General features: G+C 63.9%; 52 protein-coding genes and 1 pseudogene (1 of these 53 cut by a window edge). 29 read left to right on the top strand and 24 right to left on the bottom strand.

Features of this window, described 5'->3' with window-relative positions; genetic code table 11:
* Window positions 1-808, top strand: partial view of a PLP-dependent aminotransferase family protein gene (locus ABDB81_RS15765; protein WP_160473382.1) — the 3' portion only. The gene continues 581 nt to the left of window position 1, outside the view; 808 of the gene's 1,389 nt are visible here — the last part of the coding sequence; the start codon falls outside the window, past its left edge; it ends in the stop codon at window positions 806-808.
* 11 nt (window positions 809-819) lie between these two features.
* Here ABDB81_RS15765 and ABDB81_RS15760 read toward each other — a convergent pair whose 3' ends face one another.
* A complete protein-coding gene (locus ABDB81_RS15760; protein ID WP_346812006.1) occupies window positions 820-1,704 on the bottom strand; it encodes a LysR family transcriptional regulator in 885 nt (294 codons plus the stop codon).
* A gap of 147 nt (window positions 1,705-1,851) precedes the next feature.
* On the opposite strand from ABDB81_RS15760, the gene argC reads away from it, so the two are divergent.
* Window positions 1,852-2,802 (top strand): N-acetyl-gamma-glutamyl-phosphate reductase, encoded by a 951-nt coding sequence (gene argC, locus ABDB81_RS15755; protein ID WP_346812004.1) that lies wholly within the window; start codon window positions 1,852-1,854, stop codon window positions 2,800-2,802.
* Here the strand turns inward: argC and ABDB81_RS15750 are convergent.
* On the bottom strand, window positions 2,762-3,685 hold the full coding sequence (locus tag ABDB81_RS15750; RefSeq protein WP_346812003.1) for a LysR family transcriptional regulator: 924 nt from the start codon (window positions 3,683-3,685) through the stop codon (window positions 2,762-2,764). The two genes, argC and ABDB81_RS15750, sit on opposite strands and share 41 nt — an antisense overlap.
* A 94-nt stretch (window positions 3,686-3,779) precedes the next feature.
* Here ABDB81_RS15750 and ABDB81_RS15745 point away from each other — a divergent pair, with 94 nt between their 5' ends.
* The 4 genes from ABDB81_RS15745 (at window position 3,780) to ABDB81_RS15730 (ending at window position 6,937) form a co-directional block, all read left to right on the top strand.
* Window positions 3,780-4,943 carry a DSD1 family PLP-dependent enzyme gene (locus tag ABDB81_RS15745; RefSeq protein ID WP_346812001.1) on the top strand — a complete coding sequence of 388 codons (1,164 nt, stop codon included), beginning with the start codon at window positions 3,780-3,782 and terminating at the stop codon, window positions 4,941-4,943.
* A complete protein-coding gene (locus tag ABDB81_RS15740; RefSeq protein WP_346812000.1) occupies window positions 4,933-5,343 on the top strand; it encodes a RidA family protein in 411 nt (136 codons plus the stop codon). Before ABDB81_RS15745 ends, ABDB81_RS15740 begins: the two co-directional genes overlap by 11 nt.
* Before the next feature lie 9 nt (window positions 5,344-5,352).
* The gene (locus ABDB81_RS15735; RefSeq protein WP_137927126.1) at window positions 5,353-5,787 is read left to right on the top strand and encodes a MarR family transcriptional regulator; all 435 of its coding nucleotides are present in this window, start codon (window positions 5,353-5,355) and stop codon (window positions 5,785-5,787) included.
* Window positions 5,788-5,923: 136 nt separating this feature from the next.
* Complete coding sequence (locus ABDB81_RS15730; protein WP_346811998.1) at window positions 5,924-6,937, top strand: STAS-like domain-containing protein; 1,014 nt, start codon at window positions 5,924-5,926, stop codon at window positions 6,935-6,937.
* 93 nt (window positions 6,938-7,030) lie between these two features.
* On the opposite strand, the pseudogene ABDB81_RS15725 reads toward ABDB81_RS15730, so the two are convergent.
* Window positions 7,031-7,513: pseudogene (locus ABDB81_RS15725) on the bottom strand (porin); the annotation flags it as partial.
* Between the two features lie 12 nt (window positions 7,514-7,525).
* Window positions 7,526-10,180, bottom strand: a complete 2,655-nt coding sequence (locus ABDB81_RS15720; protein ID WP_346811996.1) for an excinuclease ABC subunit UvrA — start codon at window positions 10,178-10,180, stop codon at window positions 7,526-7,528.
* A gap of 163 nt (window positions 10,181-10,343) precedes the next feature.
* Between ABDB81_RS15720 and ABDB81_RS15715 the strand changes: the two genes are divergently transcribed.
* From ABDB81_RS15715 to ABDB81_RS15700, 4 genes are all read left to right on the top strand, one after another.
* Complete coding sequence (locus ABDB81_RS15715) at window positions 10,344-11,159, top strand: alpha/beta hydrolase (protein WP_346811994.1); 816 nt, start codon at window positions 10,344-10,346, stop codon at window positions 11,157-11,159.
* An 86-nt stretch (window positions 11,160-11,245) separates the two neighbouring features.
* Window positions 11,246-11,896, top strand: a complete 651-nt coding sequence (locus tag ABDB81_RS15710; RefSeq protein ID WP_346811993.1) for an RNA polymerase sigma factor — start codon at window positions 11,246-11,248, stop codon at window positions 11,894-11,896.
* The gene (locus ABDB81_RS15705) at window positions 11,893-12,747 is read left to right on the top strand and encodes a FecR domain-containing protein (RefSeq protein WP_346811991.1); all 855 of its coding nucleotides are present in this window, start codon (window positions 11,893-11,895) and stop codon (window positions 12,745-12,747) included. The genes ABDB81_RS15710 and ABDB81_RS15705 overlap by 4 nt, the downstream gene beginning before the upstream one ends.
* A gap of 387 nt (window positions 12,748-13,134) precedes the next feature.
* Window positions 13,135-15,585 (top strand): TonB-dependent siderophore receptor, encoded by a 2,451-nt coding sequence (locus ABDB81_RS15700; protein WP_346811989.1) that lies wholly within the window; start codon window positions 13,135-13,137, stop codon window positions 15,583-15,585.
* Window positions 15,586-15,643: 58 nt separating this feature from the next.
* Here the strand turns inward: ABDB81_RS15700 and ABDB81_RS15695 are convergent, their stop codons facing one another.
* Together ABDB81_RS15695 and ABDB81_RS15690 are read right to left on the bottom strand one after the other, a co-directional pair.
* Window positions 15,644-16,402, bottom strand: coding sequence for an alpha/beta hydrolase (locus ABDB81_RS15695; protein ID WP_346811987.1), 759 nt, complete (start codon window positions 16,400-16,402; stop codon window positions 15,644-15,646).
* Window positions 16,403-16,410: 8 nt separating this feature from the next.
* On the bottom strand, window positions 16,411-18,126 hold the full coding sequence (locus ABDB81_RS15690) for an FAD-dependent oxidoreductase (RefSeq protein WP_346811985.1): 1,716 nt from the start codon (window positions 18,124-18,126) through the stop codon (window positions 16,411-16,413).
* 175 nt (window positions 18,127-18,301) lie between these two features.
* On the opposite strand from ABDB81_RS15690, the gene ABDB81_RS15685 reads away from it, so the two are divergent.
* Window positions 18,302-18,979: a type 1 glutamine amidotransferase domain-containing protein gene (locus ABDB81_RS15685; RefSeq protein WP_346811983.1), complete on the top strand. Its 678-nt coding sequence runs from the start codon at window positions 18,302-18,304 to the stop codon at window positions 18,977-18,979.
* Here the strand turns inward: ABDB81_RS15685 and ABDB81_RS15680 are convergent.
* Window positions 18,963-21,002 carry an FUSC family protein gene (locus tag ABDB81_RS15680; RefSeq protein WP_346811981.1) on the bottom strand — a complete coding sequence of 680 codons (2,040 nt, stop codon included), beginning with the start codon at window positions 21,000-21,002 and terminating at the stop codon, window positions 18,963-18,965. The two genes, ABDB81_RS15685 and ABDB81_RS15680, sit on opposite strands and share 17 nt — an antisense overlap.
* 352 nt (window positions 21,003-21,354) lie before the next feature.
* On the opposite strand from ABDB81_RS15680, the gene ABDB81_RS15675 reads away from it, so the two are divergent.
* Together ABDB81_RS15675 and ABDB81_RS15670 are read left to right on the top strand one after the other, a co-directional pair.
* Window positions 21,355-22,050: an ABC transporter ATP-binding protein gene (locus ABDB81_RS15675; RefSeq protein ID WP_346811979.1), complete on the top strand. Its 696-nt coding sequence runs from the start codon at window positions 21,355-21,357 to the stop codon at window positions 22,048-22,050.
* Entirely contained in the window at window positions 22,047-23,321 is a 1,275-nt protein-coding gene (locus ABDB81_RS15670; protein WP_346811977.1) for an ABC transporter permease, read from the top strand. The genes ABDB81_RS15675 and ABDB81_RS15670 overlap by 4 nt, the downstream gene beginning before the upstream one ends.
* 76 nt (window positions 23,322-23,397) lie before the next feature.
* Here ABDB81_RS15670 and ABDB81_RS15665 read toward each other — a convergent pair whose 3' ends face one another.
* The 6 genes from ABDB81_RS15665 to ABDB81_RS15640 form a co-directional block, all read right to left on the bottom strand.
* A complete protein-coding gene (locus ABDB81_RS15665) occupies window positions 23,398-24,795 on the bottom strand; it encodes a DUF3526 domain-containing protein (protein WP_346811975.1) in 1,398 nt (465 codons plus the stop codon).
* A complete protein-coding gene (locus ABDB81_RS15660) occupies window positions 24,792-26,204 on the bottom strand; it encodes a DUF3526 domain-containing protein (RefSeq protein ID WP_346811974.1) in 1,413 nt (470 codons plus the stop codon). Before ABDB81_RS15660 ends, ABDB81_RS15665 begins: the two co-directional genes overlap by 4 nt.
* Entirely contained in the window at window positions 26,201-26,917 is a 717-nt protein-coding gene (locus tag ABDB81_RS15655; RefSeq protein WP_346811973.1) for an ABC transporter ATP-binding protein, read from the bottom strand. The genes ABDB81_RS15660 and ABDB81_RS15655 overlap by 4 nt, the downstream gene beginning before the upstream one ends.
* Window positions 26,918-26,926: 9 nt before the next feature.
* Complete coding sequence (locus ABDB81_RS15650; protein ID WP_346811972.1) at window positions 26,927-29,032, bottom strand: TonB-dependent receptor; 2,106 nt, start codon at window positions 29,030-29,032, stop codon at window positions 26,927-26,929.
* A 107-nt stretch (window positions 29,033-29,139) separates the two neighbouring features.
* On the bottom strand, window positions 29,140-29,535 hold the full coding sequence (locus ABDB81_RS15645; RefSeq protein ID WP_346811971.1) for a DUF2946 family protein: 396 nt from the start codon (window positions 29,533-29,535) through the stop codon (window positions 29,140-29,142).
* A gap of 129 nt (window positions 29,536-29,664) precedes the next feature.
* Window positions 29,665-30,609, bottom strand: a complete 945-nt coding sequence (locus tag ABDB81_RS15640; RefSeq protein WP_346811970.1) for a LysR family transcriptional regulator — start codon at window positions 30,607-30,609, stop codon at window positions 29,665-29,667.
* A 92-nt stretch (window positions 30,610-30,701) separates the two neighbouring features.
* Between ABDB81_RS15640 and ABDB81_RS15635 the strand changes: the two genes are divergently transcribed.
* The 7 genes from ABDB81_RS15635 (at window position 30,702) to arsH (ending at window position 36,684) form a co-directional block, all read left to right on the top strand.
* Window positions 30,702-31,928: a CoA transferase gene (locus ABDB81_RS15635; protein ID WP_346811969.1), complete on the top strand. Its 1,227-nt coding sequence runs from the start codon at window positions 30,702-30,704 to the stop codon at window positions 31,926-31,928.
* Window positions 31,925-32,935, top strand: coding sequence for an NADPH:quinone oxidoreductase family protein (locus ABDB81_RS15630; RefSeq protein ID WP_160473361.1), 1,011 nt, complete (start codon window positions 31,925-31,927; stop codon window positions 32,933-32,935). The genes ABDB81_RS15635 and ABDB81_RS15630 overlap by 4 nt, the downstream gene beginning before the upstream one ends.
* 74 nt (window positions 32,936-33,009) lie before the next feature.
* The gene (locus ABDB81_RS15625) at window positions 33,010-33,936 is read left to right on the top strand and encodes a tripartite tricarboxylate transporter substrate binding protein (RefSeq protein WP_346812068.1); all 927 of its coding nucleotides are present in this window, start codon (window positions 33,010-33,012) and stop codon (window positions 33,934-33,936) included.
* A gap of 154 nt (window positions 33,937-34,090) precedes the next feature.
* Complete coding sequence (locus ABDB81_RS15620) at window positions 34,091-34,429, top strand: metalloregulator ArsR/SmtB family transcription factor (protein ID WP_346811967.1); 339 nt, start codon at window positions 34,091-34,093, stop codon at window positions 34,427-34,429.
* Window positions 34,426-35,493, top strand: a complete 1,068-nt coding sequence (gene arsB, locus ABDB81_RS15615; protein ID WP_346811965.1) for an ACR3 family arsenite efflux transporter — start codon at window positions 34,426-34,428, stop codon at window positions 35,491-35,493. The genes ABDB81_RS15620 and arsB overlap by 4 nt, the downstream gene beginning before the upstream one ends.
* A gap of 7 nt (window positions 35,494-35,500) precedes the next feature.
* Window positions 35,501-35,923, top strand: a complete 423-nt coding sequence (arsC, locus tag ABDB81_RS15610; RefSeq protein WP_346811963.1) for an arsenate reductase (glutaredoxin) — start codon at window positions 35,501-35,503, stop codon at window positions 35,921-35,923.
* The gene (arsH, locus tag ABDB81_RS15605) at window positions 35,920-36,684 is read left to right on the top strand and encodes an arsenical resistance protein ArsH (RefSeq protein WP_160473356.1); all 765 of its coding nucleotides are present in this window, start codon (window positions 35,920-35,922) and stop codon (window positions 36,682-36,684) included. Before arsC ends, arsH begins: the two co-directional genes overlap by 4 nt.
* Before the next feature lie 62 nt (window positions 36,685-36,746).
* On the opposite strand, the gene ABDB81_RS15600 is transcribed toward arsH, so the two are convergent.
* Together ABDB81_RS15600 and ABDB81_RS15595 are read right to left on the bottom strand one after the other, a co-directional pair.
* Complete coding sequence (locus ABDB81_RS15600) at window positions 36,747-37,994, bottom strand: MFS transporter (protein WP_346811961.1); 1,248 nt, start codon at window positions 37,992-37,994, stop codon at window positions 36,747-36,749.
* A gap of 16 nt (window positions 37,995-38,010) precedes the next feature.
* A complete protein-coding gene (locus ABDB81_RS15595) occupies window positions 38,011-39,024 on the bottom strand; it encodes an aldo/keto reductase (RefSeq protein WP_137928605.1) in 1,014 nt (337 codons plus the stop codon).
* 106 nt (window positions 39,025-39,130) lie between these two features.
* Here ABDB81_RS15595 and ABDB81_RS15590 point away from each other — a divergent pair, with 106 nt between their 5' ends.
* Window positions 39,131-40,027, top strand: a complete 897-nt coding sequence (locus ABDB81_RS15590) for a LysR family transcriptional regulator (RefSeq protein ID WP_346811959.1) — start codon at window positions 39,131-39,133, stop codon at window positions 40,025-40,027.
* A 149-nt stretch (window positions 40,028-40,176) separates the two neighbouring features.
* Window positions 40,177-40,602, top strand: coding sequence for a flagellar basal body rod protein FlgB (gene flgB, locus ABDB81_RS15585; RefSeq protein ID WP_137928607.1), 426 nt, complete (start codon window positions 40,177-40,179; stop codon window positions 40,600-40,602).
* A gap of 23 nt (window positions 40,603-40,625) precedes the next feature.
* On the opposite strand, the gene ABDB81_RS15580 is transcribed toward flgB, so the two are convergent.
* The 4 genes from ABDB81_RS15580 to ABDB81_RS15565 all read right to left on the bottom strand — a co-directional run bounded on the left by ABDB81_RS15580 (window position 40,626) and on the right by ABDB81_RS15565 (window position 43,330).
* Entirely contained in the window at window positions 40,626-41,105 is a 480-nt protein-coding gene (locus ABDB81_RS15580; protein WP_346811957.1) for a lecithin retinol acyltransferase family protein, read from the bottom strand.
* A 337-nt stretch (window positions 41,106-41,442) separates the two neighbouring features.
* On the bottom strand, window positions 41,443-41,976 hold the full coding sequence (locus tag ABDB81_RS15575; RefSeq protein ID WP_202126818.1) for a hypothetical protein: 534 nt from the start codon (window positions 41,974-41,976) through the stop codon (window positions 41,443-41,445).
* A 10-nt stretch (window positions 41,977-41,986) separates the two neighbouring features.
* The gene (locus tag ABDB81_RS15570) at window positions 41,987-42,811 is read right to left on the bottom strand and encodes a DUF2092 domain-containing protein (protein ID WP_346811949.1); all 825 of its coding nucleotides are present in this window, start codon (window positions 42,809-42,811) and stop codon (window positions 41,987-41,989) included.
* 303 nt (window positions 42,812-43,114) lie between these two features.
* Window positions 43,115-43,330, bottom strand: coding sequence for a hypothetical protein (locus tag ABDB81_RS15565; RefSeq protein ID WP_137928288.1), 216 nt, complete (start codon window positions 43,328-43,330; stop codon window positions 43,115-43,117).
* A gap of 310 nt (window positions 43,331-43,640) precedes the next feature.
* Between ABDB81_RS15565 and ABDB81_RS15560 the strand changes: the two genes are divergently transcribed.
* Complete coding sequence (locus ABDB81_RS15560) at window positions 43,641-44,009, top strand: hypothetical protein (protein ID WP_346811947.1); 369 nt, start codon at window positions 43,641-43,643, stop codon at window positions 44,007-44,009.
* Here ABDB81_RS15560 and ABDB81_RS15555 read toward each other — a convergent pair.
* Complete coding sequence (locus ABDB81_RS15555; protein ID WP_137928291.1) at window positions 43,993-44,907, bottom strand: LysR substrate-binding domain-containing protein; 915 nt, start codon at window positions 44,905-44,907, stop codon at window positions 43,993-43,995. The two genes, ABDB81_RS15560 and ABDB81_RS15555, sit on opposite strands and share 17 nt — an antisense overlap.
* A gap of 162 nt (window positions 44,908-45,069) precedes the next feature.
* Here ABDB81_RS15555 and ABDB81_RS15550 point away from each other — a divergent pair, with 162 nt between their 5' ends.
* From ABDB81_RS15550 to ABDB81_RS15540, 3 genes are all read left to right on the top strand, one after another.
* Window positions 45,070-46,518: an amidase gene (locus tag ABDB81_RS15550; RefSeq protein WP_346811945.1), complete on the top strand. Its 1,449-nt coding sequence runs from the start codon at window positions 45,070-45,072 to the stop codon at window positions 46,516-46,518.
* 24 nt (window positions 46,519-46,542) lie between these two features.
* Window positions 46,543-47,532: a tripartite tricarboxylate transporter substrate binding protein gene (locus tag ABDB81_RS15545; RefSeq protein WP_346811943.1), complete on the top strand. Its 990-nt coding sequence runs from the start codon at window positions 46,543-46,545 to the stop codon at window positions 47,530-47,532.
* A gap of 134 nt (window positions 47,533-47,666) precedes the next feature.
* Window positions 47,667-48,497 (top strand): alpha/beta hydrolase, encoded by an 831-nt coding sequence (locus ABDB81_RS15540; RefSeq protein ID WP_160473348.1) that lies wholly within the window; start codon window positions 47,667-47,669, stop codon window positions 48,495-48,497.
* Between the two features lie 107 nt (window positions 48,498-48,604).
* Here ABDB81_RS15540 and ABDB81_RS15535 read toward each other — a convergent pair whose 3' ends face one another.
* From ABDB81_RS15535 to ABDB81_RS15525, 3 genes are all read right to left on the bottom strand, one after another.
* Entirely contained in the window at window positions 48,605-50,035 is a 1,431-nt protein-coding gene (locus ABDB81_RS15535; protein ID WP_346811942.1) for a PepSY domain-containing protein, read from the bottom strand.
* A 160-nt stretch (window positions 50,036-50,195) separates the two neighbouring features.
* Window positions 50,196-51,827, bottom strand: coding sequence for an ATP-binding protein (locus ABDB81_RS15530; RefSeq protein ID WP_346811940.1), 1,632 nt, complete (start codon window positions 51,825-51,827; stop codon window positions 50,196-50,198).
* Window positions 51,828-51,872: 45 nt separating this feature from the next.
* Window positions 51,873-52,547 (bottom strand): esterase, encoded by a 675-nt coding sequence (locus tag ABDB81_RS15525; protein ID WP_137928282.1) that lies wholly within the window; start codon window positions 52,545-52,547, stop codon window positions 51,873-51,875.
* Between the two features lie 234 nt (window positions 52,548-52,781).
* On the opposite strand from ABDB81_RS15525, the gene ABDB81_RS15520 reads away from it, so the two are divergent.
* From ABDB81_RS15520 to ABDB81_RS15510, 3 genes are all read left to right on the top strand, one after another.
* Entirely contained in the window at window positions 52,782-53,234 is a 453-nt protein-coding gene (locus ABDB81_RS15520; protein ID WP_137928281.1) for a hypothetical protein, read from the top strand.
* Window positions 53,235-53,343: 109 nt separating this feature from the next.
* Window positions 53,344-54,486, top strand: coding sequence for a 3-deoxy-7-phosphoheptulonate synthase (locus ABDB81_RS15515; RefSeq protein ID WP_346811938.1), 1,143 nt, complete (start codon window positions 53,344-53,346; stop codon window positions 54,484-54,486).
* Between the two features lie 164 nt (window positions 54,487-54,650).
* Window positions 54,651-55,733, top strand: a complete 1,083-nt coding sequence (locus tag ABDB81_RS15510) for a porin (protein ID WP_346811936.1) — start codon at window positions 54,651-54,653, stop codon at window positions 55,731-55,733.
* Window positions 55,734-55,858: 125 nt separating this feature from the next.
* Here ABDB81_RS15510 and ABDB81_RS15505 read toward each other — a convergent pair whose 3' ends face one another.
* Complete coding sequence (locus tag ABDB81_RS15505; RefSeq protein WP_346812066.1) at window positions 55,859-55,996, bottom strand: SDR family oxidoreductase; 138 nt, start codon at window positions 55,994-55,996, stop codon at window positions 55,859-55,861.
* Between the last annotated feature and the right edge of the window lie 117 nt (window positions 55,997-56,113).

Below are 56,113 nucleotides of genomic sequence, written 5' to 3'. Positions count from 1 at the left end.
TCCCGGCATCCGCGCCGCCGCCAAGCAGTTGGGACGCGAAGTCGTGACCATCGCCGTCGATGACGATGGCATGCGGCCCGATGCGCTGGACGCCGCATGCGCATCGCAGCGCGTGCAACTGCTGTATCTCAATCCCACGCTGCAGAATCCCACCACGCACACGATGCCCGAGTCGCGCCGACGCGAACTCGCGCGTATCGCACAGCGCCGGGGCATCACGATTGTGGAAGACGATCCGTACTGGCTGCTGACGCCCGATGCGCCACCGCCCTTTGCGGCCATCGCGCCCGCCGAGACCGTGTACATCGCCACGCTATCGAAATGCCTGAGTCCGGGATTGCGCACCGCCTACGCGGTAACACCGGACACGGCGCTGCAGGAGTCTTTCCTTGCGGCGCTGCGTGCCTTGACGTTGATGGCATCGCCCGTGGCCACGGCGCTGGCTACGCAGTGGATCCACGACGGATCGGCTCTCGCGCTGCTGATGGGGATACGCGAAGAAGCCGCAGCGCGGCAGGATATCGCGCGCCAATGGCTGGTCGGCAACGGACCGCAGACGCCGTGGGGCATTCACGTCTGGCATCCGTTGCCGAGCTACTGGAATGCGGCGGCATTCAGCCGCGCCGCGCGCGATGAAGATCTGCGCGTCACCGCATCCGATGTGTTTGCCGATGGCAGCGGCTCGCCCAACGCCATCCGCATTTCCCTGGGCGGCGCGGCCACGCGTGCGCAGTTGTCTGCGGCATTGCGCAAGCTGTCGGGATTGTTCGCACGCAAGCCGTCCGATGCGGGGTTGATGGTGGTATAGATCGATACCCGCTACGCGGCCCGCAGTGCCCATAGCGCGTCCAGCACGTACTGCGTCGCGCGATCCACGTGCTCCCCGCTGTGCGCCAGGCCCAGCCGACGCCACAGCGCCGGCCGCAGCGGGCGCATCACCACGCGTGCATCGGGCGCGGGCGTCGTCACCTCGTGCGGCAGCAGCGCAGCCCCATAGCCGGCCGCCACCAGGCTCTTGATCGCGTCGTTGTAGTTGAGCTGGATACGCGGCACCGGCCTGTGCCCGCCACTGGCGAACCATTCGGCGGTCAGGCGAGATAGGCGCGTGGTGTCGTCGTTGAGGATCAATGGCCGCGCAGCCAGCCATGCTGGCGTGATACGTGCGGGGCACGGCCAGCTTGCGGGCAGGAACGCCTGCACCGGATCGCGCCGCCACGGGCGAATCGTCAGCCCCGCCACACGCGCCTGCGGCAAGGCCACCAGACCGACCTCCAGCGTGCCGCCCGCCAGTCGCGCCAGGGTCTCCTGCGAAGTCAGCACGGCCACCTGCACGTCGATATCGGGATGCTGCTCCGCCAGCGTGGCCAGCGCCTGTGGCAACAGATGCGCGATGGCGCCGGTCGATGCACCCAGACGCACACGCCCCGTCAATCCTTGTACTTGCCGCCGCACATCGTGCAGCGCCACCTCGGCATCGGCCAGCAGGCGCCGGGCACGTTCAATCAACGTTTCTCCGATGGCCGATGGACGCACCTCGCCGCGCTTGCGCGTCAGCAGTGGCGCACCGATGCGCGCTTCCAATTCCGCAATGTGCAGGCTGACCGTGGGCGGCGCCAGATGCAACGCGCGTGCCGCTTCGGCAAAGGAGCCGAGGTCGGCAATGGCAACGAGGGTACGCAAACGGTCCAGGCTGATCTCGCGCATGGGCACTCCGAATCCATCATTCAGGAAACCTGAATCTCATCGTCATGAAATTCAACTTTTACGATTCTATCCGCAGGCGCAAGATGGCGTCTCTTTCGCATCCATCGTATCCATCGCAATCTCAATCGCAACCGCGCAGAGGCCACCATGACCTACCCCCTTGTTTTTATCGACGGCGACCAGGGCACCACCGGCCTGCAGATCCATGAACGCCTGCGCGGCCGCGACGATCTTCGCCTGCTGACGCTCCCCGCCGGCCAGCGCAAGGACCCGCGCGCCCGCGCCGAAGCCATCAACAGTTGCGATATCGCCATCCTGTGCCTGCCGGACGCCGCCGCGCGGGAGGCCGTGGCTTCCATCGTCAACCCGGCCGTGCGCGTGATCGATGCCAGTTCGGCGCACCGCACGCAACCCGGTTGGACCTACGGATTTCCGGAGATGGGTGACGGCCAGGCGCAGCGCGTCGCCGGCGCACTGCGCGTCACCAATCCTGGCTGCTATCCGACCGGTGCGATCTCGCTGTTGCGCCCCCTGGCAAAGGCCGGCCTGCTGCCAGACAACTACCCGATCACCATCCATGCGGTGTCGGGCTATTCGGGCGGCGGACGCGCAGCGGTGGAAACCTACGAAGGACCCGATGCTGCACAGGCCCTGCCCTTCCAGGTCTATGGACTGGAACTCGCGCACAAGCACGCGCCTGAAATCCAGTTGCACGCGGAACTGGCCCGTCGCCCGATCTTCGTGCCGTCCTATGGCGCGTTCCGGCAAGGTATTGTGCTGACCGTCGCGCTGGAACTGGATCTGCTCGCACCGGGCACCGATATCGAGACGCTGCACGCCACGCTCCAAGAGCATTACGTGGGCGCTCGTCATGTCGAGGTATTGCCACTCGCCGAATCCTCCGCGCTCAAGCGTCTCGATCCACAAGCGCTGAACGGCACCAACGATCTGCGCCTTGGCGTCTTCGGCAATCGTGAACATGGACAGGTGTTGCTGGCCGCCGTGTTCGACAACCTCGGCAAAGGCGCATCCGGTGCCGCCGTGCAGAACCTCGACCTTATGCTCGGCGCCGCGACGGCGGTGCGGCAGGCGGCCTGACCAGTTCCTGCTCCAGAAATTGCATGAGTGCCTGCACGCGCGCGGTACGTCCGCGCCGTGTGGGCACGAGCATTGTCACGGGTGCGCTGTCGAACGCCCAATCCGGCAGCACGCGCACCAGCCTGCCGCGCGCCACGGCCTCGGTGACATCCCACTCCGAGCGCAGCACCAGCCCCAATCCCTGCTCCGCCCAATGGCGCGCAATGCTGCCATCGTTGCTGGTATAGGCCGGTACGACACGCACGGTATCGGGCTTTCCCGACAGGGACGGACGACACCGCCACAGCGTCACGTCCTCGTCGTTCTCGCGGATGCAGATACACGCATGAGCCAGCAGATCGCGCGGCACCGTTGGCGTTCCGTGCTGGCGCAGATATTTCGGACTCGCACATAGCCAGCGTGCATTCGGCGCGAGCGTGCGGGCAATCCATGACGAATCGCGTACCGCGCCGATATGGATCACGGCGTCCGAATCGTGGCGGTCGGGCCATGGCGTTTCGCGCAAGTCCAACTGCAGCCGCAGACCCTTGTGGATTTGCGCAAAACGCGCGAGCAGCGGGGCGATGTGTTGCCGTCCGTAGCCGAACGGCGCGGCGATGCGCAACGTGCCCGTCAGCGCGCTGTCCTCGCGCCGAAACGATTCCGGCAGTGCATTGAGTTGCGCAAGAATCGCCGCGCCTTCCCGTGCGAAGCGTTCGCCTTCGGCCGTCAGGCTCAGTCGCCGCGCCGTGCGCGTGGCCAGCGCGAGCCCCAGGCTCGCCTCCAGCTTGCGCAGCCGTGCGGACAACGCAGGCGGCGTCACATTCAGTGCGCGCGCCGCCGCACTCAGCGAAGGCCACTGCGCCAGCGCCTCCACCAGCCGCAAATCCTCGATCTGGATCATTCACTTCTGCTTAACGATTGATGTTCCAAAATTTAACCACAGGTGGCGCTATCGCGCCTACAGTGGGAACCTCCGCAATCCCCACGCACACGCCATGACCGCTTCCGCTGCCGCGCCCATGCAACTGACGCAACTGGAAACCCCGGCCGCCATCATCGACACCCCGCGCATGCTGCGCAACATCCGCCACATGCAGGCGCGCATGGATGCACTGGGCGTGCGCTTTCGTCCGCACGTCAAGACCAGCAAGTGTTCTCCGGTGGTACGCGCGCAGATCGCGGCGGGGGCCACCGGCATCACTGTCTCTACGCTGAAGGAGGCCGCCCACTTCTTTGACGATGGCACTACGGACATCCTTTATGGTGTGGGCATGGTGGCGAACAAGCTGCCGCAAGCACTCGCGCTGCGTCGTCGTGGATGCGACCTCAAGATCGTGACGGACAGCGTCGATTCGGCGCGCGCCATCGTCGCGTTCGGTACGGAACATGACGAAGCATTCGAAGTGTGGATCGAGATCGATACCGACGGCCACCGCTCCGGCATCCGTCCCGATGAAGCCGCGCTGGTCGATGTGGCCACGGTGCTGCACGAAGGTGGCGCAAAGTTGGGCGGCGTGATGACGCATGCGGGCTCCAGCTACGACCTCGATACGCCCGAGGCATTGGCCGCAATGGCCGAGCAGGAGCGCGCCGGTTGCGTGCGCGCCGCCGAACGGCTGCGCGCAGCGGGATTGCCTTGCCCGGTGGTCAGCGTCGGCTCCACCCCTACGGCCCTCTCGGCCGCCAGCCTGCATGGCGTCACCGAAGTGCGCGCCGGTGTCTATGTCTTCTTCGATCTGGTGATGCACAACGTCGGGGTCTGCGGCACCGATGATCTCGCGCTCAGCGTGCTGACCACCGTGATCGGGCATCAGGCGGAGAAAGGCTGGGCCATTGTCGATGCGGGCTGGATGGCGATGAGCCGGGATCGCGGCACGCAAAAGCAGAAGCACGACTTCGCCTATGGTCAGGTCTGCAGCCTCGATGGCACGGTGCTGCCGGGCTATGTCCTGAGCGGCGCCAATCAGGAACACGGCATCCTGTCGCGCGAAGGCGGTGAAAGCAACAAGGACGCCGATATCGCCAGGCGCTTCCCCATCGGTACGATGCTGCGTATCCTTCCCAATCACGCCTGCGCAACCGGTGCGCAGTTCCCCTCGTATCAAGCGCTTGCCGAGGACGGCGAGATCACGGAATGGAGCCGCCTGCATGGATGGTAATCACAAGCAACGCGATGGCGCAGTCCGCACCATCCAGCCCGCCACGATGGCAGCGCCCGGCGGCCACTACAGCCACGCGACCGTGGCCAACGGCATGGTCTTCGTGTCCGGACAGTTGCCCGTCACAGTGGATGGCCACAAACTCGTCGATGCCTCGTTCGAAGCGCAGGCGCAACAGGTGCTGGACAACGTGAAGGCCGCACTGATTGCCGCAGGCAGTGGCATCGAGGGACTGGCGCAGGTACGCGTCTATGTGGACGACATCGAGAACTGGCCCGCCTTCAACAAGGTCTACGCGGCGTGGATCGGCGAGGCGCGTCCCGCGCGCGCCGTGGTGCCCACTGGTGCGCTGCACTATGGATTCAAGATCGAGGTGGAAGCGGTCGGCGTGGTGCTGTAGGCTGCCGATCTGAAACCGCACAACATCAATCTGCAGGCATGGCGCATTCTTGCCGCGCTGCGCCATGAAGATCATCAGCGGCTCTCGGATCTGGCGAGCCATACTGGCGCCGAGCTTTCCTATCTGTCCCGGGCGGTCGTTGCACTGGAGGAACGCGGCTTTCTCCGCCGCGATGCGTCAGCGGAAGACAAGCGCAACATCCACATGTCACTGACGCCTGCAGGCCGCGCCATCGTTGCGGAGTTGGCACCGCGCGCGTGGGACATCGAACGAGCGTCGGTGTCGGGTGTGTCGCCGGAAGAGCTGGCGGCAACGTTGAAAACCTTGCGCGCCATTTTTTCGAATCTCGTCGATGGCTGCCAGGGTGCTACGGGCGTCAATCGCAAGCTGACCGTGGCGCGCCGGGTTCGCAGCAAGGAGATTCAGGATGAGACCGAGGCATAGAGCAACGCCGCTGCCGCCGCAAAATATGTGACATAGATCACATATACGCCTTAACTCACGTCCCTATGACAATACGCGATGCTAGGATGTTGTCATAGACGACGATGGATGTTGACATATGCGTACAGATCCAAGCATGGCTCGGTTCCTGGCGGCACAGTTTGCTGATAAGGCGGAGGTTGCGCTCGCCGCTCCGCTACAGGAGGCAAGGGGTATCTCACGCCAGGCAGCCACAGCATTGCTGGGCCGCATGGTGAAAAACGGTTTGCTGGTGCCAGGCACGGGGCAACGTCCGAAAACGTACTTTCTGGGCATATTGAAGGACGTTAGCAAGGAATTCCTGTTGGACGGCCTGGAGGAACACGTTGTTTGGGCGGAGTACCTGAAGCCCGTCCTGACTGACCTGCTCACCCCAGAGGCTCTGAATGTTTGGGAGTACGGCGTGACCGAGATGATCAACAACGCTATTGATCACTCCCAGGGCACGAAGCTGAAGGTCCAGCTCTACGCCAACGTGGCATTCACAAGTTGCTACATCGGTGACGATGGGGAGGGTATCTTTCGAAGAATCACCCGGCTGTGCAATCTTCCAGATGAGCGCCAGGCCATTCTGGAGTTAGCCAAGGGCAAGCTAACCACCGATCCCACCCACCACTCCGGCGAAGGCATTTTCTTTTCTTCCAGGGCATTCGATAACTACCGGATTCTGTCCAATGGGCTGACGTTCGACCATGTGCATGACGAGCCGGACTTCCTGCTCGAACACGGGCGAGGTGAAAGCTATGGCACGACGGTCTTCCTCCGTCACGGCAATGCATGCACCCGGACGTTACGCGAGGTGTTTGATCAGTTCGCAGAGCCTGATGAGTACACGTTCAGCAAGACCATCGTGCCGGTGAGGCTTGCCAGGATGGGTGCGGAAAGCCTCGTCTCCCGATCGCAAGCACAACGATTGCTTGCGCGCATCGACAAGTTCAAGACGGTGATCCTGGACTTTGAAGGCGTCGAGACCGTTGGGCAGGCATTCGCAGATGAGATCTTCCGCGTATTTCAGGCGGGACATCCCGATGTGGAATTGCACCATCAGAAAGCCAACGATCAGATTCTACGGATGATCAAGCGGGCGATTGCGCACGGAGCGCAGCGTTAGCGGTGCTGCCATTTTTCGAGAGGGAACGGCTGCTTGCCGTTGCTGTGCTGCCTCGCCGCTCCCTCCCGCCATTCCCTCAAAACGTATGCTTCACCCCCAGCATTGCCCCCAACTGATTGCCACCCGGCGAAGCTGCAGCGCCCGGGTTGCTGCTGACTGACTGCGCCAGTTGGCCGCTGTTGTTGATATACCCCGCGGTGGCAAGGTGGCACCAACCGTCAGCCCACCGAACTTGCCCTTGTAAGAAATGGCGTTGTCCGCGCGGGAGTTGGGAATCGTCGGGTCCAGCGCACCCGATCCGAATGTGTTCGGACCCAGGATGTCGGAATCCAGCGTGGCCCAGAACATCATCGTGTATTGGCGACCGAAGGCCACCTGTCCCCAATTGCCCGACAACCCGACCCAGGCCTGTCGGCCGAACAGCCGGTTGCCGAAGTTCGCCACACCGGTGTCCGGTGCGAAACCGGATTCAAGAACGAACTGCGATTTGAGTCCGCCTCCGAGATCTTCGGTGCCACGCAAGCCCCATCGCGAAGGCACCGAGGCGGAGAGATTCGGCATGCGCGCCACCGTGTTCTGCGTCGTCGGCTACGGACGATGTTCCAGCGCTTGCCGCAGATAGGCCGCGGTTGTGCTCGTACGCATGCCTGCGATCTCGGCGGGGCGCCCGGTCCCCACGATACGGCCCCCCTCTCCGCCCGCACCGGGGCCGATGTCGATGACCCAGTCCGCCTGCGCCACCACGCGCATGTCGTGCTCCACCACCACCACGGTGTTGCCCGCCTCCACCAGCGCCTGCAGTTGCACCAGCAAGCGGTCCACATCGGCGGGATGCAGGCCATTGGTCGGCTCATCCAGTACGTAGAGCGTGTCGCCGCGTTGCGCGCGCTGCAACTCGGTGGCCAGCTTGATGCGCTGCGCCTCGCCGCCAGACAACTCCGTGGCGGGTTGACCGAGGCGGAGATAGCCGAGTCCGATATCGCGCAATACCTTCAGCGAGCGCATCGCCACGGCTTCCCCTGCGAAGACCTCGCAGGCCGCATCCACGGTCAGGTCCAGCACTTCGGCGATATTGCGGCCCTGCCAGGTGATCTCCAGCGTCTGCGGCTGATAGCGGGTGCCATGGCAAGCGGAGCACGGTGCGTAGACACTGGGCAGGAACAGCAACTCCACGCTGACGAAGCCCTCGCCTTCGCAGGTCGGGCATCGTCCCTGTGCCACGTTGAACGAGAATCGTCCGGCGGTGTAGCGCCGCTTGCGCGCGGCGGGCGTCTCGGCAAACAGTTTGCGCACGTGATCGAACAGCCCGGTATAGGTGGCCAGGTTCGAGCGCGGCGTGCGGCCGATAGGCTTCTGGTCGACGCGCACCAGCCGGCGCACTGACTCCATGCCGCTCGCAATGCGTCCTTCGGTCGGCGCGTCCGTCACCGCGAACAGCGGATCGCGCTCCTCGTCCGCATCGCTATCGTTCGCCCGGCCCAGTTGCCGGTTCACGAGTTCCGGCAGCGCCTGGCTGATCAAACTCGATTTGCCCGAACCCGACACGCCAGTGACCGCGGTGAAGCAGCCGAGCGGAATCTCCGCATCCACGCGATGCAGGTTGTTACGCGAGACGTGCGCAAGCCTCAGCCATCCCGCTGGTTCCCGTTGCCTTCCCGCCATCCTTGCCTGATCGCCAAACAGATACGCCGCCGTGCGCGACGCCTTGACGCCCGCAAGACCTTCGGGTGGCCCGCTGTAGAGCACCTGTCCACCATGCTCGCCTGCGGCCGGCCCCACATCCACGAGCCAGTCCGCCTGACGCATGGTCTGCGTGTCGTGCTCCACGATGAAGAGCGAATTGCCGGCTGCCTTCAGCCGGCGCAGTGCGATGAGCAACGCTTCGCCATCCGCAGGATGCAGCCCCGCCGACGGTTCATCGAGCACATAGACCACACCGAACAATTGCGACGAGATCTGCGTGGCAAGCCGCAACCGTTGCAACTCGCCTGACGACAGCGTCGGCGTACTGCGATCCAGCGACAGATAGCCGAGACCGAGGTCGAGCAGCGTGGACAGCCGTTCCATCAATTCTTCCGCAATGCGCTGCGAGGCCAGCCGCTTCTCTTCGGAGAGATTGGGGGTGCGCCGTACGTCCGGTGCGGCCTGATGCGCGGACCCACCAGCGGCGACGCGTCGGGCCGTATCGGCGCGCGCGGCCTTACGGCTCACGATATCGCGGGTAGCATCCGCTGGCTGCGATAACTCGCCATGCGCCACCGGACGCATGATCTCTGCTACCTGCGCGAGCGGCAGATGCGTGAAGGCGCCGATATCGAGGCCCGCGAACGTGACGGACAGCGCCGCCTTCTTGAGTCGCTTGCCATGGCAGGTCGGACAGTCGCGGCCAATCATGAACTGGGACACGCGCTTCTTCATCAAAGCACTCTGCGTGGTGGCGAACGTCTGGAGCACGTAGCGGCGCGCACCGGTGAACGTGCCCTGGTAGCTCGGCTCCATCTTGCGCTTGAGCGCCGCCCGCACCTCGCGCGGCGTAAACCCCGCATAGACGGGCACGGTGGGCTGCTCCTCGGTGAACAGGATCCAGTCGCGATCCTTTTTTGGCAGGTCACGCCATGGCCTATCGACGTCGTAGCCGAGCGTGACGAGGATGTCGCGCAGGTTCTGCCCATGCCACGCCGGCGGCCACGCGGCCACGGCACGTTCGCGGATCGACAGCGCATCGTCGGGCACCATCGACTGCTCGGTGACATCGTAGATGCGCCCCAGCCCATGGCAATCCGGACATGCACCCTCTACCGTATTGGGAGAGAAATCCTCGGCATACAGCATCGGCTGGCGCGGCGGATAGCTGCCCGCACGCGAGTACAGCATGCGAACCAGACTGGACAATGTCGTGACGCTGCCCACCGTGGAGCGCGCATTGGGCGTGCCGCGTTGCTGCTGCAGCGCCACCGCGGGCGGCAGTCCCTCGATGCTGTCGACCTCCGGCACGCCTACCTGATCGATCAACCGCCTGGCATAGGGCGCGACGGATTCGAAATAGCGCCGCTGTGCCTCTGCGTAGAGCGTGCCGAACGCCAGCGACGACTTGCCAGAGCCCGACACGCCGGTGAACACCACCAGCGCGTTGCGCGGGATATCGACGTCGACATTCTTCAGGTTGTGCTCTCGCGCGCCCCGCACACGGACACAGTGGTCTGCCACGTTCATCGCGTTGGACTTCTGGCGGGATTGCTTCATCACGCGCTCCTTGTTTGCCGGGCCGTCGGTATGTCACGCGTGTACCGTGCTGCAGGAAGCATGCCAATGCGCATTTCGACAAACTTCACGTCTTTCGGGAAAGTCTGCGTCCCGCATGCGGGCTAGCATGGTGCGCAACCGTTGCCTTGCGCGAGTGCCGACCATGTCACGCCAAACCCTGATGAAGACCTCTCACGGACAGATCGCGCTGGAGGAGTCCGGCCACGGCACATTGCCCGTGTTGCTGATCCACGGCAACTCCTCATCCCGCGCAGTGTTCCGCAATCAGATGCAAGGCCACGTCGCGGACCCTTACCGATTTATCGCGTTCGACCTGCCGGGCCACGGCGAATCCTCCAATGCCATCGATCCGGACCGCACGTACACGCGCCCCGGCCTGGCCGATGCAACGATCGAACTGCTGGAGAAACTTGGCATCGACGACGTGGTGCTGGTGGGATGGTCGCTAGGCGGACACATCGCACTGGAGGTGGCGTCGCGCTTTGCTGGCGTGCGCGGCATCATGATCTGCGGCACGCCGCCGGTGGGTCGCGACATGTCGGCCGGCTTCATCCCCGCGCCCCATATGCGGCTTGGCAGTCAGCAGGTGTTTTCGGCGGAGGATGTCGATACGTTCGGTGAGGCGATCTTTGGCGATAGCTTCACGCCGGCACTGCGCGCGGCCATCGCACGCACCGATGGCCGCGCACGCAAGACCATGTTCGAAGCAGCACGTGCGGGTGCGGGCATCGATCAGCGCACTCTGGTGGAGTCATTGCCCGTGCCGCTCGCGGTGGTCAACGGCGCGAACGATCGTTTCGTCAATCTCGACTACATCGATAGCGTGGCGTACGCCAACCTGTGGGGCGGCCACTGCCTGCGCCTGCCCGATACCGGCCACGCGCCATTCCTGGAGTCGCCTGCCTTGTTCAACCCCATCCTTGAGCGATTCCTGCGCGACGTGGCCACGGGTGATTAGCCCATGCGGCACGCCAATGATTGCGAGGCTGGCACGAGTTGCCGCAACGCGTGCCATTGCGCGGGCGATGTGGTGGCCGCCACCCCATGTTTTCCAGGCCAAGGCAAATAAACCACAGCGCCGTCGCGCGTTCTTGCAAATACGAATCACTATCATTTATACTCGCCAGCGCCCTCATCCCGTCGTCATCCGCCCTGATCGTGCTGCGCGATCCCGCTCATCCTCCGCTGTTCGCTGCGCTCCTGCGTCACTACGACGAGCTGGTCGATCACGTGCGCCGTCGCTTTGGCGACCGCCATTTTGCGCGCGACGTCTTGCAGGATGTGTGTGTGCAGTTGCTGGAGCGTCCGCCGTCCGGCGAGGTGAAGCAGCCGCTGGCTTTCCTGCGGCATGTCACCACCCATCGGGCCATCGATGCCTATCGTGCGCAGCGCACGCGCCAGGCCCATGCCGATGCGGGACACGCCGACGGTTCGCGCATCGAGGACCTGCAGTCTCCCGATGTGGCCGAGGACATCGCGCACCGGCAGATGGTCGATCACCTGGAGCGATGCATTGCCGCACTGCCGCAACGTTGCCGGGAAGTCTTCATCCTTCACCGTCTTCACGATCTGCCGCAGCATGAAGTCGCGCTAAGATTAGGCATCTCGCGCGGCATGGTGGCACGTCATATGGCGCGGGCCATGTCGTTGCTGGCACCTGCACTCGACTCCGCACCGCCAGCCGCCTCACCATGAGCACCCTTCGCGCCGTGTCGCCAAACCCCGAACACCCCTCAAAACAGGACGATGCGTTGTCGCCATTCGCGCAGGATTTGCGCGAGCGATTCCCGTCCGTGGAAGCCATCACCGCCGCAGCGGCGTCACGTCGCCGCCGTGCGAAGAAGACGCGTGCCGGCGTGGCTGCCGCACTCTTTTTGCTCGCGGGCGTGACATGGCTGGCCGATCCCGCCTATCGCACCGAGCAACTCAACGCCGACGCGCACGCGCCACGTACGGTGCAACTGGCCGATGGCAGCGCGGTCACGCTCGACAAGGGCACGAACCTGAAGATCACGTGGCGCCTGCGTTCGCGCCAACTGGCGCTGGAAACCGGCGAGGCGCAATTCACCGTCGCCCATGGACTGCGCGCGTTCATCGTCACGGCAGGGCAGACGCGCGTGCGCGATATCGGCACGATCTTCGATGTGCAACGGTTACCGCAGCGTACCCGCGTCACGGTGATCGAAGGCGCCGTGGAAGTGGAAACCGGCGGACAGGTCCGCCAACTGCGCGCGAACCAGCGCGTGGACGTGGGACCGGACGGCCAGATGCCGCATGACACCGCCACCGTGGATGTGGAACGCGCATTGGCCTGGCAGCGCGACAAGTTCTCGTTCGATGGTGTGGCGCTGGCCGACGCCATCGCCGAAATGCAGGCGCGTTCGGGCACCCCTATCGTTATCGACGATCCGCGTATCGCGCAGTTGCGCCTGTCTGGCGAGTTCGATCGCGAACAGGTCGACGCCATTCTGCAGTTGTTACCCGGTGTGCTGCCGGTGACGATACGGCGCACGGGCGATGGGGCGGTGCATTTGTCGGGGCGTTGAGCTTCGGAAGCCACCCGCTTGTTTGCTCCCCTCTCGCGTTGTTATGCGCACCCCTCTCCCGCGAGCGGGAGAGGGGTGCAAACAGAGCGCATCGTAAAGGCCATCACCCTCGGCTATGCGCTCCCCTCTCCCATGTCAGTGGGAGAGGGGTGGGGGAGAGGGTATGCGGTTCAAATTGCGACCTGTTTGTGATTGCACCGCCGGCCCTCTCCCCCAGCCCCTCTCCCGCCTTGCGGGAGAGGGGAGCAAAAAGAGCGCATAGCGGAGCGTGATCGTAGCAATATCAGCCCACCAAAAAATTTTCACCCCAAAGGTGTACAAACCCACGACGTGAGACGGCAACTCCATGAAACGGCCGAATCGATCGGCCCGCCATCAGGAGTTTTCGTGATTTTCAATGTTCGTCGGCGGACCGCTGCCCCCGCCCCCCGTCGTGCCGTGCGACCGCTTGCCGCATTGGTTCCCTTGTTCGCCGCCATGCTGGCCGCCGGTGCCATCGCACAGGGCGCCGCGCGTCCCATCGACATTCCCGCCCAGCCGCTTTCGCAGTCGCTGGCCGCGCTGGCACGCCAGTCCGACACCCAGATCCTCTTTGCCTCGGATCTCGCCGATGGCCTGCGTGCGCCAGCCGTGCGTGGCACGCTGACGATCGAAGATGCGCTGGCCCGCATGCTGGCCGGTTCCGGGCTGCGCGTGGTCAGCAATGGCCCGCGCACGTTCTCCATCGTCCAGGCGCCGGTCGAGTCCGGTGCCGCCACACTCCCGCTGGTCACGGTGCGCATGGATAGCGCAGACCGCTCAGCCGCCGCCGACGGCGTTGTGCCGCTTCGTACCAGTGGCGGCAAGACCTCCACGCCCCTGATCGACATTCCGCAGACCATCAACGTGGTTACCCGCGAGCAGATGGACGAGCAGGGCGTGCAGAGCGTGATGCAGGCGCTGCAATACACACCTGGCGTGGTGAACCAGTATGGCGACACCGACCTGCGCTATGACTGGCTGGCCGTGCGCGGCTTCGTGCCGCTGCGCTACCTCGACGGCCTGCGCCTGCCCTATGGCGCGCGCGGCTATTCGCAGCCCCGCATCGATCCGTATGCGCTGGAAAGCGTGGAAGTGCTGAAAGGCCCCGCCTCCGTGCTGTACGGCCAGAGTTCGCCGGGTGGCCTGCTGAATCTGGTGAGCAAGCTGCCGCAGGCGCAGACCTCGCGCGAGGTGGTGTTGCAGACCGGCAGCCATGACCGCGCTCAGGGCGCGTTCGACCTGACCGGCCCGGTGGACGAGGAAGGCAAGCTGCTGTATCGCGTGGTGGCACTCGCGCGCGATACCAACACGGAGTTCGACTATATCGACGAGCGACGCGTGATGGTGGCGCCGAGCCTGACATGGCGACCCAGCACGGACACGTCGCTGACGCTGATGGCGCAGTACCAGAAGATCCGTTCCGATGGCGGCGGCGCATCACCCGCGCTGCCGGCCGCGGGCACGCTGCTTCCCAACCCCAACGGCAGCATTCCGAGCAACCGCTTTATCGGCGAGCCCGCCTACGACAAGTTCGAAAGCGAGCAGATGATGTTCGGCTACAAGTTCGCGCATCGGGCCAACGAGACGTGGCAGTTCCGTCAGAACGCCCGCTATAGCTACATCGACACCGATACCCAGCGCGTGCAGGGCCTGGCGATGAACCCCGACCTGCGCACGGAAAGCCGCTACGGCTGGGCCTTCCCGGAACGCAGCGGTGTGTTCTCGATCGACAATCAGGCCGAAGCCAATTTCCGCACGGGACCGGTGCAACACACGCTGCTGCTTGGCGTCGATTATCAGTACGAGGACGCGCGCTACGAAGAATCGCAACTGGTAGCCGTGCGCGCCATCGACGTCTTCAATCCGGTCTATGGCGCACCCGTCACGCGTCCGCCGCTCGGCACGCGCGTGGACCAGAGCCGCCATCAGGTGGGCGGCTACGTGCAGGACAGCCTCGCTATCGACCGATGGACCTTCCTGCTCAGTGGCCGTTACGACTGGGCTGGCAGCGATACCAACACGCTGACCGCGCAGACCGGCAACACCGTCAACTCCCGGCAGAGCGACAACGCCTTCACGGGGCGCACGGGTGTGGTGTACCAGTTCGACAATGGCATCGCGCCTTACGCCAGCTTTGCCACATCGTTTCAGCCGCAGGCCGGCACCGGGCGCGCAGGGACGCCGTTCGAACCCACGCGCGGCCGTCAGACCGAAGTTGGCGTGAAGTATCAGCCCAAGGGCGTGAATGCCTTTGTCACGCTGTCGGCGTTCGACCTGCGGCAGACCAACGTCCTGACGCCCGATCCGCTGAACACCAACTACAACACGCAGAGCGGCGAAGCCCGCGTGCGCGGTGTGGAACTCGAAGGCAAGGCGAGCCTCGCGCGCGGACTCGACGTGGTGGCCTCCTATGCGTACTCCGACACCGAAGTGCTGAAAGCCAATGCCAACGCACGCGGCGCCAGCACGCTCGGCAATGCGCTGCCCTTCGTGCCGCAGCACCAGGCCTCGCTGTGGACGTACTACCAGTTCCACACCACCGCACTGCAAGGATTCGGCATCGGCGCAGGCGTGCGCTACATCGGCAAGTCCTACGGCGATGCGGCCAACGTCTACCGCGTACCCGCCGCCACGCTGTTCGACGCCGCACTCAGCTACGACCTTGCCAAATCGCCGCTGCAGCTTCGTGGCGTGAAGGTGGCCGTCAACGCCACGAACCTGTTCGACCGCCGCTACGTCAGCACGTGCATCTCCGCGACGGGATGCTATTACGGCAGCCGCCGCACCGTGCTGGGAACGGTGAGCTACAAGTTCTGAGGGATGGGTGGAGGATGGGATACCGCTTCGACGCGCCGCAGTTGCACGTCGAAGCGCCCTACTTTGCCGCCTTCGCGATCAAATCCGCGACTGCCTTGGGATGCGACAGCATCGCGACGTGGCTCGATGGCACCTCAATTGCCGTGGCTTTCGCGCGCTGTACCTGATCGCGCTGGAGCTGCGGCGAGATGATCGTGTCGTTGATGGACACCACCATGAAAGACGGACGCGTGCGCCATGCCGCCTGGCTGATCGGCGCAGTCAGGGTGCGCACATGAAACCTGCCCTGCACGGCTGCGATCACGTCCTGTTCCGTAGGGGTGAGATCGGCGGCGAAGTACTTGCGCACGCCTTCGTCGCTGACTTTCAGAAAGCCGTCCGCATCCTTGACGAAGGTTTTCTGCCCGGGCGGCTGTGGATATTTTCCGGCGATATCGTGTGCAGACTGTCCGGTGTCCGGCGCGAATGCTGCGACGTAGACGAGCGAGCGGACTTTCGGATCGTTGCCCGCCTCCGTGATGACGACCCCGCCCCAGGAATGTCCCACCAGCACCACGGGCCCATCGGCTTCGCGGATCGCGCGCCGGGTCACGGCCACATCATTCTCCAGCGAGTCGAGCGGATTCTGCACCGCCACGACCCTGAGCCCCGCCTTCTGCAGTTCCGGTATCACTTTCTGCCACGACGAACCATCGGCAAACGCGCCGTGAACCAGCACCACGGTCTTCGCAGGCTGCTGCTGCGCGCTGGCAAGGCTTGCGAAAGCGGCCAGCAACACCATCGATAGTGCGCGCCACAAGGCAACGAATCTGGACATATCTGCTCCTACGTTCGCGCGGCTGGCATTTCATCCACCGCAGCCGGATCACTGAACAAGGCAAGGTATTGATGAATCTGCGCAACAACTGCCGCGCCTTCGCCAATCGCCCCGCCCACACGCTTGATCGATCCCGACCGCACATCGCCCACTGCATACACGCCGGGCACGCAGGTTTCCAGTGCGCCAAGCTCGCGCTCCATGCCTGGCATCTCTGCGTGCGGCCCCGTGAGCACAAACCCGGATCGATCCGTGAGCACACCGCAATCGCCCAGCCACTGCGTTTCAGGGTCGGCCCCGACGAACAGGAAGATGTTCTTGAGTGCCTTCATTTCCGTGGCGCCCGAGCGGCGGTCCTGCCACGTCACACCAATCAGGCCGTTACAGTCACCCTTGTGCAGCGTGACGATCTCGGTGAAAGGTCGCACTTCGATATTGCGCGCGGCACCAATGCGATCGATCAGGTAACGCGACATGCTGCTCTTCAGCCCGGGGCCACGCACCAGCACATGCACGCGCGACGCATGCTGCGACAGAAACACCGCAGCCTGCCCTGCCGAATTACCGCCGCCCACCAGCGCCACTTCCGCTTGCGCACATTGCCGCGCCTCGATGGCCGAAGCCCAGTACCACACGCCCCTGCCTTCGTAGTCCGACAGTGTGGGCACGGCGGGCCGACGATAGCGCGCACCGCTCGCAATCACAATGGTGCGTGCACGCAGCCAGCGTCCATCGGTCAACTGCAATCGCACCGCATGATCCGATGCCGAGCGCGAACAATCGAGCCGCTGCACCTCGGCCGGTATCAGGATCTCGGCGCCGAACTTCTCGGCCTGCACATGCGCGCGCCCCGTCAATGCCGCACCCGATATCCCCGTCGGAAAACCCAGGTAGTTCTCGATGCGCGCACTCGCACCGGCCTGCCCGCCATAGGCGCGGCGATCCAGCACCACCACGTGTAGCCCCTCGGATGCCGCATACACCGCAGTCGCCAAACCCGCCGGCCCCGCACCGATCACCGCAACATCGAAAATCTCGTGGCGCTCCTCGGTATCCACCATGCCCATGCAGCGTGCCAGTGCCGCTTCCGTCGGATTGACGAGTACCGATCCATCGGGACAGACGGCCACCGCTTCTCCGGGCGCCGCCCCATACTCCTCGATCAACGCCGCCGCGTCGGCATCGAATTGCGCATCGAGCACGCGATACGGTTCGCCGTTGCTGCGCAGGAATCCTTCGAGCCGCAACAGATTGGCCGAACCCGTGCGACCGATCAGCACGGGCCCGCTTGCCGCCCATTCGATCAACGACACACGCCGCAGGATCAACGCGCGAATCAGCCGCTCGCCAAGGTCGGCCTCGGCCACGATCAGCGCGCGCAACTGACGCGGTGCGATCAACAGCGCCTCCACGCGACCAATCGCCACGGCATCCACCAGCGACGGCTTGCCGGACATCGCACCCAGTTCGGCAGCAAAGTCGCCGCGCCCGAACTGGACGATGGGACGCGTATTGCCCATGCCGTCGCGCTGGATGATGGCGACGACGCCGCGCAGGATCAGGAACATGCCGGGCGTGCGCACGCCCGTTGTCTGCAGGTGCACGCCGGTCTCGTAGGTGTGCGGCGTGCCGAAGCGCATCATGCGCTCGATCTCGGCTTCCGTGATCCGCGGATACATCTGCTCGCGGCGCGAAGTCATTGTGCTGGGGGCATCGCTTGTCATCGAAGGCTCCACTGCCGGGGTCCAGTGCAGATCGTGAAGGTATTGCGGACGGGACAACCTGATAGGTGTTAGCCCATCGAAGTCGTCAACGCAAGGCGCTATCGGACCGGCGCCAATTTGACTAGGCTTAACGGCGCATCGCGCAATGCCCGCGCACATTCCACGGAGCCCCGCCATGACCGTCAAGCACGTGCTGTTCATCCTCACCAACGCCGCAGAGATCGGACCGAAGAAGCGCCGCACCGGTTACTTCTATCCCGAGGTCGCGCATCCGTACGAGGTACTCGACGCCGCTGGCATTGCCATCGAGTACGCATCGCCCAAGGGAGGCAACCCACCCTTTGACGGCTACGACGAGAAAGACCCGTCGCAGGTCGCGTTCAGCAAGAGCGTGGCGATCCGCCGGATGGCGCACAGCCGCAAATTGTCGGAAGTCGATGTGGTCGACTACGACGCCATCTTCTTTCCGGGCGGCCTGGGGCCGATGGTCGATATCGCCAGCGATCCCGACGTGAAGGCTGCCGTGCTGCGCGCATGGAACGGCGGCAAGGTCGTGGCCGCGGTGTGCCACGGCCCCGTCGCGCTGGTGGGGGTCAAGCTCGACGACGGCACGCCGCTCGTCAAGGGCAAGCGGATGACGGGATTCTCGAACGCCGAAGAAAACGGTTATGCCAAGGACGATGTGCCCTTCATGCTCGAAGATGCACTGCGCGAGGAAGGCGCCGAGTTCTCTTCGGTGGCGCCCTGGCAGGAGAAGCTCGTTGTCGATGGCCGCCTGATCACAGGCCAGAACCCCGCTTCCGGCGCGGCGGTGGGCAAAGCCATTGTCGAGGCACTCAACGCGGCGAAGTAGCCAACGCGGCGCGACCGGCAACGAGGTCCGGCAGCGTCGTCACGAGGTGCCGGACTGCCAGGTCAAGTTCGTCTCCGGACGTATCACGGTAAAGCGCCGCGTCCGGGGCAGCTTGCACGCCCGGCCCCGCATCCAGCATCGCCAGCAGGCTGGCCGTCAACGCCTCGTATCGTGCGGCGCGTTGACGGTCTGCTTCGTCGGGCAAACCACTGCGCAACACCTCGACCACCGCCGCCGCACCGCAGACCGACCGAATCGCGACGATGACTTGCTGCAGCCGCTCGAAACGCGCCGAACGCCAGTAGCCTTCCAGCAGCATGCGTTCACGCGCCACTTCCAGCCGCGTGCTGGCCAGGCCGGCGTCACGTTGAAGCTGGTCGAGCGTTGACGTGTCATCACAATCGAGACGCAGTACGGCGGAGGCGAACGCCATATTGGCGGAGAGCGACGCCTTGATCGCGGTCTCCAGCACGTGGCGCTCCTTTTCTGGCCAGAACAGGAAGCTCGCGGCCACGCCAACCATCGCGCCGAGCATTTCATTGGTCAGGCGCGCAGCAATCAGTCCACCCGACGGATGGATGAAATCCGAGAGCAGCATGAACATCGGCGTGAGGAAGATCACGAACAGCCCGTAATTCACCAGTCTCAGTGAAACCGTCACGGCCGCCAGCGGCAGGATGGCCATGACCATCGCAGCAGGGCTCGACAGTGACGCCAGCAACACCGCGGCCATCGAGCCACCCACCAACGTGCCCACCGCGCGCTCCACAATGCGTAGCCATGTGTTCGCGGAGAGCGGCTGTGTCACCACGATTGCGGCAATCGCCGCCCAGTAGGCAAACGTGACGCTGAACATTGTGCCGATCACGTATGCCAGGCCGGATGCCACGGCTACGCGAAGGGCGTGGCGCCACACCATGGCGTCAGGCACGCCCCAACCGCGAGGCGTTGCCGACGTTGCGGTCGGCGCTGGCTCCAATGCCTCCCGGCGTGCCACGCGGCCGATTGCCTTTGCCGCAAACGCCACCGCCCGCGCAGTCGTGTCGTTGCGGCCATCGATGCGCTGCAGCAAGATCTCCACCTGCGCGGCCAACTGCGGCGGAAATGGCATCCCGTCTTCGGCCTGCAGGGTCACATCGCTCAACAGCCGATGGAGATCGTCAAGCAGGGACGCGACATCGGGATCGGGTATCCGTGTGGTCTGCCGACGAAAATGCCCGATGGCGATCAGCGCGGAGAACACCCTGCCTGCTGCGTCGATCCCAGGCCCCAGGATCGCGCCGGTCCGCAGGTCATGCGCTGCAAGCGCCCTGCCCCGCTCGATCGACAACCGCACGCCGCGCCGATACACCGTATCGAACGCGATCCATCGCTCGGCATCCCGCCCGGTGCCGGGATCGAGGTCTTGCAGGACACCGGCCATGTCCGCGAGCCGCCCGAACAATGATGCCAAGGTCCGGCAGGCGCTCTGCGAAAACGGCACGGGCCACAACACCACACAGAACAGCACTGTCCACAACGAGCCGAGCAGGAAGTATCCGGCCTGCACCAGTGCGCCCAACAACGGTGCAGGGGATGCAATGCCGATGACCACGGCCAGCGAAGCGATCAAGCCGGCCTGTGCCGGCATCGGTCCCAGCACGGGGCCGTAAGAGCGCGTCAGGCCGCAGAGAAATACCAGAACGAGCAGCGCCGCCACGCTCGCCGCAAATCCGAAATGCGCGCTGTACGCGGCTATTGGCAGAACGGCCGCGCCGAGCGCGATGAATATGCCCATCGCCTTCAGCCGTCCGGCGGTGGAACCCTGCGGATCGCACAGGCAAGTCCAGAACGCCGCCACCGCGCCGAACGCGATCTCGGAACGGTCGAGCAGCACCGCCGCGCAGAGCATCGGTGCCATCGCCACCAACGCCTGAAAGCCCTCCATCCACGCAATGCGCTCGGGCGTTACCGCGAACACGTGCCCTTCGGTCCGCAACGCCCGGCGGTTGACGAGGGATACCAGCTTGCCCATTACGCGCATCGCATGCTCCACCTCTCATGCATCTCCGATTGCGTAGAAGCCTAGTGCATGCCGGGGTCAGGTTACCTGCCAGGATGCGCGAATTCCGTTTGGCGTGATGAGAGCGGTCCACCTGACCGAACGCGCGCAGCAGTCTTCCATTTCCAGGTTGAAGCACCGAGACTTCGCGGCATGATCGACAATGCAACACTGTTGCATTAATATCGCGAATTCTCCTCTCCCCCTTGCCGTGGCGCAGCATGACTTTCCAACGCATTCCCGTGGCGACTGGCATCCTTGGCCGCAGCGCCAGGGTCGCACTGTCCTGTCGCCACGAAACGCCCGCATTGCCTGGTGACCGGAAGTGAAAGACATGGAACCTGTTCTGTCGATCCAGGACGTCGCGTTTCGCTGGCCGGGGCAGTCGGCGCCGAGCGTTGCCATTCCTGCATTGGAGTTGCGTGCCGGCGAGCGCGTGTTCGTCTCGGGTCCGAGTGGCAGCGGCAAGAGCACGCTGCTCAACCTCATTGCCGGGGTGCTTGTGCCTCAGCAGGGGGAAATCGTCGTGCAGCACACCGCGCTGCGCAAGCTGAGTGCCGCGCAGCGCGACCGGCATCGTGCCGAACACATCGGCATCATCTTTCAGCAACTGAATCTGCTTCCCTATCTGTCCGTGAAGGACAACGTATTGCTCGGATGCCGATTCTCCCGACAGCGCCGCGAACGCGCGCTGGCGCAAGGGCCGACCATTGGCGATGCGGCGGAGATGCTGCTCGGCAGGCTGAATCTGGATGCGTCACTGTGGCAACGGCCTGCGGCCCAGCTTTCGGTCGGGCAGCAGCAGCGGGTTGCCGCCGCACGCGCGCTGCTTGGCCGGCCTCGCCTTGTGCTGGCCGATGAGCCCACCTCTGCATTGGACGCCGATCGCCAGTCCGCCTTCATGTCGTTGCTGATGCGCGAATGCGAGGCCGCGGGCGCGAGTCTGGTCTTCGTCAGCCATGACATGCGGCTGGCCTCCCGGTTTGACATGCAGTTCACCATGCCGGCAACCGGGGAAGAACGTCCATGAGCACGATACTCGGGCTCGCAGCGCGCAGCGCCTGGAACCGGCGCCACAACCTGGTGTTGATGGTGATCGCCATCGCGCTATCCACGGCGATGCTGCTTGGCGTTGAACGACTACGCCATCAGATCCGGCAAGGGTTCTCTCAATCGATCTCCGGAACGGATCTGGTTGTCGGCGCAAGGGGGAGTCCTACCCAACTGATGCTGTACACGGTGTTCCGGCTGGGAAGCGCCACGAACAACATGAGCTGGATTAGCGCCCAACGCCTGGCGAGCCATCCGCTTGTTGCGTGGACGATCCCGATATCGCTCGGCGATTCGCATCGCGGATTTCCGGTGCTCGCCACCACGACGGACTACTTCCGCCATTACCAATACGGTGACAGGCAGCCATTGCGAATCGCAGACGGCAGGCCAGGCCTGGATGGCATCTTCGACACCGTTCTGGGTGCGGAGGTCGCGCGTCGGCTCGGCTATCGCCTCGGAGACAAGATCGTTCTTGGCCATGGCAGCGGCCTGGAGGCCATGGGCGACGATCTCAAGCACGCCGACAAGCCATTCGTCGTCACCGGCATTCTTGCGCCGACCGGTACGCCGGTGGACAGGACAGTCCACATCGGCCTGGCTGGCATGGAGGCGATTCACCTCGACTGGCAAGCGGGCGTGCCCATCCCGGGCATGGCCATCCCTGCGGAACTCGTCAAGAAGTTCGACCTGACCCCGAAGACAGTGACTGGCGTACTTGTGGGATTGAAGCTGCGGTCTCGCGCTTTCGCCGTGCAGTCACAGATTGCCGAGGACCAGAAGGAGCCGCTCATGGCGGTGCTGCCTGGCGTGGCGCTCGACGAACTGTGGGATACCGTCGGCATGATCGAGAAAGGGTTGCTGCTGATGTCGTGGATGGTGGTCGCCGTAGGCCTGGCCGGCCTGATGTCGTCGATTCTGGCTGCGTTGGGAGAACGGCGTCGCGAGTTGGCCATCCTTCGCGCCATGGGTGCGCGTCCGCGCGATGTCCTCATGCTTCTCGTCGCGGAAGGGGTATGCCTGATGCTGGTGGGCACGATCGCTGGCTATCTGCTGCTGTCCGGCGTGTCGTTCCTTGCGGCGGGATGGCTGGCATCGACATTCGGCATGGCACTACCGGTCGTGTGGCCGCAAGCCAGCGAGTTGCCCGTATTGGCAGCAATCATCGCCGCGGGCGCCCTCGCCTCGCTTTGGCCTGCATTCCGCGCCTATCGGATCAGTTTGTCCGATGGCATGACGCCACACCTCTGACGAACACCATGCCGATGTGATGAGCGACGCTGGCTATGCCATGCGGGTCATCACGGTCGATCCACACACATTATGATCACCGCGTGCGCCAACCCTTCCATCTGTTGCCCCGCCATCCGGCCAGCAGCAGACTGCCCAGTGCTGCGAAGCCAAGCAGCGGCCATATCAGACGCCACGCTCCCTCCGACGACTCACCATCCCATGTGAATGCGGGCAACCGCCCGTACTCTTCGGATGACACGCCGCGATAGCTCATGACACGCGGAACGAAGAACGCGCGCCAGGCGGTCTCATGCGCATCCACGGCGGCGGCGAAGCGCGCGTAACGCGGCGCATCCGTCCCGGCCAGCCGGTCTGCAACGTATAGCGCCGAGAGCGCCGGCGACAGCCACGCCCATCGCTCGGCCTGAACGTACCGCGCTGCCCGTGTCTCATGGAATGCGGCCATGATCGGACCGAGACGCGCTTCCTGGTCGATATAGCGCGGCAGGAAGGTCACCGGCCATTTGTGCGACGTCGGCACAGTGGGTGTCCATGCGGGATGCGCACGATACCAGTCCTCCACCAGCGTAGGCATCTGCGCTTCCGCATCCTGCTGCACGTTGCGGATCTGGACCACTGTCGCGAGGCGCGATGCGATTGGAATCTGCTGGTCCAGCCTCGCACCCAGCATCGCCGGCACGCCAAACGTCGTGACGGCCCACAAGCCAAGGCCCGCGAAGATAGCCGTGGCTTCCGATCCGGGCAACCGGTTCAGCATTGCACATGCGACAGCCCACCATGCCACAAAGACAACAAGGAACACGAGCCACGCAGTGTAAGCACCAAGGGTTGCGCCACTATCGAGTACGAATGCGAACGAGGACGCCACAGCGCCAACCATCCAGACCGCAGCGGCGCGCACGACGATGGCGGCGGCAATCCATCTTCCCTGCCCCGACCCATGCGCCACCGTCAGCCGCCAGGTGCCCGCTTCACGCGCGCCCTGCGCGATGCCCGCACAGAGCGCGATCATCGCTAGCGGCGTCAGCAATGCGATGGCCGTGGCAAGATCGAAGCCACCATAGCGCTGCAGCAGTGGATTTGCCAATGTGGCGTCGTGACGGCTGCTGGTGTGGCGGCTCTCCACCGTCACCCTGACGGCCGGCGGCAACACATCGAGCGCGCTGCTGCCCAGGGCGAGTCCGCCCGATGGCGCGAGCATCGCGTGCGGCGCCGACGACTTCGCGAAGTGAAATGCGGCACCGGCGGCCTGCTCTGGCGATGCTGGACGATGGTGTGACGCCATCGTGTGCGCCTCGATGACGACCGCGCGATCCGCGTCTCCCAATGCCTGCAACTTGCTACGCCAATCTTCCGCCCGCGCGCCGGACAAGACCGCGTAGAGACAAAGCAATCCGCCGAACAGCAACAGGCCGATCTGCGCGCTGCGCTGTCGATACAGGCGGCGCCATTCTGCAATCAGCCACATCATGGACGCATCCTCCGCATCGACCACACCAAGCCCAGCGTCACCATGACGCCCCATGCGGCAAGCATCGCGATCTCGGGCAAGGCAGACCGCCATGCGAACGCGGCGGACGGCGACGTATATGTGAAGGGCGGAATCGCGCGCCACAGTGCAGCATCCGCGTAGCGCGCATCCGACGAAGGCATGCCGCGCGAATGCGCCACGTCCCATTCGTCGATAGTCCGATTGACCACGCGCCGATAGTGCTCGGCAGCGTCGTCGTAGTGGCGCTGGTGCGAGAGGTCAGTGCCTGCCATCTTCATGGCAAGGTTGCGCACCGCCAGCGCGGGACTGAACAGCGCCGCCATGCGCATCATGTCTTCATGCCGTTGATACCGCTTCCAGAGCGCGTCGAAATGCAAGGTGTGGACGCGATCCGCGTAAGCATCGCGCGCCAGCCTGCGCATCGCCGCCGCACCCACAGGCAAGTCATCGAGCCGACTCACGCCATAGCGCGTCAGCAACGCCTTGTCGTATCGCAGCCCGCGCGTTGCGAGGTCACCATCGCCGGGCAAGCCTTGCTGATAGTCCCGTTCGATGGCCGACCAGAAGGACTGCGCAGTGGGCAGCGGTGCCACGCGCGCCGCTACGCCCGCCGCCACCGCCGGAATGGCAACCGTGGTCACCAGCCAGAAGGCCAGCAGCACCAGCAAAGCCGCGCGCGATGCCGACACACGGATCGACACGGCAACACCGATACCCACGAGCACCATCGCGTAGGCGAGATAGGCCGCGCCCATGGTCAGCGTCCGCGCGAGGTCCGCACGTGTCCCGCTCGATCCGGTCAGCCACAACGCTGCGGCCATCGCCATCGTCACAAGGCTAGCAAGGCACAGCATCGGCATGGCGATCTTGCCCGCTATCCACGCTCGCCGCCGCATGCCATTGGCATACAGCATACGCAGCGTGCCCGACTGCCGCTCGGCGCCGATGATATCGTAGGTCAATGCGATGACGAGCAGCGGCAGCAGCGTTGCCAGCAGGAATCCGGCGCTGACATCCCCGAACCGGATCGACGGCAAGGCATCCTGTGCGGGTTCGAATCTGCCGACATTGCGTCGATGCGGTTCCAGCCACAGCGCCTGCCCGAAATAGTCGGACAGTCCCGGCTCGATGATGGACAGCGTCGAGGTCGGCCGGAACGCGTACAGACCAAAGTGCGCCGCACGATGCGGATGGTTGGCGCCCTGCTCGTCCCATTGCTGGCGCGTGGCCGCTTCCACCTGCGCGATCTCCTGCTGCAACCTCTCCCAGCGTTGCACCGACACCAGCAGGATCAAGCCGATGAGACCAACGCCCAGCAGCCACAGCATCGGCATCCGCCCTTCACGCCACTGCGCCCGCATTTCCTTCACGACGATTGCGCGAATCATGGTTGGCCCTCCACGCTGTCACGCATGCATGCCCGGTAAGCGCGGAACAGGTCTTCGATGCCGATGGTGCCAACATCGAATTCGGCCACCAGCACGCCGCCACGCAGAATGCCGATGCGATCCGCAAGCTGCTTCGCATTGAGCAGGTCGTGCGTGGTCATCAGGACAGCCATGCCGCCGTCAGCAGCGCGACGCACACGCTGCGCCATCTCGTCGGCCGCGCCCGGATCGAGCCCCGACGTGGGCTCGTCCAGCAGCAGCAGTGCCGCTGGCCTTGCCAGTGCGATGGCAAGGCCCACCTTCTGCCGCATGCCTTTCGAATACTGCGCGACGCGCACACCGTGTGCCTCGGGATGCAGGCCGTTCGCGCAGAGCAAGCCCACGGCCTGCTCACGCGAGAGATCGATGCCGCCCACCGCACAGAAATACCGCAGGTTCTCGATTCCGGTGAGATAGGGATACAGCGCCACGATCTCGGGAAGATAGGCGATGCGGCTGGTGTTGACGCGCCTGTCCTGCAGCGGCATGTCATCGAGCGTGACGACACCGCTGGCGGGTGTCACCAATCCGAGCAGCACATCCAGCGTAGTGGTCTTGCCCGCGCCATTGCCGCCCAGCAGCGCGTAGACCTTTCCCTTCGGCACAGCCAGGCTCAGGTGGTGAATGACGGTGCGGCGGCCCCGGCGCACCACCAGATCGGAGATGTCGAGCATGTGACTGCCTTAGAAGAAATAGCGACCGGATACGCCGAATTGCCACTTGGGCTGCGGCGCCACCAGCAATCCCGCCGCGCTGCCGTATGCAGCCTCGGTCGAGAAACGATGCGGTTGCAGCACGCCATATGCCGACAATTGATACTGCTTCCAGTCCAGCACCGCGCGCAGATCAAAGCGCGTGTAGGTGGGCATGTCGCGCAACTGCGTCTGCGGCGTGCCCATGTAGTACGGAATGCCCGAGGTCAGGTAGGCATCGGCATTCAGCGTCAGCATCGCCGCCTGCACCTTCTGCTTGTATTCGGCGCCCACCTTCACCTGATGGCGTGGCACGGACAGCTTTGCACCGGTATTCGGCAGTGGGTTGTTGGCCTGGGCCTCGATGATGTGACCGTAGCTGGCGTACATCGAGAACTGGCGCAGCGGACGCCAGCGCGCCTCGATCTCGTACCCCTTGCGCGTGGTGTCGCCCACGGACTTGAACGAGCCATCGGGCTGGGCGACGATCTCATCCTCGTTGAGCGTGTAGTAGGCCGCGGCAGTCAGGGTCACGCTGTCCACTGGCGTGGTGGTGAATCCCACGTCATAGGACTTCACCTTCGATGGCGACACATCGTAGATCACGCCACCGGGTGCGCCCAGTGGCCCCGTACCGCCGCTGCTGCTGATCTGCTCCGCCGCTGGCGAGCGAAACCCTTGCGCAACGTTGGCAAAGAGATCGAGTCGGGGCAGCACGGACCAGACCGCGCCAAACTTCGGCGTCGTCACGCCCGAGAAATAGTGTGTACTGGCGCCCGGCAGTTTGCGGTTGTCGATGTCGTAGTCGAACCAGTCGCGCCGCACGCCCGCAGTCAGTTTTACCGAGTCGAGCGGCCTGACCTGCCCCTGCACGAACAATCCATAGGTCAGCAGGTTCAGTCCCTGCGCATTGACGTAGTTGGCGGTCGGCACGCCATTCATCCAGATCTGCCGCTGTGCATCGCCATGATCGCGGCGCAGCTCGGCACCGATCATCAATGCAGCCCGGTCTCCGAACACAAAATTGTTGGCGAGGCGGCCGCCGAAGATGTTGCGGTCGTCGGTGCCCACGGTCTGCTGTGTACTGGTATTGGTGATGCCGCGCTGACGGTCGAATGCTTCGCCGTAGACCGTGGCGTACCAGCCGCCTTCCCCGGACGCCGGCGCGCGGTTGAGCGCGAACATCGTGCGCCTGCCGCTGCCGAAGCCGGGCAGGCCCGCCTGCGTGGAGCGCGGGTCGACCTTGCCCGATTGCAGGTCACTGAGCAGCAGGTAGCCCGCAGAACGATAGTCGGCGCGATAGTGGTTGAGCCGCAGGCTGTAGATACCATCGCCCACCTTGGTCGTCAGCTTCCACATGAAGTTGTCGCGGTCCGTGCTGCCGTCGTAGCGATAGCTGTGCGTGCGGTACACGTCGGCCACGAACACCGACTGGATCGGCGGCGATTCCGGCCGGAACGCGTAGCTGCCAGACAGCACGAGCGAAGCGCGCTTGCCGTCGTACCGGTCGAAGCCGAGCGAGATGCTCGATGGCACATCGCCCGAGACCGTTGCTATCGGCACCGCACCGGCACGGTTCTGGTCGCCATAGAGCGCCGACACCGGCCCCTTGATGACATCGATCTGGCCGATCATCTCGGGCGTGAGCCATTCGAGAAAGGCCGGACCGTGCCCCGCTCCCGCCTGACTGGATGGCGTGTTCTGCGGCACACCGTCGACATACACCGCGGTATCGGCACCGTGTGTGCCCTGCGTGGCAAACCCCCGCATGCGAAAACCGTTGCCGGTATCGCCCTGGTCGATGTTGTTCGCAACCACGCCAGGCACGCGGCGGAACATGTTCGAGATGTCACGGCCAATGTTGATGGTGCCCAGTTCTTCCTGGGAAATCGTGGATACCACCGCAGGCAGGCCGGTGCTGTCAGTCGTGACGATGGTGCGCTTGCCCTGCATGTCGATCGACGTATCGGCCACCACGCTTACCGTTGGCAGGACCGTCTCGGGCGGATCGGCAGGCGCGGCCTGACCGGGGCCGCTGAAGGCAAGGGAAATCAACGCGGCAATGCGCGTGAGGCGCGGCATCTTGTTCTTTTGCATGGTAGGTACGGCCGGCAGCCATCCCGCGACAGTGCGCGTGAGGGCGGCGATAAAAAGGGAAAGGGAGGGAAGGAGACAGCGCTCACAACTCGCGAGCGCCAGAAGACTCAGATCGCGGGCGGGGCGCGCGAGCCTATGCGAGGTACGAAGCGGGTACGCCAGACGGGTGTGATGACGCGAAAGACAAGCCGCTCGACATGGCGAACCGTGCCGAGCAGCACGGCCGCCAGAATCAGCAGGCACGCCACCGCATGCAACCGCGCGGAGCACCAGAGGCACCGGCAACTTTCCGTCGGCTCGCTTTGCCCGTCCTCATCGGCGGACTCGTTCAACGCGAACGTGATGTCCCCTGCCACGCTGGCTTGCGTCGCGAATTCGCTGCTGCCGATACTCCATCCGTCGCCCATGCCGGAATGCCTGCCATGCACATGTGCGAGCGCCGCCCACCCCTGCAACAGCAGAAGGAGGATAAGAATCCAGGTGGTCAGACGGGTGGATGTCAAGGAAGCGGGGCGCGCAGGCTCAGTCAGTATTTGCAACACTGTTGCGAATACTAGAATAAATGCAATTGAGTTGCATTGCAATACTTTGAAGGCAACGCGATCCAGTGACTGGAGAACGTTATGTTGGAGTCAGGCTTGCTGACGTTTCGCGCTCTGCCCCCAGCTTTCGGCCTGCCGCTCCAGGTGCATGCGAATGAAGTCCATCAACGTGCGCGTCGCCAGCGTGGGAAAGCGGCTTGGCGCCGTCAGCATATAGACGCTGTCGCCCACGCCCTCCGCCTCGCATTCTGCAAGCACCTCCTGCACCTGTCCCGCCTGTAGCTGCCGCCAGACGGCATAGCGCGGCAACAGCGCCACGCCAAGGCCCGCCATCATGGACTCGAGCAGAAAGGGATAGTCGCCGGACTGAATGCGCGGTGACACGCGCAGCGTCTGCGGCGTGCCTGCCATCCAGACCTTGAGCGTGAAGCGCCGGCCCAGCGATGCCGGTGCAATCATGTCGTAACGCTCCAGGTCGGCCACACTGAGGATTGGGGCGCGACCTTCCAGAAACGACGGCGTTGCACACAGGCACCAGCCGACGCCGCAGATGCGTCGTGCCACATGATCATCCGGCGGCTGCGAGGTAATTTTCAACGCCACATCGACTTCCGCGGAAATCAGATCGCCAATGTTGTCATTGATCGCCACGCGCAGCGATATCTGCGGATAGACGCGGGCGAACTCCAGAAGCAAGGGCGTCAGATAGAGATGACCCAGGCCTGTAGGCAAGCGAATGCGCACGTCGCCGCGCACTACGGTGCCAAGACTGTCGATCGCGGTGCTGGCCGATTGCAGCTCATCGAGCATGCGCAGCGCGTGCGCATAGAGAAGTTGTCCTGCCTCCGTCAACTCGACGTGCCGCGTCGTCCTTCGCATCAATTGCGCGCCGAGGTGTTGCTCGAGCACCTTCAGGCGGCGCGACACGTTGGAACGCGTCATGCCGCTGCGTTCGGCGGCCAGCGTCATCGTGCGCGATTCCACCATCGTCACAAACAGGCGCATCAGGTTGAGGTCGAAGCTATTGTCAATCACGAGTCAACACCACTGGCACAAATCGAAGGATTGTTTCACTGCAGGCGTAACCCTAGCATAGGCATCAAGCCAATTCATGCTGAGTTACCCCCATGCGAGACGCCCCGCACGACACCGATCCAACCCTTGAAACGCTGCCTTTTGCGGGCCTGCGCGTGCTGGATATCAGCCAGGGCATTGCGGGCCCGTACTGCGCACACATCCTTTGGCAGCAAGGCGCGGAAATCGTCAAGGTCGAACCGCCAACTGGCGACTGGGGCCGCAAGGTCGGTGTTGTGCATGGCAGCACCAGTGCGCTGGGCATCGCCTATAACGCGGGCAAGCGCAGTATCTGCATCGATGCCACGACCGGCGCGGGGAAGGACCTGCTGCTGGAACTGGCGCTTCGGGCCGACGTCGTCGTGCAGAATTTCCGCCCGCAAGTGGCGGAGCGGCTGGGCGTGGGCTATGAGGAACTGGCCAGGCGGCGGCCGGAACTGGTCTATGTCTCCATCAGCGGCTACGGACCCGAGGGACCCTATGCCGATTACCCGGCATCGGATTCCGTGATGCAGGCCGACACCGGACTCATGTTCGCGAATCGCGACGCTGACGGCACACCCCGGCGTATTGGCATGCTGCTGGCGGACGCCGCCACCGGCCTCTACGCGGCCCAGGCCTGCGCCGCCGCATTGTGCCGGCGGTTTCGCACGGGGCGCGGCGGCCATGTCGAATTGAATCTTTTCGACGCCTGCTGCGCGCTGCAAGCCAACAATCTCCTCGAATATGCCATCGCGGGTCCATCCGCTGCCGGACCGGTGAGCGCACCCAACGGCATCTATGCCACGCTCGATGGCAGCGTGACGCTGCTTGCCCTGAACGATGCCCAGTTCGCCAAACTCTGCCGAGCACTTGAGCGTGAGGATTGGCTGAGTGACGCACGCTTTGACAACAACGCGTCCCGCATGGCGCATGCGGCGCTGCTGAACCAGCAGGTAGCGCAGATCGTTGCCACCGGCACGACTGCGGCGTGGCAGGAAAAACTGACCCGTCACGATGTACTTCATGCGCCGGTGCGCACCTATGCCGACGTGCTGCAGCACCCCCAGGCTTTGCATCGGCAAACGTTCCAGACCATCGCACAGCCCGGGCTGGGGGCACTGCCCTTTGCCGGCATTCCCGCCACAGGCATGCGTCGCCCCGTGGGTCCGGCGCCTGACAACGGCGAGCATACGGTGCAACTGTTGCAGGAGGCGGGCTTCACCAGACAGGCCATCGACCAATGGTTGCAGCAAGGTGTGGTGCGACAGGCGGCAACCCAACTCGCGGAGGCGCAATGAAAGCGCTCGTATGCAGGCAATTTGGCAGCGTCAAGGACGTAGAACTCGCGAGCGTGGCCGAACCTGAACTGACCGATCCGCACGCGGTCACGATTGCCGTGGAGTTCGCCAGCGTCAGCCATGCCACAGGCCTGATGATTGCCGGCCAGTACCAACGACGCCCGCCGCTTCCATTCGTGCCGGGCACCGAGGTGGTGGGACACGTGGTGGCCTGCGGACATGCCGTCACGCGACTGCACCCCGGCGACCGCGTGGTTGCGATTGCCGACTGGGGCGGCTATGCGGAGCGCCTGACCCTCCCCGAGTACACGGTCTACCCAGTACCGGAATCGCTGCCTTCAACGTCGGCGCTGCCGATTCCCTTGTCTTATGGCACCGCGTATTGCGGATTGGTCTGGCGTTGCGGACTGCGCGCGCAAGACACCGTGCTGGTGCTCGGCGCCGGGGCCGGGGTTGGTCTCGCCGCGCTGGAAATTGGTCGTCAGCTTGGCGCTACCGTGATCGCCTGCGCCAGTACGGAAGCCAAGCGCGCGGAGGCACTGCGCCGAGGCGCCACGCATGCGCTGGCGCCCGAAGATCTCGCGGCATCCGTCAAGGCACTCACCGATGGCCGCGGCGCGGATGTGGTGGTAGACCCGGTCGGCGGAGACCTGTTTGGACAAGCGCTGCGCGCGGCAGCGCCTAACGCTCGCATCCTCAGCATCGGATTTGCCAGTGGCTCCATTCCGCAGGCCCCCGTCAACCTGCTGCTGGTCAAGAACCTGACGCTGCACGGATTCTTCTTTGGCCGTTACATCGGCTGGACCCCGACCAATGAGCGCGCGGAACATGCGTCCGCGTTGCAGCCTGTCATGTCCACGTTGCTGCAATGGGCCGCGGAAGGAAAGCTCGAACCGACCGTGTCCGCAGTCTATCCGCTTACCGGCCTGGGCGATGCCCTCGCCGCGCTGGAATCCCGCAAGGTAGTTGGCAAGGTAGCAATAAAAATCAAGGAGACAGAGACGTGAACACTTCATCAACCAGAACACCTGCGTGGCCACGGCTCCGCACAGCCCTGGCGTTGGCGGGAACTGCCGTCGCCATGCTGTCCGCTGGCGCTTCGGCACAGGAGTTCCCCCAACATCCCCTGCGCCTGGTGTTGCCTTATCCCGCCGGCGGACCGACCGACCTGCTCGCACGCGTGGTGGCCGTGAAGATGAGCGAGAGCCTGGGTCAGAGCGTGGTCGTCGACAACAAACCCGGTGCAAGCGGCATGATCGGTGCGGAAGCCGTCGCGCGCGCAACACCGGATGGCTACACGATGCTGGCCAATGCCTCGCTACACGTGATCAACCCCAGCATCTATTCCAGGATGCGCTATGACGCATTCAAGGACTTCGTTCCCATCACACAACTGGCCGACGTGCCGCTGGTGCTGGTGGTCAACAACAATTCGCCGGTCAGGACCGTGCAGGACCTGATCGCGTATGCCAGGCGCCAGGGCAATTCGCTGAATTTTGGTTCGGCGGGCAATGCCTCGGCACAGCAACTGGCCGGCGAATCCTTCAAGCTGGCGGCCAAGGTCTCGATGCAGCATGTGCCATACAAGGGCAGCGCACCGGCGTTGACCGACCTGATGGGTGGGCAGATCCAGTTGATGTTTGATTCGATGCCTTCGGCAATGCCCTTCATCAAGTCCGGAAAGCTGCGTGCCGTGGCGGTGACAACCGCACGCCGCGCCAGCGCCTTGCCCGACGTCCCCACCGTTGCGGAGTCCGGTCTGCCGGGCTTTGAAATCAGCACCTGGTATGGCCTCTGGGCACCGCGCGGCACTCCGCCCGCGGTGGTCGAAAAGCTGGCCGCTCATGCGGCCGCGGCGCTCAAGCGTCCGGACGTGCGCCAGCAATATGCCGACATGGGCGCCGAACCCATCGGCTCTTCGCCAGCAGACTTTGCGCGGTACAACGTCTCCGAAGGAAAAAAATGGGCCGAAATCGTGCGTCAGTCAGGCGCAAAGGCTGACGAATAAGCCAGCTCGGCGCTGAAGGTCGTTCGGCCGCGTGGCGGAAACATCGAAGGCATTGGCCGATGGAATCCGCCCGCCACCATTCCCCGACGTCAGTCTCGCGATTCCCTCCGAAATCATGGTTGCATCCCTTCGATATTTCGACTACATTCGAACGATGCAAACCGATCACGCTCTCGAAGCACTGGCGGCACTGGCCCACGCCGTCCGCCTCGCCGTCTTCCGCCTGCTCGTACAGGCCGGCCCTGAAGGACTGGCCGCTGGCCGCATTGCCGAACTGATGGAGATGCCAGCGTCATCGCTGTCCTTCCACCTCAAGGAATTGCATCGTGCCGGACTGCTGGCCAGCCGCCAGGAGGGCCGCTCGATCCTCTACATGGCCCGCTTCGAGACCATGAATGACTTGCTGGGCTATCTGACGGAGAACTGCTGCGGCGGCAACCCGTGCTCGCCGGTTTCCGCTTGTTCCGCTGCCTCGGCGTCCTCGAAACAATGAGCACGGCGCAACAATCCGCAGGGGCCGTAGAGCGTCCCAGCGCCATCGGATTCTTCGAGCGCTATCTGACTGTCTGGGTAGCGTTCTGCATCGTCGTTGGCATCCTGCTCGGCCAATGGCTGCCATCGGTCTTTCACGCCATTGGTGCCATGGAAGTGGCGCAGGTGAACCTGCCGGTCGGCGTGCTGATCTGGGTCATGATCATTCCGATGCTGATCAAGATCGATTTCAGCGCCATGGGCCAGGTCTCGAAACACTGGCGCGGCATCGGCGTGACGCTCTTCGTCAACTGGCTGGTCAAGCCGTTCTCGATGGCATTGCTCGGATGGATCTTCGTGCGCCATCTGTTCGCGGGGTGGCTGCCAGCAGATCAACTCGATAGCTACATCGCCGGCTTGATCCTGCTGGCGGCGGCGCCGTGCACGGCGATGGTCTTCGTCTGGTCGCAACTCTGCAAGGGCGATCCCTACTTCACGCTGTCGCAGGTGGCGCTCAACGACGCCATCATGATCGTGGCCTTCGCGCCTGTCGTTGCGCTGCTGCTGGGCCTGTCATCGATCACCGTGCCATGGGATACGCTCATCGCGTCGGTCGCGCTCTACATCGTCGTGCCGGTGCTGGTCGCGCAGCTCATCCGCAAGGCATTGCTGGCGCGCGGCGAAGCTACGTACCAGCGCGTGGTCGGTTCCCTCGGCCCCTACTCGATTGCCGCGTTGCTTGCGACGCTGGTGCTGCTGTTCGGCTTCCAAGGCAACGCCATCGTCGACCAGCCTCTCATCATCCTGCTGCTTGCTGTGCCGATCCTGATCCAGGTCGTGCTGAACTCCGGGCTGGCCTATCTCCTCAATCGCAAACTCGGCGTCGCGCATTGCGTCGCAGGCCCATCGGCGTTGATCGGCGCGAGCAATTCCTTCGAACTGGCCGTCGCCACTGCCATCAGCCTGTTCGGCTTCCAATCCGGCGCGGCGCTCGCCACCGTCGTCGGCGTGCTGATCGAAGTTCCCGTGATGCTGCTCGTGGTTGGCGTGGTCAACCGCTCGCAGCACTGGTACGCATCGCATTGAGACACCCATGACCGTCACCATCTATCACAACCCGGCGTGCGGTACGTCGCGCAATACGCTGGCGATGATCCGCAATGCGGGCATCGAGCCGGTTGTTGTCGAGTATCTGAGCACGCCACCCGGCCGGCACACCTTGCAGGCGATGATCCGCGAAGCGGGCCTCACCGTTCGCGAAGCGATCCGCGAAAAGGGCACGCCCTACGCCGAACTCGGTCTCGCCGACCCGGCATTGACCGATGACCAGTTGCTCGACGCCATGCTGGCCCATCCGATCCTGATCAACCGCCCCTTCGTCGTGACCGAGCTTGGCGCGCGCTTGTGCCGGCCGTCCGAAGTCGTGCTGGACATCCTGCCGGCACCGCAGCAAGGCGCCTTCACCAAGGAAGACGGCGAGGCCGTGATTGACGCGCAAGGCCGGAAGATTCGATGATGGTCGATCTCCCCAACATCGTCCCGGCAGCGCTCGACACGCCCGACCTCCACAAGTTGGAATCCCAGCGTGTCAGCACGCATCCGCCGCGTATCCTGCTGCTCTATGGCTCGCTTCGCAAAACGTCCTACAGCCGCTTGCTCGTGCATGAAGCCGAACGGATTCTTCAGCACTTCGGCGCGGAAACCCGCGTATTCGATCCGTTTGAATTGCCCATGGCCGACAGCGTGCCCGCCGATCACCCCAAGGTGGTCGAGCTGCGCAAGCTCTCCGAATGGTCGGAAGGCCAGGTCTGGTGCAGCCCCGAGCGCCACGGCACGCTGACAGCGGTCTTCAAGAATCAGATCGACTGGCTGCCGCTGGAGATAGGCGGCATTCGTCCGACGCAGGGACGCACGCTGGCTGTGATGCAGGTGTGCGGCGGCTCGCAGTCGTTCAACGCCGTCAACGCGCTGCGCGTGCTGGGACGCTGGATGCGCATGGTGACGATTCCGAACCAGTCGTCGGTGGCCAAGGCATACCAGGAGTTCGATGCCGAGGGGCGCATGAAGCCGTCGCCCTACTATGACCGCGTGGTCGACGTCATGGAAGAACTCTACAAGTTCACGCTGCTGGTGCGGGACCGCAGCGACTATCTGACGGATCGCTATAGCGAACGCAAGGAAACCGCGTCCGCCCAGGCCACAACGCTCGCTGCGGCGGCCATGCGTCACGAGAACGACGCGCAAATTGGCGACACCGATAGCGGTGAAGTGGAATAACACGACCGGGGCTTGACGTACCACCTGCCCGCTGTGCCGGCCATGCCGGCACGGTTTCTGGGTCAGACGGGATAGGCCTCGCTCGGCCTGCCAACGACTGCACGCTTGCGTGAAATCAGCAGGAACAGCACAAGCCCGGCCAGCGTCAGCGCAAAACCCGCCCACACTGCGGACAGCAAGCCGTGTCCCTGCGCGATGACCTGCCCGCCGGCCCAGGCGCCAATGGCGTTCGCCACGTTGAGCGCTGCCAGGTTCATCGCGCCCATCAACGTCGGTGCATCGGGAGCGGCCTGGGTCAGCCGGACCTGGATGGTCGGGATGGCGACCATCATCGTGGCGCCCACCGCAAACAGACCGACCATCAGGACACCGGCGTTCTGCCCGCCTGTGGCCAGCAGCGCAAGGACGATCAACGCGCTACCGAAACCGGCTACCAGCCCCCGCGTGGGGTGACGGTCGGCCAGCCAGCCGCCGATGACATTGCCCGCCGTCATGCCCACGCCGAAGATGCCCAGCGCAACCGGAATCCAGCGCTCGCCAAGCCGCGCGCCATCGGTGACGAGGGGACCGATGAAGGTGTAGACAGCGAAGATGCTCGCCACGCCCAGGGCGGCCACGACCACCATCGCCCAGACGGCAGGGCGATTCAGCGCCCGAAGCTCCTGCAGCACCGGCCCACCATCCAGCGCACTGGAGCGCGGCACCCAGGCCCACAGCGCCAGCAGCGATAACAGGCCCAGTGCCGATACGGCCAGGTACGCATTGCGCCAGCCGAGGGTCTGTCCCATCAGCGTGGCCAGCGGCGACCCCACGATGGTGGCGACCGTCAGCCCCGTCATCACCAACGCAAAGGCCCGCCCACCCTGACCCGGCCCGACGATATAGGAGGCCACCACGGCCCCTGCCCCAAAGTAGGCCCCTTGCGGAATGCCACTCAGGAAGCGCGCCAGCGTGAAGCTGCCCAACCCCATCGCCACTGCCGACAGCACATTGCCAAGCACGAAGACGGCCATCAAGACCAGCAACAGGTGCTTGCGGTTCAGCTTGGCCGCCAGGATCGTCACAGCGGGCCCCCCGAGCACCACGCCCAGCGCATACGCCTCGATGGCGTGCGTGGCGGTGGTCAGGTCAATGTGCAGACTCGCGGCAAACTGCTGGAGCAGGCCCATGCTGGCAAATTCGGACGTACCGATCGAGAAGGTGCCGAGCGCCAGTGCCAGCAGCGTGAAGGTCTTGCGGCGGATCTGGCCAGCATCGGTGCAGTGCGTCTTCGTCGAGGCGCACTGGGTTTCGTAGGCTTGGTTGAGCATGACAGTCTTCCGTGTTTCAGATGCCGTGCGGCAGCGGCGCGTCGGGATGTACCAGTCCGGCCTGACGCAGTTCACGCCAGAAGTCGACGGGCACCTGTGCTTCCAGCGCTGCGCGGTCTTCGGCGATGCGTTCCGGCCGGCTGGCGCCTGGGATCACGGCTGCCACAGCCGGATGGGCCAGCGAGAACTGCAGGCCCGCAGCCTTCATCGTCACGTCGTGACGATCGGCAATCGACTTGATCGCCTGCACCCGCTCCAGGATCGCCGGTGTCGCCGGGGCGTACTCGAAATTGGGGCCGCCAACCAGCGCGCCCGAACTGTAGGGGCCGCCCACCACGATGCCCAGGCCGCGTGCCGCCACTTGCGGCATCACCCGCTGCAAGGCGCGCGAGTGATCCAGCAGCGTGTAGCGGCCGGCAAGCAGGAAGCCGTCCGGTTGCGCGCTTTGCAGGTCGAGCAGCAGTTCGATGGGCTCGACGCGGTTCACGCCCAGTCCCCAGGCGCGGATCACGCCCTCATCGCGCAGGCGGTCCAGCGCCTTGAAGGCGCCCTTGCGTGCAGTCTCGAACACGCCAAGCCACTCGTCGCCGTAGAAGTCCTGCGCCACGTCGTGCACCCACACGATGTCCAGCCGATCGGTCTTCAGACGCTTCAGGCTGTCCTCGATCGAGCGCAGCGTCGCGGCCTCGGAGTAATCGTTGACGATACGGTTGGCGCGGCCGTGCCGGAACACGTCGCCCTTCTCGCCCAGGTCTCGCGCGGTGACGTCCTCGACCTCGTCCAGCACCAGGCGGCCAACCTTGGTGGCCAGCACCAGGCTGTCGCGGTCGCGGCCCGCAAGCACGTCGCCCAGGCGCGCCTCCGCCAGGCCGGCACCGTAGAACGGCGCGGTATCGAAGAAGCGGATGCCGTCCTGCCACGCGGCATCGACGGTTGCCTGCGCCTCGGCTTCGGGAATGGCGCGGAACATGTTGCCCAGCGGTGCGGTGCCAAAGCCCAGGCGGCCAGGGATGAGGTTCTTGAGGGACATGGTGCTCTCCGTTCGGTGTTGGGATGAGCGAATCATCGGCGCCGGACAGTGATTCATCCAATTTAATTTCTATAATCCAGTTTTATTGCCAGCGATATATGTCGCGATGCGCTACGACCTGAACCTGCTACCGATCTTCGTGGCGCTGATGGAGGAGCGCAGCGTGACCCGCGCCGCCGACCGCCTGGGCATGACGCAAGCCGCACTGTCGAATGCGCTATCGCGCCTGCGCACCATGCTGCAGGACCCGCTGTTTATCCGTGAACGCTATGGCATGCGGCCCACTGCGAAGGCCGAGCAGCTCGCACCGGCGCTGACCCAGGCGCTGGCTGCGATGGATACGGTGGTACTCGGACAGCGGGCCTTCGACCCGTCAAGCGCCGACCAGATCATCACGATCGCGCCCAACAGCTACGTGGAATTCGTGCTGGTGCCCGCGCTGGTTGCGCGGCTCACTGCACTCGCGCCAGGCATCCAGATACGTCTGCTGCCCTTCGGCAACGACCTCGCGGAGACTGGGGTGACGTCAGGCACCACCGCGATGGTGCTGGGCCGCCTCAGCGATGCGCCGGACAATCTCGTGGTGCAACACATTGCGGATGACGGCCTGGCCTGCGTGGTGCGTGCCGATCATCCGACAATCGGCAGCCGAATCACAAAGACTCAGTACGAACGACTGAAACACGTCAACGTGCTGCCCCCGGGGCGGCTGCGCGCCGGACTCTTTCAGGCGCTGGACCGTCAGGGGCTCAAGCGGGAGGTGGTGGTGTCGGTCACCCACTTCGCGACCATCTCCGAGATTGTCGCGGTCACCGACTACTGCGCCACGCTTCCCCAGCTGATCTGCCGTCGCCTGGCCCACGACCCGCGCCTGAAGGTAGTGGCCGCGCCCGTGGATCTTGGAACCTTTCCGCTGCACATGGCATGGCACGTGCGCTATCGGCAGGACCCGGCGCACATCTGGCTGCGCACCGTGGTAGCTGACGTGGCGAGTTCGCTTTGATCGTTCGGACGCGCAGCGGCCAACGGTGTCCGCAGCGCCGAGATGTCAGACCGGTAATGTGAAACCCGCGCAAAGTCGCCTTAGTTCCACAAGGCAACCCGGGCACGCATGCACTACGCTTTGCCCATCGATGGACACCGAGTTACCGCATGGACGACGACTTTCACATTCCCCGCTATGCGCGGGGTGGGCCAAGCATTCACGAGGAGGCACTGCGGCTGCGCACGAAACGTCTGGAGGTGCTGGCGGCAAACGTGGCGAATGCCGACACACCGAACTACAAGGCCCGCGACATCAACTTCAGCCAGGCGCTCGAAGGGGCGATGGGCAACGGTCACCGCTTTCCGGGAATGACCACGACATCGGTCGCGCATCTACCGGCAACCCCGCCAGTCATCGAGGAAGACCTGCTTTACCGCGTGCCGCTGCAATCGAGCATGGACGGCAACACGGTGGAGATGGACACCGAGCGCGTGGCGTTTGCCGACAACATGGTGCGCATGCAGTTCTCGATCGACCGGACAGCCAGTAAATATCGGAACATGCTCAAGCTGTACCAGGACATGCGCCCCTGACAGGGAGGCCGAACGCTGCCGGCCTAGGCCGACGCTGTCAAACCGGCGGGTTCGCGCATGCAGCGCAGCAGCGCCATCAACATGCGCAGCCCGGCCCACGGGTTGCGCAGGCAACGATATACCTGTTCGCTGCGTGCCACGCCGGACACGCACCAGGCGCAGAAATGCTCGCAGTTATTGGTCAGAAGCTGGTATCTGTCTTCGCCCAGGCGCGACCGCGCACGGTCGGCCACTTCGTGGCCCGGATAGGCGGCTTCGGACTCGGGGCGAACCGTGACACCCACACCCGCGCCAAACCTGCGCAGGGAAATGTATTCGACCGGCCTGCACTTCGCGACACGATCAAACCCTCCGTAGTGAATGACCATGCCATTGCCTACATAGATGCCGTGGTGCAGATAGCCGTCGCGCGCGCTGGTCAGATGCGCGCCGACTCTGAGTTGGCGTGCCACGCCATTGGCCGCATCCCAGTCCTGAAGCAGATCGATATGTGAGGTGTCCATGGTTGCCGCTCAATCGATAGCCGACCAAACCGCCCGTCGATGTTCCATGTGCAAGGCGCAAAGCTTCACCCCTCCGGGCAAAAGTGCCTGGAAAAAACGTGGAACTGTCGTGGGATCTCTTGCGCTGGCGCACCAGTGAGGGCGCCGAGGCTGGCCAGCAGCTTGTGCCCGTGGCCTTGATTGAATAGTAGGAGTGCGGACCGCGAGAAACCATGCTACCGAGGATTCGCGCGATCCCTACATTGGCGTTGCCGGGCTATACCAGCGTATAGCCCGTGGGGCGACTCCTCTGTACCCTGCGTCGGCACAGGCACCCGTGTCGGGTGACCTGTCGATCTCAGTAAGGCGGATTGACCACCACGTATTGCGAACCCTGCGGTTGATACCAGGTGCCGCCGCATTGCTGGTAGACCATGCCGCCATAATTCACCGGCGCGCAGTTGGGAGGTACCGAACGGACCATCGAGCCGATCACGGCCGATGTCACGGCCACCGTCGCCGTGACAGCCGCAGCCGTTGCCACGGGATGGTAATCGTTGTCCCATCCGCAGCATCCGCCGTGGTTATCGACGTTCACATTGACGTTGCGATTGGAATTGACGTTGACGTTCCGGGTGGCGTTCACGCTGTTGACGCTGTTGCTGCGGACGTTGTTGGCGCGTGCGTCCGTACGGCTGTTGTTGATCCGGGCCCCACCGCCACCGCCGCCCCCTCCCGCCTGCGCAGCCATGTGTCCGCCGCCTCCGGCGCGTCCGCCTCCTCCATGACCGCCTCCGCCCGGGCGGGCTTCCGCCGGTGTCATGCCACCCCATGCCACAAGGACGAGCGCGATCGCGCAAACCATCGAGTGCTTCCCGAATGCGTATGTCATCGCGGGCTCCTTAGCGGGACTTCAGGGGAACGAACTCGGCGGGCCTGGCACCCTTCGGCGGCGTGAATGCGAACGTGGCATTGCCAAACTTCGGATTCAGATTCCACTTGTAGTACGTAATGGATTGCGGTCGTGCGTCATCCGCGCGGTTCGTGATGACCAGCTTGCGCGGCAGCGCGCGCGCGCCCGTGGAGATCCAGATCTGCCAGTCGAACTGGCCCTGCCGGAACGCATAGTGATCGCACAGGTCGCCAGCGATGAAATCCTGTCCCGCATTCATTGCCGATTGGATATTGTCCACCGGCGCCGCAGGCGTTCCCCACAGGAAGAGGTCCGCAGACGGCACCTCTATTCCGTAGCGCTCGCCTAATCGATCCACGAGTACATTGAGGTTGTCGCTGAACTGCGCCTGCGAGTAGTACTTCTGCTCGGGCTGGTACAGCGTCACCGTCTTGCCGTCGTAGATCAGGTCACGCTGCAGGCGCGCGCTGCGCATCGTTGCGCGCAGCTTGTTCGGTCGCACGACATCGAGATCCGCAATGGCGGTGTGCTGCAACTTCTGACCATCCTGCAGCACGCGCTCGCCAGTCAGGCTGATACCGACCTCGAACTGCTTGAGCGCTTGCAGGCTCGCCCCCATGTCCTGCAGTGCCTTGATGACCGCCGGGTCCACCGCGTTGGCGTCGGGCCCGGAGGTCTGGGCCTGCGCCGGCTTCTGGGCCGCTGCCGTAGCGGTTGCGGGCGATTGCTGCGGCGCACCCGTGGTGGACGGTGGAGCGCTGCTGCAGGCCGTCAGCGCGACGGCGAGCAGACCCATTACCAATAAGCGAGCCATGAGAACACTCCAGACGATGTTTTGCAGTGGGTTGCAGGCCGCGCCGATCCCGGCAGCTACCTACCCTCGAACCCGCACCGATGCTCCCGGCCGGAATCCCCCACGAATACTTCCAGCTACGCGGGGCGGGCGGAAGTGAATGATTCCGTCAGGAGTGAATACTTGTTTCGAGAAAACGCAGCCGATGTATCGCAATAGGCACCGCCCACAAGCAAAAGTACTGCGTAGACTGCACGCGCTGTTTTTCCGGGGAAGTGTGGCTGGGCTACGGGACTGCGCCTGCAGGGTCTGGACTCCCGCGTCTCACTCTCCGTCGCGCAGCACAACATGCGTCGACGACTCGATCGTGTTGCCGTTCAATTGCACGAGGCCTCGCGCGATCATCGCGTCGATGCTGTACCACGGTATCAACTCCTCACGACGGCTTGAGGCGTTGTAGACGCGAACGTATCCCGTGAATTGATGGGAGAAAGCCGATGTCTGCAGTCTCACGTCGTGACCGGCGCGCAGACTCTCCATGACCATCTTCTGGCGTTTCGTGAGCTGGTCCGGCCTTTTCACTGGTGGTCGTGCCATCGTTGCCGTCCCGGCATTGTCCAATCAATGAGAGTACCGAGATGCGCTGCGCCCACAATACCTCAGTTGGGGGTTTTAGCAGCCCGGACGCCAGTCTTTCATGAGTCCTGCGCATACTGGCATGGCGACCGTTGCGTAACGCTTCTTTGATTCGGTGAAGACAGCATGAAGACCATGGCTTTCACTGGCTTCATCGCGGTCACACCGGTGATGAGGAGCATGCAGGATCGACTATCGAATCCCTTTGGACACGATGTTTATCCTCGACCTCCTCGCATATCTTTTTATCCTGCTGGCGCTGGCCAGTGTTCCCACCGCGCTGTACTTCCTGATTCTTCCGGGCAAAGGCAGGTTGCCCTGGCTTCGCCGCCTCTATTGGCTTGGTTGTATCTGCCTGTTCTTTCTAGGCGGATATCCCATGTATTTTCTGGCGGCCGAAGGCACTGGAGGCGCGCTGTTTGGTATGGCCATGGGAGTATTTCTGCTTGGTGCGGTGATGACACTGCTTGGTGTTGTCGCCAAGGCCATCTATGCGGGTGTACAGCAAGATAGAAAACGCTCGATGTCCGTTCGTAACCGTTCACGATCCTCCGCGCAAGGCACCCCTAACTCCCCTCCTTGACCAACCGCTCCCGCAAGAACCCCAGGAACGTCCCAACACCCTCCGGCAACACGCGCCCTGCCAGCGTCTGCAATTCGATGACGCGGCTGCTCATGCCCTTCTCGCGGATGGCCGCCGCATGCAGTTCGCCGCGACGCAATCGGTCCCCCACCGTGACGGCGCCCGAGATCGACAGGCCGCCGCCGTGCAATACGAAACTCGTCAGGGTCTCGAAGTGATTCGTGACCAGTACCGGATCGAAGTGGATACCGCGCTCGCTGCAGGCGATGTCGAACAGTTGGCGCACGGTGTTGTCGCCCTCGGGTAGCGCAATCGGATGCGCCTGCATCTGCAACAGCGAAATGCTGCGGAAGCGCGCCAATGGATGATCGGGCCGCATGATGGCGATGACCGGCGCGGGCAACCGGTGCTCCACGCGTATGCCGTGGCCTGCCGCACGGCTGTAGGTGATGCCGATATCCGCATCCCCATGCAGCACGATGTTCGTGACTTCCGATGGCGGTGCCACGCGCACATGGAAATGCAGTCCCGGATAGTTCTCCCGAAACGCTGCAATGGCGCGCGGCAGGAACTCGATGGCAAAGCCTGCGGACGTGGCAATCCGCACGCGTCCGCGACGCAGCCCCTGCAATGCAGCAATTTCCGTGACAACCCGATCCGCGTCGAGCGCGCCGCGTAGCGCAAACGCCGCTAGCAGTTCGCCCGCTGCGCTTGGCACCATGCCGCGCGGGCGGCGGTCGAACAACGGCACGCCGAGCACCTCCTCCAGCACCGCCACCTGACGGCTCACGGCCGACACCGTGACGTTGAGCCGCTTGGCGGCGTCGGTCAGCGACCCGCTCCTGACCACTTCCAGGAAATACCGCAGCGATGTGTCCTGCAGGCGTTGCGACAACAGCATCTGGTCCCCTTTGAAAAAGCGCGCGCAGCGAACCCGGCGGTCCGCTTTGCGTTTTATGCAACGATATCTGCAAAAATCAGCGATTGTCGGAAACCCACTATGGCTCGTATGCTTTTTGCAACAAGACTTGCCCACTGATTGCCCACTCAGGATCGCGCCATGCCGTCCACGCTGAATCCCATCGTCGAACTCGATGCCGTCGCCTTGTCGCGCACCATCCATGCGCGCGAGGTGTCCTGCGTCGAAGTCCTCGACGCCTATCTCGCCCAGATCGATCACCACAATCCGCGCATCAACGCCATCGTCGCGCAAGCCGACCGCCAAGCCCTGCACGCACTGGCATCGGAACGCGATGACGAACTGCGCCGCGGCAACAGTCGCGGGCCGCTCCATGGCATGCCGCAGGCGCCCAAGGACATCATGCCGGCCGCAGGGATGGTGACCACCAAGGGTTCGCCGATCTTCGCGGGCCAGGTCAGCCCGACCGACGCCGTGATCTACGAGCGCATGCGGGCGGGCGGCGCGCTGTTCGTCGGCCGCACCAATTCGCCGGAGTTCGGCCTGGGTGGTCATACCTACAACCCCGTGTATGGCACCACGCGCAATGCGTGGGAGCCTTCGCGCTCGGCGGGCGGAAGCAGCGGCGGCGCGGCGGTGGCCGTGGCGCTGCATATGCTGCCCGTGGCAGACGGGTCCGACATGATGGGATCGTTGCGTACGCCTGCTGCCTTCAACCATGTGTATGGATTGCGCACGTCGTTCGGCACGGTGCCGCATGGTCCCGGCGACGAAGTGTTCTTCCAGCAGTTCAGCGTCGCGGGGCCGATGGCGCGCAACGTGCCGGACCTCGCGCTGCTGCTGTCGGTGCAGGCGGGGTTCGACGCGCGCCTGCCGCTGACCCGGCGCACCGATTCATCCGAGGGCTACACCTTGCCCCTCGTCCGCGAATGGAAAGGCACGCGCATTGGCTGGCTCGGCAATCTGGGCGGACAGTTGCCCATGGACCCGGGACTGCTCGACACCTGCGCGGCATCGCTCGCGCACTTCCGCAGCATCGGCTGCATCGTGGAAGACGCACAGCCGGCATTCGATCTCGAAGCGCTGTGGCACGCGTGGATCGATCTGCGCAGTTTTTCCGTCGCGGGTGCCAACAAGGCGCTCTGGGACGATCCGGCCAAACGCGCGATGCTCAAGCCCGAAGCGGCGTGGGAGATCGAGCGCGGACTTGCGCTGACTGGCAACCGCATCTACGAGGCCATGCGCATCCGCAGCGCGTGGTATCAGGCGCTGCGTGCGTTGTTCGAGCAATACGACTATCTGGTGATGCCCGCGACGCAGGTCTTTCCGTTCGATGCGAATTGGGACTGGCCGCACGCCATCGATGGTCGCGACATGGATACCTATCATCGCTGGATGCAGGCTGTCATCCCCGCCACGATGGCGGGGCTGCCCGCACTCGCCGCGCCGGCTGGCTTTGGCGCAAACGGTTTGCCTGCCGGCATCCAGATCATCGGTCCCGCACAGACCGACTTTGCCGTGCTGCAACTGGGCCACGCCTATGACCAGGCCGGTGGCTTCTCTCAAGTCCGCAGCCCGTTGCTGCGCTGAAGTCTCAAAATCGAACTCACTGCCATGAGGACCTTGCCCCCTATGAAGCCGCTTCTCGCATGCGTTGGACTGACGATGGCACTGTGCGCGCCCCACTCTGGTGCGCAATCGTCGCCCTATCCCGACAAGCCGATCCGGCTCATCGTGCCTTTTGCTGCGGGCGGCGCCACCGATGTGCTGGGGCGATTGCTGGCGGTCGGCCTCGGCCAGAAACTGGGCCAATCGGTAGTGGTGGAGAACAAGCCCGGCGCCAGCACGATCGTGGGCGCGACGCAGGTTGCAAGGTCCGCCCCCGATGGCTACACGCTGCTGCTCGCCGCGAGCACCACGCTCACACTGAATCCTGCCATCCGTTCCAACCTGGCCTATGACCCAATCAAGAGCTTTACGCCGATCGGACTGGTCGCGGACATGAGCCTTGTGCTGGTGGCCAATCCCGATACGCACCTGAACTCCGTCAAGGATCTGGCGACGCAAAGCCAGGCGCAACCGGACAAGTTCTCGTATGGTTCGTTCGGCAGTGGCTCTTCCGTGCATTTCGGCGCGGAGATGCTGAAATCCACGGCGGGCATCCGCATGGTGCACGTGCCCTTCAACGGCAGCGCGCCGAGCCTCACCGCACTGGTAGGCGGACAGGTACAAGTGGCAGTGGATACCGTGGTGGCCAGCCTCCCGCTTATCAAGGCTGGCAAGATCAAGCCGCTCGCGGTGCTGTCCGCGCAACGCCTTCCCGCGCTGCCGCAAGTGCCGACGGTTGCGGAGAGCGGTTATCCCGGCTTCCAGATGGGCACATGGTTCGCGCTGATGGCGCCTGCGGGATTACCCGCACCCGTGCAGCAGAAGCTGGAGAAGGCACTGGCCGAGGTAGCCACCGCGCCCGCCACGCAGGCACGCATGGTGGAACTTGCCCTCACGCCCGCCTATGGCAACGGCGCCGCCGTGCAGGCGCGCGTGGAGCGGGAACTTCCCGGCATGCGGGCCGTGGCAGCACGCGCCGAAATACGGGCGGAGTAATCCCCGCAGTCCCCTCGAAAAATTCCAGCCAGATCTTTGCTTCGATCCTACAGTGGTGGTTGGCCCGGGCGCGGCACGCCGGGCCAGCAGTTCGTCAACGAATGCCCGATGGGCACCAACATGGAGAAGCGAACATGGGATATGTCACAACGAAGGACGGCGTCGAGATTTTCTACAAGGATTGGGGCCCGCGCGACGCGCAAGTGATCTTCTTCCATCACGGCTGGCCGCTCAGTGCCGACGACTGGGACGCCCAGATGCTGTTCTTCCTTGCCAACGGCTATCGCGTGATCGCCCATGACCGCCGTGGACATGGACGCTCCAGCCAGGTCTGGGACGGACACGACATGGACCACTACGCCGACGACGTGGCAGCCGTGGTCAAGCACCTCGACGTAAAGAAAGCCGTACATGTGGGCCACTCCACAGGCGGTGGCGAAGTGATCCACTACGTGGCGCGCCATGGCGAAGAACGCGTGGCCAAGGCCGTGCTCGTCAGCGCCGTGCCGCCGCTGATGGTGAAGACCGAAGCCAATCCGGGGGGCCTGCCCAAGGATGTATTCGACGGCTTCCAGTCCCAGCTTGCCGCGAATCGCGCTCAGTTCTATCTCGACATTCCGACCGGCCCGTTCTACGGCTATAACCGGCCCGGCGTGCAGGCGTCCGAAGGCGTGATCCGCAACTGGTGGCGGCAAGGCATGATGGGCAGCGCCAAGGCGCACTACGACGGCATCGTCGCCTTCTCGCAAACGGACTTCACCGAAGACCTGAAACGCGCCACCGTGCCCGTGCTGGTCATGCACGGTGACGACGACCAGATCGTGCCGTATGCCGATTCCGCACCGCTCTCGGCAAAGCTGCTGAAGAACGGCACCCTCAAAACGTATCCGGGATTCCCGCACGGCATGCCGACCACACACGCCGATACGATCAACAAGGATTTGCTGGCGTTTGTGCGGGGGTAGGTTTGGTTGACAGCGAGTAGTGCTGAGGCCCGCTTCGATGTTGGAGCGGGCTTTTTGTATTGCGCTCAGAGGTAAAGGTTGTCATATCGACCTTACCGCGCCCCGCATCACGCAGCCAGATTTCCCGACGGTGCCGGCGGCACGCCGTTGCCTCGCGCCACCTTGCGATCGATGCACCAGACCACGAGCAGGGTCACACCCATCATCGGGAAGATCACGCCGAGCAATCCGAGTCCGATCACCCACGCGCGCATGGGCGGCAGGACCGAGGGGTAAGACGGCGCGGCAAGCTGGCGGGCTGGCTTTCGGCGCATCCACATGATGCCGCCCGTGACGGCGAGTGCCATGAGACCCATGGAAATCGCCGCGCAAATAATCTGGTTCGCCATCCCGAAATAGCGGCCCATGTGAAGCGCCGTGCCGTAGGACACGGCCTTGGCGACTGCGCCATAGTCGTCGAACCGGATGTCGCGCACGACCTCGGCGCTGTGCTGGTCGATATGCAGGGTGCGTTCTCCTTGCGGATCGCCGGGGAAGCAGGAGACGGTGTAGACAGCGTGCGCCGTCGCCGGTAGTGCAACCTGACACCCTTGCACGGCGCCACGCTGCGTGGCGATATCCACGACTTGTGCGAGGCCGATGCCGCTGTGTCCGGACGAACCTGCGGGCACAGGAAGTTGGCCCGTTGCCCAAGGCAGTTCACCCAGCGGAAGATCGTCCATCTTCTGCGCCTGTGCACCATGACCAGCATGTTCGCCGTGATGTTGATGCGCCGTGCTGGCCGGTGCATGCTGGTGCGAGTTCTGTCCCGCAGCCGGTCGCCCGAGGTTCGCGGCGGTGGTAATCGCCTTGAATTGCTGCCCCCACAAGGCCGTCCACGGCAATCCCGACAGCACGAAGGCAAGCGCGCCAAGCGCGAGCCAACCGCCCAGCAGCAGATGGATTTCCTTCCACCAGCCACGCTTGCCAGTCGCCTTTTTCAGTGTGAACGCGCGCAAACCCGACTGACGCCATCGCGGCCACCACATCGCCAGGCCCGTCGCGATCATCACCAGTGTCCAGCAGCCGGCAAGCTCCATGAGGAACTCTCCCGGCTTGCCCACCAGCAAGGCGCGATGAATCATTCGCACCTGCTTCATCAAACGATCTTCCACGCTCAAACTGCCGAGAAGATCGCCTGAGTACGGATTCATGTACAGGCTTTCGCTCTTGCCCGATGGCAGCCGAAAGATGAACTCGGCACTCGCGTCCGGACGCGTTCCAATGGCATAGCTCGTCGCAATTGCCCCCGCCGGCGCTGCCGCCCGGGCGCGATTGAGCAGCGCGTCGGCGGTCATCGGCTGGCCGGCAGGCTCGACCTTGAGCAAGGTCGGATAGAGCAGCGGCTCGATCTGCGGCTGAAAACAATAGATCGTGCCGGTGATGGCCAGCACGATCAGGAACGGCATGACGAACAGGCCGGCATAGAAATGCCAGCGCCATAGCATGCGATAGGCGGAGGCTGCGCTAGCGCAGGACGGCGGAACGGGTTGACTCATCTATGGGAACGCGGGGCGACTTGTCCGGGAAGGATACGCTGCCAGGCATTCCGTGCCATGCGACGGAATGTCACATCGCCGATGGCGACACGACGGTTCAGGCGCGTGACGGGTGAGACGGGTGAGACGGGCCGACGATGCAGTCGGCCCGAACATTTCACTAGCCTCCAGGCTCGATGGCGCGAAACTGGGCGCACAGCCGGAACACCTCTTCGGATAGCGCCTGCTGTTTCGCCTTGCCGTAGCGGGTGGCGAGTTTCATCAGTTCCTTGATGTCACGCCCGCTCGCCTTCGGATAGGCGGCGGTCAACGCCTCCACCAGTTCATCGCCCAGCGTGGCGCCGCACTGGTTGGCTTGCAGGTGCCACAGGCGCGCCGCATCCTCCTTATCCGGCGTCTCGTACTGGATGGTGGCAATGCAACGCGACAGAATGGCGTCGTCCACATCACCGGTACGGTTGGTGGTCATGAACAGCAGGCCGCTGAAATACTCCAGCGTGCGCAAGAACTCCGCAACGATGGCGTTGTGCTCCAGGTCGTTGTCGCGGCGGCGGATGTAGACATCGGCCTCGTCGAGCAACAGCACCGCATTCCAGCGCATGGCCCGGCGCAATATCTCCATGAGGCTCGCACCGACCGATGCGGCCGTGGTACCCAATTGTCCGGAATGCACACGGTAGAGCGGCCTGCGGACAACTTCCGCGTACACCTCGGCGGTCAATGTCTTGCCAAGACCCGGCGCGCCCTGGCAGAGGATGGTCGTGCCACCCGATTTGCCCGGCACGAAATCCTGTACCAGCACGTCCATATGCGAGGTCAGGATGTCGATCAAGTCCCGGTGATGGTCCGGCAGCACCAGCTTGTCACGCAGTTCGGGCCGGTACTGATACTCGCTCAGGTGCTGCACGTGCACCCAGATATTCCGGTGCCATTCCAGATGGAACAGGTGTACGTAGCCGTGTAACGGCATTCTCTCGAAGCCAGTAGCAACGCCAGCCCTGCGCCAGAACTCGGCGTCGCATGTCACTTCGAAGCGGCGCTCGAGCCGTTCCTCGTCGTTGATGCAGCGAGCCGCCACGCCTTCGCCCAGGCGAGCCAGCGCGACGGTGCCCTTGCCTTCGACGGTGAAGGCGGCCCCTGCCGCGATGTATTGCGCACCGAAGCTGCGCTGATAGCGCACGAAGCGTTGCGCGTGTCGTTCGTATTCCTGCCGGAATTCCGCGCATTCCTTGAAGAAGCCGAAATCCGCGAGGAGTTGCGGAATGGTACGGTCCACGATCTCGTCACGCGTGACGATGATCGAAGTGGTCATGCCTCCCCTGCGACGTGCCGGGTCGGTCAGCTCCGAGTTGGCGGACAGCATGGTGTTCGCCAATAGGTCGATGGCCACGTAGGACATGCCCTGCTCGGGCTCGACATGACGAATGCGATGAACCAGCCACGGCAGCAGTACGCCATCGCGGCTGCGCTGATACAGCCAGCCATCGATGACATCGCGCGACAGGTAGGCGACAAGGCCCGCCACCAGCATCTCCAGGCCGGGAATGGTGCGCGCCTGCGGCGCGTTATAGACGTTGTCCAGCGCCAGCATCTGGAACGTCAGTTCGCGCGCGTTCTGCGCCTTGCTCAGCGTATAGAGCGAATTCAGCGACTGTGCGTCAAACAGGCGCGCCGACACTGACATGCTGCCGTGACAGATGCCGTGCTCCTTGAGCTGCCGGGCCAACGGGGACTCGGCTTCAACCATGGCAAGCAGCGGGTGGATCAGGGACTGCGGAATCTCGATGTTCATGGGTTGCACTCCGTTAGCAGCAAATCCCAGGGCTGGTGCCGAACGCTATGTCAGGAAAAAGCGGATGGCCTCGGCCACGATCGGCGGCTGGATCGCATGCGTGCCGTTGAATTCGACATATTCGACGTCGTAACCGGCAGCCCTTAGCTTGGCGGCATTGGGGCGACCGCTTGTCTGCACGGGCAACTGCTCGTCAACCAGCCCATGCGCAATGAAGACCTTGGGCGAACCCTCCTGCATGAAAACGGACATGAACCCGCCGGAGAAAGCGATGACGTGGCTGGCGATATCGCCATTGGTGATGCCTATCGAAAGCGCGTAGCTCGCGCCATCCGAAAAGCCCGCGAACGCTAGGCGGTCGCGGCGAATCCGGTAGCGAGCCGAGACCGCGACCAGCGCCTGCTGCAGCTTCTCCAGATCGGGGCCATTGCCGCCAATGACGATGTCCCATGTAGGAAAAGTCGAATGCGGCGCCAGCACCAGGAAGCCATGCGCGTCGGCATGCGGCTCGATAAACGGCAACACTTTTTCTGGAAAGCCGCCCGCGCCGTGAAACATCACCAGCAATGGCACGGGGTCCGAGCCCAGGCCCGCCGGAACGTACAGGATGGCATCGCGCTCGTCGGCAATGTGAAGCGCGTGACGGCCCGGGGGCAACGGGTCCTGCGACGGCTCGGCATGCGCAAAAGTCATCCGGCCCAGCAGAGAAGGATCGAACATGGCAGCGGCAGCGTGAAATGGTGGTATGTAATATATCACCGTTCTTGTGCATGTGGCGTATCGCGTCTCTGTTCGCGACAGCGCGTAGCGAGAGACGCTCTCGTCCTTTTCGTCCTTGCCCGCAAGCCGATAGGCACTGTATATTTATACAGTTATCGTTGCCGCCGGGCATGCTGACTGGTGAAGCCAGCCTCGCGCGGTGTCCGTTTTCTCTTCTACCTCGAAAAGCCAATCATGTTCGTGGACCGCTCCGAAATCATCAACGCCGCCAAGGCACTGCGCGCCAGCCAGGAAGAAGCCCGGTACAGCAAACTCGTCGCGCTTGCGAACAAGCAGCTCAAGGCCATGCAGACTGCAATCCAGAAGGGCAAGGAAGAGTTCGAGACCCGACTGGTACTCGACATCAACGAAGAGAATCCGCAAGCCGCGCTGGAACCGCGCGCGCATCGGCTAGCCAACGACCTCAGATCGCAGGGCTACACCGCAACGGTGACTACGTTTGCCGAGGTCAGCACCGACCGCAAGGACTGGACACCGAATATCACGGTCGTCATCGGTCTCGGTCTGGGCGATGTGGTTTCCGAAGTGGACAACGTGACAGATGCCGCCAAGGTGGAAGCGGAAAGCACGGTGACCAACAAGCCGGAGGTCGCGTGGGCTCGCGAAGCGGTCACTGAAGTGGCCTGACAGCCGGCGGGCAATCCGGGAGAAGGCCCCGCATCGATCGGCTACTGCTCCTGAGCTAGACTCTCCCTCCTGACCCGCCGCATTTTTCAAGATCATCAGGAGTGTCGCCATGAATACCCCACAACACACACTGCCCGCCGTCACCGACGGCAGGCTGGCGCCGCCCGATTGCACCGGGCTCACGGATGATGCGCATGTGGAAGACATCATTCCCCTGCCTCCGCCCGAACACCTGATCCGCTTCTTTCCCATTCATGGCACGCCTGTGGAATCGCTGGTCACCCAGACGCGCCAGCGCATTGCGCGCATTCTGCACCGCGAGGATGACCGGCTGCTGGTCATCATGGGACCCTGTTCGATTCACGATCCGCAGGCAGCGCTGGAATATGCGAAGCGATTGATGGCGCAGCGTCGGCACTACGCCGACACGCTGGAAGTCGTGATGCGCGTGTACTTCGAAAAGCCACGCACCACGGTGGGCTGGAAGGGGCTCATCAACGATCCGTACCTGGATGAAAGCTATCGCATCGACGAAGGTCTTCGCATCGCGCGCAATCTTCTGGTCGATATCAATCGCCTCGGATTGCCGGCAGCCGGCGAGTTCCTCGACGTGATTTCGCCGCAGTACATCGGCGACCTGATTTCCTGGGGCGCGATTGGTGCGCGGACGACCGAGAGCCAGATTCACCGTGAATTGGCGTCAGGCATCTCGGCGCCCATCGGCTTCAAGAACGGCACCGACGGCAATATCAAGATCGCCATCGACGCAATTCAGGCTGCGTCGCGTCCCCACCATTTCCTGGGCGTACACAAGAACGGCCAGGTGGCAACCGTGCACACTCGTGGCAATCCAGACTGCCACGTCATTCTTCGCGGCGGCAAGGCACCCAATTACGATGCGGATTCCGTCGCCATCGCGTGCCGGGAACTCGAAGCTGCAGGCCTGCGCAGTTCTCTGATGGTCGATTGCAGTCACGCCAACAGCAGCAAGCAACATCAGCGGCAGATCGACGTCGCGAAAGACGTGGCGCTGCAGGTCGGCAGTGGCAGCCAAGCCGTCTTCGGTGTCATGGTCGAAAGCCATCTGCTCGCTGGCGCGCAGAAATTCACGCCGGGCCAGCATGACCCGCAATCGTTGACATACGGACAGAGCATCACGGACGCATGCATCGGGTGGGACGACTCCGCAGCAGTGCTCGAGGAACTCAGCAAGGCCGTCGAGACACGCCGCGGACTGAATCAGAAATCGTAGCCGCCCATTAAAAGCCAGCGCAGAGTCCATCTGACGAGCAGGAATGTCGCGACGTGCCGTCAGCGTCATTCCTGTAATGGATTCGCCATCTCATAGCAATTCGACGATTTCTATACTCGCGCCTCAATTAACAAGCGAAAAAACGCTTCATTTGAGGAGAGACAATGACATTTCGTCGCGCCCCCGTTCGTCATGCCATCGCTGCGGGTGCGGTTGGCTTGCTGGCCGGCACCGCTCACGCGCAATCCAGCGTCACGCTCTATGGCGTGGCGGACGCGGGTATCGAGTACCTCAGCAACGTGCCGTCCGCTTCGGGCGGCTCCAGCCAGGTGCGCCTGACCTCCGGCAACATGTCGACGTCCCGCTGGGGCATTCGGGGCGTGGAGGACCTCGGCGGCGGACTGAAGGCCATCTTCGAACTGGAAAGCGGTATTGCGTTCGACACCGGCGCGCAGAACAACAGCAGCCGCCTGTTCGATCGAGGCGCGTTCGTGGGACTCGGCAGCAAGTACGGCACGGTGACGCTAGGCCGCCAGACCACGCCCACCTACGACACCGGCCTGCAACTGGACCCGATGGGCTTTGCGCCGCGCTACTCGCTGTACAAGAGCGATGACGTACTGGCCGGCCGCGCCGACAACGCGGTCAAGTATCGCGGCAAGTTCGGCGGCCTGACGGCCACCGCGCTGTACAGCACGGGCCGTACCGGTGCCGGCGAAGTACCGGGCAACTACAAGGTCGACCGCAACATCGGCGCCTCGGTGCTGTATGAAGCCGGCGCGCTGATGGTGGGCGCCGCCTACGACGAATTCCAGGGCACCACCGTCGCCACTGCCGACCGCACCGACCGCCGCGCGCTGATCGGCGCGAACTATGCCTTCGGTGCGGCCCGCGCGTTCGTGGGTTACCGCTGGTACAACGGCAACGTCGGCACGCTGCCGAACAATGGCTCGAACCTCTACTGGGCCGGCCTGCGCTATGCCCTGAGCCCCGCCCTGTCGCTAGCTGGCGCGGCGTACTACACCGACACGCGCAATTCCAGCGCCGATCCGATCATGTTCGTCGCCTCGGCCGACTACGCATTCTCGAAGCGGACCGATGTCTACATGAACGTTGGCTACGCACTGAACCGTGGCAATTCCCAACTGGGCATGAACGGCTTCAACTCGACAACCGGCAGCCCGACCAACGTGGTGCCGGGCAAGGATCAGACGGGCGTGGTGATGGGCGTGCGCCACAAGTTCTGATCATCCGCACGTGTCAGTACACCTGCGGATGTAGAGCATCGACACTCTCTCGGTCAACCCGAGCGAGCTTTTCAAGCCTCGATTTTGCGTCGAGGCTTTTTTTCGATCCATCGAACAATAGCTGCCTACAGTGTAAGTCCGCCATCGATCGTGATGCTCGTGCCCGTCACGTATCCGGCATCGTCACCCACGAGGTAGACGATCAGCCCCGCAATCTCCGACGGCTGGCCAACACGCTTGAGCGGGCTCATCCCTGCGAGCATGTCAATGGCGCCAGCATTCAAATCTGCGGGTGTCAGGCGCCCAGGAAAGCCAGCAGGTCGGCGTTGACCTGGTCGGCGTGCGTCACGCACATGCCGTGCGGCGCGCCCGGGTAGATC

The organism is Cupriavidus sp. DL-D2 (assembly GCF_039710735.1).
Taxonomy (GTDB): Bacteria; Pseudomonadota; Gammaproteobacteria; order Burkholderiales; family Burkholderiaceae; genus Cupriavidus.
The sequence above is the reverse complement of the archived record's forward strand: the minus strand, read 5'-3'. Positions and strand labels throughout refer to the sequence as shown.

What these genes read in the sequence shown, in the direction of transcription:
- ABDB81_RS15760 (WP_346812006.1), bottom strand. Translation starts at nt 1,704, where the DNA reads ATGCGCGAGATCAGCCTGGACCGTTTGCGTACCCTCGTTGCCATTGCC.
- argC (WP_346812004.1), top strand. Translation starts at nt 1,852, where the DNA reads ATGACCTACCCCCTTGTTTTTATCGACGGCGACCAGGGCACCACCGGC.
- ABDB81_RS15750 (WP_346812003.1), bottom strand. Translation starts at nt 3,685, where the DNA reads ATGATCCAGATCGAGGATTTGCGGCTGGTGGAGGCGCTGGCGCAGTGG.
- ABDB81_RS15745 (WP_346812001.1), top strand. Translation starts at nt 3,780, where the DNA reads ATGACCGCTTCCGCTGCCGCGCCCATGCAACTGACGCAACTGGAAACC.
- ABDB81_RS15740 (WP_346812000.1), top strand. Translation starts at nt 4,933, where the DNA reads ATGGATGGTAATCACAAGCAACGCGATGGCGCAGTCCGCACCATCCAG.
- ABDB81_RS15730 (WP_346811998.1), top strand. Translation starts at nt 5,924, where the DNA reads ATGGCTCGGTTCCTGGCGGCACAGTTTGCTGATAAGGCGGAGGTTGCG.
- ABDB81_RS15720 (WP_346811996.1), bottom strand. Translation starts at nt 10,180, where the DNA reads ATGAAGCAATCCCGCCAGAAGTCCAACGCGATGAACGTGGCAGACCAC.
- ABDB81_RS15715 (WP_346811994.1), top strand. Translation starts at nt 10,344, where the DNA reads ATGTCACGCCAAACCCTGATGAAGACCTCTCACGGACAGATCGCGCTG.
- ABDB81_RS15710 (WP_346811993.1), top strand. Translation starts at nt 11,246, where the DNA reads ATGTTTTCCAGGCCAAGGCAAATAAACCACAGCGCCGTCGCGCGTTCT.
- ABDB81_RS15705 (WP_346811991.1), top strand. Translation starts at nt 11,893, where the DNA reads ATGAGCACCCTTCGCGCCGTGTCGCCAAACCCCGAACACCCCTCAAAA.
- ABDB81_RS15695 (WP_346811987.1), bottom strand. Translation starts at nt 16,402, where the DNA reads ATGTCCAGATTCGTTGCCTTGTGGCGCGCACTATCGATGGTGTTGCTG.
- ABDB81_RS15690 (WP_346811985.1), bottom strand. Translation starts at nt 18,126, where the DNA reads ATGACAAGCGATGCCCCCAGCACAATGACTTCGCGCCGCGAGCAGATG.
- ABDB81_RS15685 (WP_346811983.1), top strand. Translation starts at nt 18,302, where the DNA reads ATGACCGTCAAGCACGTGCTGTTCATCCTCACCAACGCCGCAGAGATC.
- ABDB81_RS15680 (WP_346811981.1), bottom strand. Translation starts at nt 21,002, where the DNA reads ATGCGCGTAATGGGCAAGCTGGTATCCCTCGTCAACCGCCGGGCGTTG.
- ABDB81_RS15675 (WP_346811979.1), top strand. Translation starts at nt 21,355, where the DNA reads ATGGAACCTGTTCTGTCGATCCAGGACGTCGCGTTTCGCTGGCCGGGG.
- ABDB81_RS15670 (WP_346811977.1), top strand. Translation starts at nt 22,047, where the DNA reads ATGAGCACGATACTCGGGCTCGCAGCGCGCAGCGCCTGGAACCGGCGC.
- ABDB81_RS15665 (WP_346811975.1), bottom strand. Translation starts at nt 24,795, where the DNA reads ATGATGTGGCTGATTGCAGAATGGCGCCGCCTGTATCGACAGCGCAGC.
- ABDB81_RS15660 (WP_346811974.1), bottom strand. Translation starts at nt 26,204, where the DNA reads ATGATTCGCGCAATCGTCGTGAAGGAAATGCGGGCGCAGTGGCGTGAA.
- ABDB81_RS15655 (WP_346811973.1), bottom strand. Translation starts at nt 26,917, where the DNA reads ATGCTCGACATCTCCGATCTGGTGGTGCGCCGGGGCCGCCGCACCGTC.
- ABDB81_RS15650 (WP_346811972.1), bottom strand. Translation starts at nt 29,032, where the DNA reads ATGCAAAAGAACAAGATGCCGCGCCTCACGCGCATTGCCGCGTTGATT.
- ABDB81_RS15635 (WP_346811969.1), top strand. Translation starts at nt 30,702, where the DNA reads ATGCGAGACGCCCCGCACGACACCGATCCAACCCTTGAAACGCTGCCT.
- ABDB81_RS15630 (WP_160473361.1), top strand. Translation starts at nt 31,925, where the DNA reads ATGAAAGCGCTCGTATGCAGGCAATTTGGCAGCGTCAAGGACGTAGAA.
- ABDB81_RS15625 (WP_346812068.1), top strand. Translation starts at nt 33,010, where the DNA reads ATGCTGTCCGCTGGCGCTTCGGCACAGGAGTTCCCCCAACATCCCCTG.
- ABDB81_RS15620 (WP_346811967.1), top strand. Translation starts at nt 34,091, where the DNA reads ATGCAAACCGATCACGCTCTCGAAGCACTGGCGGCACTGGCCCACGCC.
- arsB (WP_346811965.1), top strand. Translation starts at nt 34,426, where the DNA reads ATGAGCACGGCGCAACAATCCGCAGGGGCCGTAGAGCGTCCCAGCGCC.
- arsC (WP_346811963.1), top strand. Translation starts at nt 35,501, where the DNA reads ATGACCGTCACCATCTATCACAACCCGGCGTGCGGTACGTCGCGCAAT.
- arsH (WP_160473356.1), top strand. Translation starts at nt 35,920, where the DNA reads ATGATGGTCGATCTCCCCAACATCGTCCCGGCAGCGCTCGACACGCCC.
- ABDB81_RS15600 (WP_346811961.1), bottom strand. Translation starts at nt 37,994, where the DNA reads ATGCTCAACCAAGCCTACGAAACCCAGTGCGCCTCGACGAAGACGCAC.
- ABDB81_RS15595 (WP_137928605.1), bottom strand. Translation starts at nt 39,024, where the DNA reads ATGTCCCTCAAGAACCTCATCCCTGGCCGCCTGGGCTTTGGCACCGCA.
- ABDB81_RS15590 (WP_346811959.1), top strand. Translation starts at nt 39,131, where the DNA reads ATGCGCTACGACCTGAACCTGCTACCGATCTTCGTGGCGCTGATGGAG.
- flgB (WP_137928607.1), top strand. Translation starts at nt 40,177, where the DNA reads ATGGACGACGACTTTCACATTCCCCGCTATGCGCGGGGTGGGCCAAGC.
- ABDB81_RS15580 (WP_346811957.1), bottom strand. Translation starts at nt 41,105, where the DNA reads ATGGACACCTCACATATCGATCTGCTTCAGGACTGGGATGCGGCCAAT.
- ABDB81_RS15575 (WP_202126818.1), bottom strand. Translation starts at nt 41,976, where the DNA reads ATGACATACGCATTCGGGAAGCACTCGATGGTTTGCGCGATCGCGCTC.
- ABDB81_RS15570 (WP_346811949.1), bottom strand. Translation starts at nt 42,811, where the DNA reads ATGGCTCGCTTATTGGTAATGGGTCTGCTCGCCGTCGCGCTGACGGCC.
- ABDB81_RS15565 (WP_137928288.1), bottom strand. Translation starts at nt 43,330, where the DNA reads ATGGAGAGTCTGCGCGCCGGTCACGACGTGAGACTGCAGACATCGGCT.
- ABDB81_RS15560 (WP_346811947.1), top strand. Translation starts at nt 43,641, where the DNA reads ATGTTTATCCTCGACCTCCTCGCATATCTTTTTATCCTGCTGGCGCTG.
- ABDB81_RS15550 (WP_346811945.1), top strand. Translation starts at nt 45,070, where the DNA reads ATGCCGTCCACGCTGAATCCCATCGTCGAACTCGATGCCGTCGCCTTG.
- ABDB81_RS15545 (WP_346811943.1), top strand. Translation starts at nt 46,543, where the DNA reads ATGAGGACCTTGCCCCCTATGAAGCCGCTTCTCGCATGCGTTGGACTG.
- ABDB81_RS15540 (WP_160473348.1), top strand. Translation starts at nt 47,667, where the DNA reads ATGGGATATGTCACAACGAAGGACGGCGTCGAGATTTTCTACAAGGAT.
- ABDB81_RS15535 (WP_346811942.1), bottom strand. Translation starts at nt 50,035, where the DNA reads ATGAGTCAACCCGTTCCGCCGTCCTGCGCTAGCGCAGCCTCCGCCTAT.
- ABDB81_RS15530 (WP_346811940.1), bottom strand. Translation starts at nt 51,827, where the DNA reads ATGAACATCGAGATTCCGCAGTCCCTGATCCACCCGCTGCTTGCCATG.
- ABDB81_RS15525 (WP_137928282.1), bottom strand. Translation starts at nt 52,547, where the DNA reads ATGTTCGATCCTTCTCTGCTGGGCCGGATGACTTTTGCGCATGCCGAG.
- ABDB81_RS15520 (WP_137928281.1), top strand. Translation starts at nt 52,782, where the DNA reads ATGTTCGTGGACCGCTCCGAAATCATCAACGCCGCCAAGGCACTGCGC.
- ABDB81_RS15515 (WP_346811938.1), top strand. Translation starts at nt 53,344, where the DNA reads ATGAATACCCCACAACACACACTGCCCGCCGTCACCGACGGCAGGCTG.
- ABDB81_RS15510 (WP_346811936.1), top strand. Translation starts at nt 54,651, where the DNA reads ATGACATTTCGTCGCGCCCCCGTTCGTCATGCCATCGCTGCGGGTGCG.
- ABDB81_RS15505 (WP_346812066.1), bottom strand. Translation starts at nt 55,996, where the DNA reads ATGCTCGCAGGGATGAGCCCGCTCAAGCGTGTTGGCCAGCCGTCGGAG.